This is a genomic window from Streptomyces cyaneochromogenes, from assembly GCF_003963535.1.
Classification (GTDB): Bacteria; Actinomycetota; Actinomycetes; order Streptomycetales; family Streptomycetaceae; genus Streptomyces; species Streptomyces shaanxiensis.
On record NZ_CP034539.1, the window covers coordinates 5472875 to 5530136 of the forward strand.

The 57262-nt window shown below is 69.9% G+C and carries 47 protein-coding genes, 1 tRNA gene and 4 pseudogenes (2 of these 52 cut by a window edge); 24 read left to right on the forward strand and 28 right to left on the reverse strand.

What is annotated here, in order from left to right; translation table 11 throughout:
- The 5 genes and pseudogenes from EJ357_RS24840 to EJ357_RS50785 all read right to left on the reverse strand — a co-directional run.
- Positions 1-633: pseudogene (locus EJ357_RS24840) on the reverse strand (transposase); it reaches 134 nt to the left of the window's first position.
- A 43-nt stretch (positions 634-676) separates the two neighbouring features.
- Positions 677-1288, reverse strand: a complete 612-nt coding sequence (locus EJ357_RS24845) for a DUF998 domain-containing protein (RefSeq protein WP_126393762.1) — start codon at positions 1286-1288, stop codon at positions 677-679.
- Positions 1289-1490: 202 nt separating this feature from the next.
- The gene (locus EJ357_RS24850) at positions 1491-2771 is read right to left on the reverse strand and encodes an IS701 family transposase (protein WP_126387625.1); all 1281 of its coding nucleotides are present in this window, start codon (positions 2769-2771) and stop codon (positions 1491-1493) included.
- 424 nt (positions 2772-3195) lie between these two features.
- Positions 3196-3432, reverse strand: a complete 237-nt coding sequence (locus tag EJ357_RS24855) for a hypothetical protein (RefSeq protein ID WP_228472585.1) — start codon at positions 3430-3432, stop codon at positions 3196-3198.
- A gap of 134 nt (positions 3433-3566) precedes the next feature.
- Positions 3567-7265 (reverse strand): nSTAND1 domain-containing NTPase, encoded by a 3699-nt coding sequence (locus EJ357_RS50785; RefSeq protein WP_126393764.1) that lies wholly within the window; start codon positions 7263-7265, stop codon positions 3567-3569.
- Positions 7266-7500: 235 nt separating this feature from the next.
- On the opposite strand from EJ357_RS50785, the gene EJ357_RS24865 reads away from it, so the two are divergent.
- The 7 genes from EJ357_RS24865 to EJ357_RS24910 all read left to right on the forward strand — a co-directional run bounded on the left by EJ357_RS24865 (position 7501) and on the right by EJ357_RS24910 (position 17183).
- Positions 7501-8403: a ribosome-inactivating family protein gene (locus EJ357_RS24865; RefSeq protein ID WP_126393766.1), complete on the forward strand. Its 903-nt coding sequence runs from the start codon at positions 7501-7503 to the stop codon at positions 8401-8403.
- Between the two features lie 664 nt (positions 8404-9067).
- Positions 9068-9517, forward strand: coding sequence for an NUDIX hydrolase (locus tag EJ357_RS24875; protein ID WP_126393770.1), 450 nt, complete (start codon positions 9068-9070; stop codon positions 9515-9517).
- Positions 9518-10431: 914 nt separating this feature from the next.
- Complete coding sequence (locus tag EJ357_RS24880) at positions 10432-10698, forward strand: ribbon-helix-helix domain-containing protein (protein ID WP_030055113.1); 267 nt, start codon at positions 10432-10434, stop codon at positions 10696-10698.
- Positions 10695-11138 (forward strand): PIN domain-containing protein, encoded by a 444-nt coding sequence (locus tag EJ357_RS24885; protein ID WP_126393772.1) that lies wholly within the window; start codon positions 10695-10697, stop codon positions 11136-11138. Before EJ357_RS24880 ends, EJ357_RS24885 begins: the two co-directional genes overlap by 4 nt.
- Before the next feature lie 1611 nt (positions 11139-12749).
- A complete protein-coding gene (locus EJ357_RS24900) occupies positions 12750-13406 on the forward strand; it encodes a PadR family transcriptional regulator (protein ID WP_126393776.1) in 657 nt (218 codons plus the stop codon).
- A 175-nt stretch (positions 13407-13581) separates the two neighbouring features.
- A complete protein-coding gene (locus EJ357_RS24905) occupies positions 13582-14319 on the forward strand; it encodes an ABC transporter ATP-binding protein (RefSeq protein WP_126393778.1) in 738 nt (245 codons plus the stop codon).
- Positions 14316-17183, forward strand: a complete 2868-nt coding sequence (locus EJ357_RS24910; RefSeq protein ID WP_126393780.1) for an FtsX-like permease family protein — start codon at positions 14316-14318, stop codon at positions 17181-17183. The genes EJ357_RS24905 and EJ357_RS24910 overlap by 4 nt, the downstream gene beginning before the upstream one ends.
- A gap of 335 nt (positions 17184-17518) precedes the next feature.
- Here the strand turns inward: EJ357_RS24910 and EJ357_RS50570 are convergent.
- Positions 17519-17706, reverse strand: a pseudogene (locus EJ357_RS50570) (hypothetical protein); the annotation flags it as partial.
- Between the two features lie 172 nt (positions 17707-17878).
- Between EJ357_RS50570 and EJ357_RS24925 the strand changes: the two are divergent.
- Positions 17879-18220, forward strand: coding sequence for a PIN domain-containing protein (locus tag EJ357_RS24925; RefSeq protein ID WP_126399963.1), 342 nt, complete (start codon positions 17879-17881; stop codon positions 18218-18220).
- 664 nt (positions 18221-18884) lie between these two features.
- Here the strand turns inward: EJ357_RS24925 and EJ357_RS24930 are convergent.
- Positions 18885-19742: an alpha/beta fold hydrolase gene (locus EJ357_RS24930; protein WP_126393782.1), complete on the reverse strand. Its 858-nt coding sequence runs from the start codon at positions 19740-19742 to the stop codon at positions 18885-18887.
- Between the two features lie 88 nt (positions 19743-19830).
- Between EJ357_RS24930 and EJ357_RS24935 the strand changes: the two genes are divergently transcribed.
- Entirely contained in the window at positions 19831-20427 is a 597-nt protein-coding gene (locus EJ357_RS24935; RefSeq protein ID WP_126393784.1) for a TetR/AcrR family transcriptional regulator, read from the forward strand.
- Positions 20428-20475: 48 nt separating this feature from the next.
- A pseudogene (locus tag EJ357_RS24940) lies at positions 20476-20874 on the forward strand (TetR/AcrR family transcriptional regulator); the annotation flags it as partial.
- A gap of 255 nt (positions 20875-21129) precedes the next feature.
- On the opposite strand, the gene EJ357_RS24950 reads toward EJ357_RS24940, so the two are convergent.
- The 3 genes and pseudogenes from EJ357_RS24950 to EJ357_RS24960 form a co-directional block, all read right to left on the reverse strand.
- Positions 21130-21672: a GNAT family N-acetyltransferase gene (locus tag EJ357_RS24950; RefSeq protein ID WP_126393786.1), complete on the reverse strand. Its 543-nt coding sequence runs from the start codon at positions 21670-21672 to the stop codon at positions 21130-21132.
- 100 nt (positions 21673-21772) lie between these two features.
- Positions 21773-22129 (reverse strand): annotated as a pseudogene (locus tag EJ357_RS24955) (N-acetyltransferase family protein); the annotation flags it as partial.
- A gap of 313 nt (positions 22130-22442) precedes the next feature.
- Positions 22443-22516, reverse strand: a tRNA-Gly gene (locus EJ357_RS24960).
- A 588-nt stretch (positions 22517-23104) separates the two neighbouring features.
- On the opposite strand from EJ357_RS24960, the gene dcd reads away from it, so the two are divergent.
- On the forward strand, positions 23105-23680 hold the full coding sequence (gene dcd / locus EJ357_RS24965) for a dCTP deaminase (RefSeq protein WP_126393788.1): 576 nt from the start codon (positions 23105-23107) through the stop codon (positions 23678-23680).
- A gap of 8 nt (positions 23681-23688) precedes the next feature.
- Complete coding sequence (locus tag EJ357_RS24970) at positions 23689-24204, forward strand: phosphoribosyltransferase (protein ID WP_126393790.1); 516 nt, start codon at positions 23689-23691, stop codon at positions 24202-24204.
- A 319-nt stretch (positions 24205-24523) separates the two neighbouring features.
- On the opposite strand, the gene EJ357_RS24975 is transcribed toward EJ357_RS24970, so the two are convergent.
- The 10 genes from EJ357_RS24975 to EJ357_RS25025 form a co-directional block, all read right to left on the reverse strand.
- A complete protein-coding gene (locus tag EJ357_RS24975; RefSeq protein ID WP_175647520.1) occupies positions 24524-26554 on the reverse strand; it encodes a cell wall-binding repeat-containing protein in 2031 nt (676 codons plus the stop codon).
- A 545-nt stretch (positions 26555-27099) separates the two neighbouring features.
- Positions 27100-27573 (reverse strand): hypothetical protein, encoded by a 474-nt coding sequence (locus tag EJ357_RS24980; protein ID WP_126393795.1) that lies wholly within the window; start codon positions 27571-27573, stop codon positions 27100-27102.
- Between the two features lie 147 nt (positions 27574-27720).
- Positions 27721-28284, reverse strand: coding sequence for a hypothetical protein (locus tag EJ357_RS24985; protein WP_126393796.1), 564 nt, complete (start codon positions 28282-28284; stop codon positions 27721-27723).
- 340 nt (positions 28285-28624) lie between these two features.
- Complete coding sequence (locus EJ357_RS24995; RefSeq protein WP_126393798.1) at positions 28625-28846, reverse strand: hypothetical protein; 222 nt, start codon at positions 28844-28846, stop codon at positions 28625-28627.
- Between the two features lie 260 nt (positions 28847-29106).
- Positions 29107-30144: a Yip1 family protein gene (locus EJ357_RS25000; RefSeq protein WP_126393800.1), complete on the reverse strand. Its 1038-nt coding sequence runs from the start codon at positions 30142-30144 to the stop codon at positions 29107-29109.
- Positions 30145-30229: 85 nt separating this feature from the next.
- On the reverse strand, positions 30230-31660 hold the full coding sequence (locus tag EJ357_RS25005; RefSeq protein ID WP_126393802.1) for an FG-GAP and VCBS repeat-containing protein: 1431 nt from the start codon (positions 31658-31660) through the stop codon (positions 30230-30232).
- A gap of 36 nt (positions 31661-31696) precedes the next feature.
- Entirely contained in the window at positions 31697-33163 is a 1467-nt protein-coding gene (locus EJ357_RS25010; protein WP_126393804.1) for an FG-GAP repeat protein, read from the reverse strand.
- On the reverse strand, positions 33160-34572 hold the full coding sequence (locus EJ357_RS25015) for an FG-GAP-like repeat-containing protein (RefSeq protein WP_126393806.1): 1413 nt from the start codon (positions 34570-34572) through the stop codon (positions 33160-33162). Before EJ357_RS25015 ends, EJ357_RS25010 begins: the two co-directional genes overlap by 4 nt.
- 79 nt (positions 34573-34651) lie before the next feature.
- A complete protein-coding gene (locus tag EJ357_RS25020) occupies positions 34652-36133 on the reverse strand; it encodes an FG-GAP and VCBS repeat-containing protein (protein WP_126393808.1) in 1482 nt (493 codons plus the stop codon).
- Between the two features lie 225 nt (positions 36134-36358).
- Complete coding sequence (locus EJ357_RS25025) at positions 36359-37624, reverse strand: FG-GAP repeat domain-containing protein (protein WP_228472586.1); 1266 nt, start codon at positions 37622-37624, stop codon at positions 36359-36361.
- Positions 37625-37807: 183 nt separating this feature from the next.
- Here EJ357_RS25025 and EJ357_RS25030 point away from each other — a divergent pair, with 183 nt between their 5' ends.
- A complete protein-coding gene (locus EJ357_RS25030; RefSeq protein WP_175647521.1) occupies positions 37808-38602 on the forward strand; it encodes an SAM-dependent methyltransferase in 795 nt (264 codons plus the stop codon).
- 14 nt (positions 38603-38616) lie between these two features.
- Here EJ357_RS25030 and EJ357_RS25035 read toward each other — a convergent pair whose 3' ends face one another.
- Positions 38617-39111: a GNAT family N-acetyltransferase gene (locus tag EJ357_RS25035; RefSeq protein ID WP_126393810.1), complete on the reverse strand. Its 495-nt coding sequence runs from the start codon at positions 39109-39111 to the stop codon at positions 38617-38619.
- 47 nt (positions 39112-39158) lie between these two features.
- Between EJ357_RS25035 and EJ357_RS25040 the strand changes: the two genes are divergently transcribed.
- From EJ357_RS25040 to EJ357_RS25050, 3 genes are all read left to right on the forward strand, one after another.
- Positions 39159-39707 (forward strand): YciI family protein, encoded by a 549-nt coding sequence (locus tag EJ357_RS25040; RefSeq protein WP_126393812.1) that lies wholly within the window; start codon positions 39159-39161, stop codon positions 39705-39707.
- A 93-nt stretch (positions 39708-39800) separates the two neighbouring features.
- Positions 39801-40994: an MFS transporter gene (locus tag EJ357_RS25045; RefSeq protein ID WP_228472587.1), complete on the forward strand. Its 1194-nt coding sequence runs from the start codon at positions 39801-39803 to the stop codon at positions 40992-40994.
- 398 nt (positions 40995-41392) lie between these two features.
- Positions 41393-42106 (forward strand): DUF2637 domain-containing protein, encoded by a 714-nt coding sequence (locus tag EJ357_RS25050; protein ID WP_228472588.1) that lies wholly within the window; start codon positions 41393-41395, stop codon positions 42104-42106.
- Positions 42107-42115: 9 nt separating this feature from the next.
- Here the strand turns inward: EJ357_RS25050 and EJ357_RS25055 are convergent, their stop codons facing one another.
- The 3 genes from EJ357_RS25055 to EJ357_RS25065 form a co-directional block, all read right to left on the reverse strand.
- Complete coding sequence (locus tag EJ357_RS25055) at positions 42116-42409, reverse strand: zinc-ribbon domain-containing protein (protein WP_126393816.1); 294 nt, start codon at positions 42407-42409, stop codon at positions 42116-42118.
- Positions 42410-42532: 123 nt separating this feature from the next.
- On the reverse strand, positions 42533-43885 hold the full coding sequence (locus EJ357_RS25060; protein ID WP_126393818.1) for a HEAT repeat domain-containing protein: 1353 nt from the start codon (positions 43883-43885) through the stop codon (positions 42533-42535).
- A 177-nt stretch (positions 43886-44062) separates the two neighbouring features.
- Positions 44063-46345, reverse strand: a complete 2283-nt coding sequence (locus EJ357_RS25065) for a (Fe-S)-binding protein (RefSeq protein WP_126393820.1) — start codon at positions 46343-46345, stop codon at positions 44063-44065.
- 188 nt (positions 46346-46533) lie between these two features.
- Here EJ357_RS25065 and EJ357_RS25070 point away from each other — a divergent pair, with 188 nt between their 5' ends.
- The 5 genes from EJ357_RS25070 (at position 46534) to EJ357_RS25090 (ending at position 51881) form a co-directional block, all read left to right on the forward strand.
- Positions 46534-47598 (forward strand): MraY family glycosyltransferase, encoded by a 1065-nt coding sequence (locus EJ357_RS25070; protein WP_126393822.1) that lies wholly within the window; start codon positions 46534-46536, stop codon positions 47596-47598.
- 94 nt (positions 47599-47692) lie between these two features.
- On the forward strand, positions 47693-49540 hold the full coding sequence (gene dnaK / locus EJ357_RS25075; protein WP_126393824.1) for a molecular chaperone DnaK: 1848 nt from the start codon (positions 47693-47695) through the stop codon (positions 49538-49540).
- The gene (gene grpE / locus EJ357_RS25080) at positions 49537-50199 is read left to right on the forward strand and encodes a nucleotide exchange factor GrpE (RefSeq protein WP_126393826.1); all 663 of its coding nucleotides are present in this window, start codon (positions 49537-49539) and stop codon (positions 50197-50199) included. The genes dnaK and grpE overlap by 4 nt, the downstream gene beginning before the upstream one ends.
- Positions 50200-50241: 42 nt before the next feature.
- On the forward strand, positions 50242-51423 hold the full coding sequence (gene dnaJ / locus EJ357_RS25085) for a molecular chaperone DnaJ (protein ID WP_126393828.1): 1182 nt from the start codon (positions 50242-50244) through the stop codon (positions 51421-51423).
- A gap of 5 nt (positions 51424-51428) precedes the next feature.
- The gene (locus EJ357_RS25090) at positions 51429-51881 is read left to right on the forward strand and encodes a heat shock protein transcriptional repressor HspR (protein ID WP_126393830.1); all 453 of its coding nucleotides are present in this window, start codon (positions 51429-51431) and stop codon (positions 51879-51881) included.
- A 91-nt stretch (positions 51882-51972) separates the two neighbouring features.
- Here the strand turns inward: EJ357_RS25090 and EJ357_RS25095 are convergent, their stop codons facing one another.
- Positions 51973-53727 carry a PA14 domain-containing protein gene (locus tag EJ357_RS25095; RefSeq protein WP_126393832.1) on the reverse strand — a complete coding sequence of 585 codons (1755 nt, stop codon included), beginning with the start codon at positions 53725-53727 and terminating at the stop codon, positions 51973-51975.
- 247 nt (positions 53728-53974) lie between these two features.
- Here EJ357_RS25095 and EJ357_RS25100 point away from each other — a divergent pair, with 247 nt between their 5' ends.
- A complete protein-coding gene (locus EJ357_RS25100) occupies positions 53975-54169 on the forward strand; it encodes a hypothetical protein (RefSeq protein WP_126393834.1) in 195 nt (64 codons plus the stop codon).
- A gap of 5 nt (positions 54170-54174) precedes the next feature.
- Positions 54175-54447 (forward strand): hypothetical protein, encoded by a 273-nt coding sequence (locus EJ357_RS48440; RefSeq protein ID WP_175647219.1) that lies wholly within the window; start codon positions 54175-54177, stop codon positions 54445-54447.
- A gap of 274 nt (positions 54448-54721) precedes the next feature.
- Here EJ357_RS48440 and EJ357_RS25105 read toward each other — a convergent pair whose 3' ends face one another.
- The gene (locus EJ357_RS25105) at positions 54722-55732 is read right to left on the reverse strand and encodes a helix-turn-helix transcriptional regulator (RefSeq protein WP_228472589.1); all 1011 of its coding nucleotides are present in this window, start codon (positions 55730-55732) and stop codon (positions 54722-54724) included.
- Between the two features lie 281 nt (positions 55733-56013).
- Between EJ357_RS25105 and EJ357_RS25110 the strand changes: the two genes are divergently transcribed.
- Positions 56014-56259 (forward strand): helix-turn-helix domain-containing protein, encoded by a 246-nt coding sequence (locus EJ357_RS25110; protein WP_126393836.1) that lies wholly within the window; start codon positions 56014-56016, stop codon positions 56257-56259.
- A 122-nt stretch (positions 56260-56381) separates the two neighbouring features.
- Here EJ357_RS25110 and EJ357_RS25115 read toward each other — a convergent pair whose 3' ends face one another.
- A complete protein-coding gene (locus tag EJ357_RS25115) occupies positions 56382-57011 on the reverse strand; it encodes a hypothetical protein (RefSeq protein ID WP_228472590.1) in 630 nt (209 codons plus the stop codon).
- A 109-nt stretch (positions 57012-57120) separates the two neighbouring features.
- Positions 57121-57262, reverse strand: partial view of an ABC transporter ATP-binding protein gene (locus tag EJ357_RS25120; RefSeq protein ID WP_323377640.1) — the final stretch only. The gene runs 1757 nt beyond the window's last position; only the last 142 of its 1899 coding nucleotides appear in the window; its start codon lies off the right edge, out of view — the gene reads right to left on this strand; its stop codon occupies positions 57121-57123.

A 57262-nucleotide genomic window follows, 5' to 3' on the forward strand; every position in this document is an offset into this window, starting at 1 on the left:
GGACCTGCTTGTGGGACTTGTTGTGCTCCTGCTTCCAGTCGGGCAGTTTCTCCCCCTTGCGTCGGCGATGCGGCATGACGAGTCCTGTGCCGGGATAGCCGCCGTCGGCGATCGTGGTGGTCTTGCCAACGGCGGCCTTGGCGAAGGATTCCTCCCATGCCTTGCAGTCGGCGCGGTTGCCGGGAAGCGGTCGGCCGACCACGACGACCAGGCGCTTGTCGGCGTCGATCACGACCTGGTGGTTGGTGGAGAACCGGTAATTCTTCGACTGCTCGGCGACGGTGTGGTCGCGCGTGGGTACCAGAGTGCCGTCCACGATCAGCACGGTGTCCTTGCGGAATCGCTTGCGCGGCTGGAGCGCGAGCATGGGGCCAAGGTGGTCGATGACGCGATCAGCTGTGGACTTCGAGACGCCGAACAGCAGGGCGAGCTGCCGCATCGTCAAGTTCGTACGCCAATGGCCGCCACTAGCAGTACGCGGTCCTCCAACGGAAGTCTCCATGGCCGACCCCTGCGGACCGCGTCCGCACCCTCGCGCCGCAGAGCGGTCACCAACTTGGCGAAGCAGCGCGGGCTCAGCCCGGTGAAGGGGTCTGTCCAGGACGGCTCCGACGCCGAAATCACACCAGCCACCGCAAGATCATTTCACTGCGTTCCAGGCGTTATGGGCAAAGCGTCAGGTGTACAGGATGCGCACAGCGAGCAGTGTCTGCCAGGTCCAGCCGATGGTGAGCGATATGCGCTGGAGCAGTCCGCCGAGGTCGACCCAGCGTTGATGCTGGTCGAACGCCGCACTGGCCAGCGCCATCGTCGCTGCGAAGAGCGCACCGCTGGCAATCGAGTAGATAGTCCACCCGGGCGAGTTGGACAGGGCGAATACGAAGCAGGCCACAGCGAGGGCGAGGAATCCAATAAGAGAGAACAGGTCATGCAGAGCCCCGGCGCGGGTGTGACGCTCGAGCTGATCAGGGGTGCCGGGAGGGTAACCGCTCACTGGATCTGTCCGGAAGGCGCCTGCGCCCAGCAGGCCGACCGCCCACGCGCCGATCAGCAGGGCACCCCAGTGGGAAGGCCCTTCACGCCACAGGCCCACGGCGAAGATCAGCGATAGCAAGCCTGCGATGAGGAAGTTGAGGGTCTGAGCCCACCCGGCACGGCTGAGGGCGAGCGAACTGACTGGGTGGCGGAGCGGTCTGTATCCCACACGGCCGGCGCCTTCTACGAGGTACCCGATGGTGAAGAGAGGCCCAGCAGCCGTCCCGCAGGCAAGCAGTACTTGATTCCCCATCCCGTCAACATAGGTTGACAGGATGGGTTGCGTCAACCCTAGTTGACATGAAGTGGCATCCGCTCCCTGTCGGCCGCCCCCACGTGATCGTTTACGGGACAGCCCTTAGTAGGACTCCGTTAGGTCTGTCTCGATCTTGGCGTTGTGTGTGTCCTGCTGGGCAGGGGCTGTTGGCAGGTGGTGCAGATTCCGGTCCAGCACCTCAGGATGTTCTGGAGGGTGTCGAGGACTTGGTAGAGGGTGAGTCCGGTGCGGGCACTTTTGGGGCCAGGCGCTGTTCGGTCAGGAAGGCGTGGGCGGCGGTCACGAGGGTGACGTGGTGGTGCCAGCCCGGCCATGATCGGCCCTCGAAGTGATCAAGTCCCAGGCCGTGCTTGAGCTCGCGGTAGTCGTGCTCGATGCGCCAGCGGACCTTGGCCAGACGGACCAGGTCGGTGATCGGTGCGTCGTCCGGCAGGCTGGACAGCCAGTAGTCGGTGGGTGCCTCGGCATCGGCGGGCCATTCGATCAGCAGCCAGCAGTCGGGCAAGATCCCGTCCCACCAGCCTTGTTCGGCGGAGGCGGTGGCCTTGATCGGACGCTCGACAGCCTTGCCCGCGGGCCGCACGCGCACTGCGGCGAAGCGGGAGCGTAACTCACCTCGCGAGCCGTTGCGCCAGGTGACAGAGGTGAATGCCGTGGCACCGAGGCCGGCGGCAAGGGCTGCCACCGAGGGCGCGGGATCTCGGTAGCGGGGCTGCGGCCAGCAGCCGACGGGCCCGTTGCGGGCCGGAGCGAAGGGCTCGGCGTCGAATGGGTGGGCGATGACATCGGCGCGGATGGCCAGCATGTAAGCGATGGCGCGGTCGGCCAGTGCGGCCCGCAGCCGGGCGTTGGTTCCGTAGGCGGCGTCGGCCACGACGACCGGCGGCGTCATGCCCCAGCCGGCGAGTGTGTCGAGCATGTCCAGGGCCAGACGCCACTTCTCCCGGTGCGTGACGTTGGCCGGGATGCGGGTGAGGCTGCGGCGGACGGTGTCCGAGGCCCACTCCTTGGGCAGGAACAGGCGCCACTGCAGCGGGCAGGAGGCGGTATCGCTCGCGGCGTGGACGCTGACCGCGACCTGGCAGTTCGCCCGCTTACCCAAGGCGCCGCAGTACTGCGGGGCCACGGCGACCGACATCCGCCCGTCCTTGGGCACCGACACGTCGTCGATCACCCAGGCCGTCGGGTCGATCAACGGCAGCATGCGTTCGTTGATCCTCCGTTGCACCGGCACCGGATCCCACGTGGACTGGTTCACGAACTGCTGCAGGTTCTGCTCGTTGCCGTCCGGCAACCGACAGGCCATGGCCTGGATGGACTTGCGGCGGCCGTCCAGCATCAGCCCACGCAGATAGCAGTCGCCCTTGGCCCGCTGGTCCTTGCGCGGCACCGAGGCGAACACGTCCGCCACGAACAATGCCAACTTCGCCCGAACACGGTTCACTTCATGTGCGTCCACACACCCAACGTGCTCCCGAACAGGGCCGACAGGAAGACCTAACGGAGTCCAATTAGACAACAAGTAAACCCCAGGCCGCTGACCTGGGTTTTCTCTCTGGTGCGGGTGACGAGAATCGAACTCGCGCTCTCAGCTTGGGAAGCGACGGCGCTTGCGGAGGCGAACAGCTTCTGACCTGGGCGTATGTGCTGTGACGTGACGTCCGAGGGCGCAGGATCGCACCGCTGTTGACCGTGGTTCACCGGTCTTATGGGCACGCTATGGGCACGCCGTCGGTTCGGAGGCGCGGGGAGCGCTTCTCGCGGGCTGACGGAAAGCCGACTTCCGGACACGAGTTTCGGTCGGCAAGGTGCCGTTGCAGGAGCACATGGAATCACCGATGTCCCGGTCGTGCGTGGCGGGTCAAGAGTGGTCGAGAGGTCCGCTACTCCGGCACAACGACTCCGTTGACCGTCTGCCCGGGCGCAGGCGCCGGGATCTTCCGCATGCCCGGCATCTGGGCGGCACGCGCGTTCCAGCCCGCTCGGAACATGTCGCTCTGCAACAGCGTCACCTCATCGGCCAGCGTCTCCATCTCCTCGACGGAGACGGCAGAGGCGCGATAGCCCAGGCTCTTCGGAGCGCACCCCCCCCGACCGTCGCGCCGGCTGTTCCTCGGCATGGCCACGGCCGTGCCGCTGTGTCTCTTCCGCCGTCCGGCCCAGCAGCTGACACCCTCCCTCGCTCCAGCCTGGATCTGCTCCTGCCGGAGGGCATCCCAGCCGGCGCGTTCGGGAACGGGGAGGCCGCTGATCCTCACGCGGGGCTGCAGACCCGCCGGTACGGGGCGTCAGGAACGTAGGTCTGCCACTGGGCCGGGCTGAGGCCGGACCCGCCTGTGCGGGCGCACACCCGCGACAGGGCGTGGGCAGGGTCGAGGTCGTACCGCTGGAGGGGGACATGGGCGCTGCCCGCATACAGGGTGGTGCCACGGGCGTCGAACGCGAGCGTGTACACCGCGTCCCCGGGAGTGGTGAGCAGCCCGCCGATCCGTTGTCCGGTCGGCACGTCCCACAGTTGCAGGCCGCCGTTGCTTCCGCCGACCGCCAGCGTGCGTCCGTCCGGGCTGAAGGCGAGGGCCGACACCGCTTCCAGCCGGGAGCCGATCCGGGGCCGGAAGGTGTTGGGCAGGACGGCGACCCGGTGGCGGAGATCGCCGTCCCACAAGATGACCCGGCCGGTCATGTCGCCGGCCGCCAGCCGTGAGCCGTCGGGCGAGAACGCCAGTGCGCCCAGGGAGTTGCCCTCGACGAGGTCCGCCCCGCTCGCCCGCCAGGACGGCGGGCGGGCCACGGTGCCGTCGCCCGCGAGCAGCCCGCCGTCGCCGCGGAGCGTCGGATGGTCCCCGGCCGGGTCGCCGGGCACCGTGATGCGTCGTCGGCTGCGGGTGTCCCACACTTCGCCGAATGACCGGTCGTCGTCGCCCAGGCGCGTGAGATGGAGGGTGCGGCCCCCTGGGCCGAGCGCGGCCCCGACGACCGAGGCCCCGGAGAGATCGAGTGCGGTGACGACCTGCTCGTGCGGCACGTCCCAGATCGTGAAGGACTGGGTGCCCAGCGTGTGCCCGGCCGCTGTGACGCCGTAACCGAAGCGGGTGCCGTCCGTGCTGAACACGAGGAGAAGATCGATGTCCTCCGGGGGAATCGATGGCATGCCGGCCGGGAGCGGCGGGAGTGTGTGCAGGACGCGTCCGTCGGCGGTGCTGCACAGGCGCACGAGGTAGCGGTCATGGGCGAGCTCGGCGGTGGCGAAGGTACGGCCGTCGGGGCCGAGCACGACGTCCGTCAGTGCGCTCGGGCGCCAGGCGGCGGTGACGGCGGCGCCGAGGTCGAAGGTGTGGACCGTTCCGCCTTCCAGATAGCGCAGGATGTGGCCTTCCGTAGCCAGGGACTGGGCGACGCCGAGTGCCTGGTTGTCCAGGGAGGCCCGGAACACGGGTCCGTCCGGCGCGGTCAGCCGCCACACCTGTATTTCCTCCGGCGTGGCCATGGCCAGGAAGGCACCGCCCGCGGTGAAGGCCACATCCTGGGCGCCGCCGCGGACATCCAGGTCGGCGATCCGGTGGCCGGACCTCAGGTCCCAGACACGCACCCCCTCTTCGGTGACGGCAGCCATCCGGCCGGCGCCGACGGTGAGCTGCGTGGTGCCGATGCGGCACAGCCGGTCCTGCTGCCAGGCACCCGTCAGCGGACGGTTCGCCCTGGTGTCCCACAGGCTTGGCGACCGCCCTGCGGGGCAGGCCGCCGCGTATCGTCCGTCCTCGCTGACGGCGCTGCCTGTCGACTCCGGCGCCGGCGCCTCGAAGATCGTGCGGCCGTCCGTGACCGAGCCCAGGCGGAGGCGTTCGCCGTCGGTGACCAGATAGGCGCGGCCGTCGTCCGTCAGGCGCACGTCGCCGGGTCCGGGAAGCACAGCGGAGGCGGCGGTCCACCGGCCGAGGGAGGTGTCCCACAGCCGTGTTCCGTCCTGACGGCTGATCGCGAGCACGCGCGCGTGCGGGCCGGCCGCGGTCACCGCGCCCTGCGGGAGTCTGCCCTCACCGGTACGGCGATGGGAGGCCACGTCCCAGCTTCGCCATCTGCCCCCCGCGGCGCTGACCAGCGTGCGTCCGGCATCGGTGAGCAGGCGTTGGGGCGTGTCACCGGGTGTGGGGTCCGTGAAGGTGTCCGACTGGGGCTGGCTGACAGAGCCGAGCAGTGCCCGGCGGGTCTCGGGCAACTGGGCGATCCGCCAGGACGCGGCGCTGAGCAAAAGCTCGGTGCGCGGATCGGTGGTGCCCAGCCCTTCTGCGACGGACGCCACCCGGCGGGCCGCGTCCTGGACCCGTTGGCGCACGTTCTCGTCGTGTTCGCGCCACATGACGAGGGCCGTCAGCAGCGCGATCGCCAGCACGGCGGACAGCGACCCGGTGAGTATCCGATGGCGACGGCTGATGCGTGCGGCGCTCCGGCGCTCAGCCTCGCTCACTTCCTGCGAGGCGGTGAGGAAGTCGCGCTCGGATGCGTTCAGAGCCGAATCGGCCGCTGGGTCCGGGAAAAGTTCCGCTGCCCGGGCCAGCTGTGCGCCCCGGTACAGGGCGCCGGGGCAGCCGCCGTTCTTCAGCCAGGCGCGGGTTGCCTCCGAGAGCGCCCGGTGGTCGCGCAGCCGCTCCCGGTCCGTCTCGATCCAGCCGTGCAGCCGGGGCCAGCAGGTGATCAGCGCCTCGTGGGCCAGCTGTACCCCGTCCTCGTCGGCGGTCAGCAACCGCGCCCGGGTCAGCCGCTCCGCCACCACCTGCACGTCCGGGCACGGTGACAGCTCCCCATGACTGACCGGTCGCCGGGTGTCGGGTGTGCCCTGCCCCGGTACGACCATCTGCAGTAGCAGGTGCCGAGCCGCCCGCGCCTGCTCGGGCGACAGGGTGCCGTACACCTCCTCGGCGGTCGCGGCGATCGCACCCTGCAGTCCGCCTGCCGCCTCGTACCCGTCTAAGGTCAGCATCCGGCCCCGGCGACGGCGCCAGGTCTCCAGCAGAGCGTGCGAGAGCATCGGCAGCCCGCCGGGCTCGGCCTGGACCTCCTCGACCAGACGGGCGGTCAGCGCGCGCTCCACCAGGTAGCCGACCGCCTGCGCCGGTCCGGCGACCGCCTCGCGCAGTTCTTCGGCGGTCATCGGGCACAGCAGCAGTCCGGACTCGTTCAGGGCCTGCGCGAGCATGGGGTGCTCTGCACAGCGTGCGTAGAAGTCGGCGCGTACGGCGACCAGCACACGAAGCCTGCTGTCCGGTTCGCGTGCGGCGAGCAGCATCTCAAGGAAGTGGGAGCGCTCCCGGGAGTCGTCGCAGAGGGTGAAGACTTCCTCGAACTGGTCCACGATGACCCAGCTCTCGGGCTCGCTTGGGGCGGGGTCGAGCAGGTGCCCGTACGTGGTGGCCGGGCTGGCCCCAGGGGTGAGGATGCGCAGTGCGGCCGGGGACGGACGCCGGGCGAGTTCCTCGCGCAGCCGCGGCACCAGACCGGCGCGAAGCAGGGAGGACTTGCCGCTGCCCGAGGGCCCGAACAGCACTGCGAACCGGTGTCCGCACACCAGCTTCTCCAGATCGGACAGCATTCGGTCGCGACCGAAGAACAGGTGACGGTCGTCCGGCTCGAAGCGGGCGAGACCGCGGTAGGGGGGCGGTGCCGTATCGAGTGGCTCGGCATGCGCCCGGCCGGCCTCCTCCTGGGCCTCCTCCCAGCGCAGCCGCCACGATCCCGGATCGCCTCCGCACGCCCGTACGTACGCCTCGACGACGGTGAGCGCGGGCAGCCGTTCACCGGCTGCGGCCTGCGACAGCGTTGTTGCTCCGCACCCGACCGCCTTCGCCATCGTCCGGTACGAGGGGCTGCCCGCGGCGCTGCGCAGCTGCCGCAGCTCATGGGCGAACCGCGCTATCGGCCCGGCCGACGGATCCACTGGCCTCTCGGGACGCCCCATGGGCTCGTACCTCCGTCCATGAGGTGAAAGCGACATCGAGTGATATCGGCAGCCATGACCATAGGAGGCCGGTCATGACGACTGCGTTAATCACGGTGACGAGCGATGACTCCGATCAATCACACAATGTTGATCCGGCCGGTGGAGGGGCCTGCGAATCAACTTCTGCGCCGCCAGTGTCGGTGGGGCAGGCCGGGCCCCCGGCTCACCGACCACGCACAACGGAGCGCACACCATGTCCCGAGCACACATCTTCCGCAGGCTCAGCACATCGGCCGTACTCCCGGCGGCCCTCGCCGGCGCCGTCGCCCTCGCCGGCCTGGGCGGCACCCTCACCACCGGTGCGCAGCACCAGTCGCTGGGCGGGCACGTCCAGCTGGCCGCCGAGAACTACCCGACCGATGGCATGAGCTTCGACATGACGAACGCCGACGCCGACCAGTACGACGCCATCATCAACTTCCTCCGCGAGCGGGGCGGCGGCTGGACCCTCTACCAAAGCATCCGTCTCACAAAGGACAAGAACGACTACTTCCCCCTCACCCTGCGGGTGGGTCAGACCGCGGTCACTCTGATCTTCAACGCGCGGAACGGGTACGTGACCGGCTGGTTCAACGAACAGACCCGCCGGTACGTTCGGCTGAACGATGAAGGACCCGGTGAAATGGCGGGGCAGGTAGGCACTACGGGGAACAGGCCCTGGCTCAACTACACGGACATGGAGCGTGTCGCTGGGGTCGGCCGCGGTGACCTCGGCATCACCCTGGGGTCTATCCAGGGTTCGATCAGCGACCTGGCGGGGAGCAACAATTCGGACCAGGCGCGGGCCCTGCTCGTTCTTATCCAGGCCCTTTCCGAGGGTGCCCGCTTCGACTTCATCTCCTACCGGATCGGCCGCGCGATGCGCAGCTTCAGCACCTTCTACGCCGGGTCCTCGTCCGTCATCAACGGCGGGTCGGGCGCCGTCCAGCTGACGTCCTTGGATCTGGAGAACAACTGGGGAGGCCTGTCCCAGGCAGCCGAGAACGCGACACAGAACCACTTTCCCCTGAACTACCAGATCGGCAGTGGGTCTATCACGTCGATGCAGGCGCTTGACGAGCAGCTGGCCATGGCCCTGTACATCAAGATGGCCTAGCCCGAAAGCGCGCAAAGTAGCCCAAACATGGTAAGCGGGCTCGGGAGCCGGACAGTGTCCGCCCCCGAGCCCGCTCACCGTCGCCGGGCGCTCCTCCCCGCGACCGTGCGACGTGGGACGGCGCACGAACACGCTCGGAGACGCGCCCGAAACTCCCTGGCCAGAGCGGTGCCCCCGGCCACGTATCCCCTCTCGAAAGACGGGGACCGAAGCCAAGGCGACACTCCGTGGCCGACGGGCATCTGTGCCGCCGCCCCGCCTGCTGCCCTGGGCGAGCCGGGCCGCGTTGGTGTGCGAGTCAGCACCCTTGGCAGCAGGAGCCACCGGCTGCCCGGCCGGCGCTGTGCGCGCCGATGTGCTGCGCCGCCTCGGTACGGGCACGTCCAGTCCGGGACTCCGCGTCGTGGACCACCCGTCCGGAGATCAGGGTGTACCGGACCTTGGTGGCGCGGATCAGCCCGGTCCCCACTGCCCCCGCCGCCACCGGCCCGGACCACATCTCGGCAACCCGCCGCAGCCCGCGACCCCTTGGAGCCGACCGCGACCCGCGACTGCCCGCACTGCCGGCAACCGATCACCACGCGGCCCTGTTGGCCACCCCCGAAGCCGCACGGCCGACGATGCCGCACCTGCGCACCGATGTCGTCCCGCTGCGGAGGACCCCATGACCGACCTGCCCGTGCTCAACGGCATCGACGAACTGGTCACCCGCAGCCACAGCGACGGCATCACCGACCTCACGGCCGCCGCGCTGATCGAGCAGCACGGCAGGTTCCTGCTGGTCCACGCCGGTCGCCCGGACCTGAGCGCGACCCAAGCCTGGCGGCTTCCGTCCGGGCCGGTGCTGCCCGGGGAGACCGTCCCCGACGGCCTGCACCGCATCCTGGCGCAGTACTTCGGCTACTCCGGCGTTGAGATCACCGGCCTCCGCGGCACCATCGACGACGACTCCCGCATGCGCACCTTCGTCTTCGCCATCAACGCCGGCCAGCCGGACGGCATCTGCCGCGACGGCGACCTCCCCCACCGCTGGATCGACAACATCACCGTCAGCGACCTGATCCCCGGGATCAGCCCCGTCCTCCGCACCTGCTACGCGGCCGATTCAAGCTGACCCTCACCGATCACGAGCGCCCGGCGACCTGACGGTTGCCGGGCGCTCCGCACTCCGCTGGTCGCTCCCTAGCATCCCCACTTCGTTGAGCAGCGAAGAATCTCAGGCGACCAGCGCCTCTGGCCGTTTTCGACCATCCTCATCAGCCACCGAGGCCGGCGTACGGTGTTCACCGCTTCGCAGACGGTGTCCTCGTCGTTGGCGAGCAGGGCTTGCCAACAGTGTTCGCCCTGCTCCGTCGACTGATGGCGGATCTCTCGCAGTCGTGCTGTCTCGGCGGTCAGGTAGGCGGGCCCGGCCTGTTCCGCCCGTTGCTTGGCCGCAGCCCTCTCCGAGCGGGCCAGCCGCCCCACACCCTGAAGACGTCCGGGCTTCGGCGAGCGCCCAGGACAGGCTCAGTTGGGGGGCGTCCGGGACGACGGGCGGGTGCGCCGCGGGGAAGGACTCCAGGTGAACGCTGGTCATCTGCCGCCTCAGCTCGCGCAACTGAGCGATGGCGGCATCGCGCTCCGCCTCCTGCTAAGCCCGCTCCGCCTGACGGCGCGCCCGCTCCAGTTGCGCGACTGACGGGGCGACCGTACGAGATCGTGTCGTACGCCGCGTACTGGTGCGCCGTCGATTGCCGCCGAGGGAACTCGATGCGTAGAAGGAGCCGAGTCCAGTCGACATCCTGGCGCCGCCACTGCCCACGCTGAGCCGCGCCGCACGGGGCCCGATCGAGGTGCGCACTCCACGAGGAGAGACCCGCACACTCATCCCGGGACACCGACACGGAAACCGAGCCCCATGACATACCCCTCTCCCCGGGAACAGTCCGGCACCCGGACGCGGCGTGTGAGGTGTGCTCGGCCGGCCCTCGGCAAGGGGAAAGAGCGCCGGATACATCAATCCGGTACATGGACTACTCTTGGTACATGTCCATGAAGCGCACCAACGTCTACGCCGACCCCGAGGACCTGGCCATCATCAAGGAGGCCGCCAAGCGCCGAGGTATAAGCGAGGCCGAGATCATTCGCCAGGGCATCCACCTTGCCGCCATGGCGAACAGGGTCTGGGACGAGCCGCTGTTCTCACGCACCTTCGAGGGGCCGGGGCGCACCCTGCCCAAGTCGGAGGTCCGCGACACGGTCGCCGAGGCCGTCCGGCGGGAGACCGGCTCGGATTCCGGATCCGCCGCGTGATCATTGTCATCGCCGATACGTCCGGCCTTCTGGCAGCCCTGGACTCGGCTCATCCTGAACACCGGGCGGCGAACGAGGCCATCATGGCGGCGGGCCTACTGGTCATGTCCCCGCTCCTGCTGGCCGAACTGGATCACGTGGCGACCCGCGAGCTCGGCAGGGAGGCTGCGCTCAGCGCAGTAGACGACCTGCGGCGCTGGATGAGCCGGGGTCGTGTCGTCATGCCGGAGATCACGGAGGACCACCTGGGCGCCGCCCAGTCGGTCCGTGTCCGCTACCGCGCGCTGGACCTCGACCTCGCCGGCGCGGTGAACGTGGCGCTTGCCGCCGACTACGACACGGACGCGATTCTCACCCTCGACCGACGAGACTTTCGGGCTGTACGCCCGTTGGGCCACTACAAGGCGTTCCGGGTACTTCCCGACGACCTCCCGCTCTGACGCAGGCTCCTAGGTCGCGTCCGCAAAGTCCCGTCGTCCGCCCGGAGGGCGGGCACCGCGGCGTCATGGGGGAGCGTGCTCTCGGCGTGCCGGGCGGAAGCCCTCGTACTGGTTGTACGTGGGCTTTCGCCCGGTTCAGCGAGAGGGCGTGCCAGGCGTCGCGGGGCAGGCGGGACTTTGCGGACACGGCCTAGGGGGTCAAGTGCCTGCTCCTGCAAGGGCCTTGTGCGCAGCCCATGACGAAGCACGTGCAGGACGGGTGTCCGCCATCGCCCAGGGACGGTGAGCTGAGGGCTCGCCTCCAGCTCATCCATGTGAAAGCGCAGGCCAGCGCCACGCTGCGACGTGATGGGGGTGCCCTCGTAAGGCGCTCGTGCCCTCTGCGTGCCCAATCTGGGGGTGCAGGAGCACTAGCAGGACGCGGCAACGGCCCCCCAACGAAACAAACCCCAGGCCACTGACCTGGGGTTTCATCATGGAGCGGGTGACGAGAATCGAACTCGCGCTCTCAGCTTGGGAAGCGACGGCGCTTGCGCGGCCATAGGGCAGCTGACCTGGGAAGATTCGTTGTCGGGCGGCAGGTGTGAGGGACTGGTTGCACCGTTGTTGACCGTGGTTGTCCCCTCTGAAGGGCACGCTATGGGCACGACGCAGGGATGGGGGGGGATCAGGGCCTCCGGTTGGCTGCCAGAGACCGGGAGTGGCTCCGACTCGAACGGCAGCCGAGTGAGGCCGTCGCGACTGCACACATGGCGTCATTCGGATGCAGTGGCGCGCATCAAGCATCCTGCTGCGAGTTGAGGACTCCTTGGACCTCGATGCGCACGAGGCCGATGCGCACGAGGGCGAGGGCGCGCCCCGCGCAGTGCGGAGCGCCGGCGCCTTCGGGCCGGAGGCCGCCGCCGTGAGGCACCCCTCCGGGCCGCCCACCATCCCGTCCGTCCCGCGCCCGCCAGCCCCCTCGCGCCCGGCCACGGCGACGGTCTCCCCCACACCGCCCGCTCACGCCCCCACTCCGAACGGTTCCGTGGCCACGAACGCCGCACCCACCCCGCCCGATCGCCCGTCCGCCCCGTCGGCGTCGCCTTCCTCCGGACCCGCCGGACCCGTCCGTCCGGCGGCCCCGAGCCCTCGGGGCCGCCCGACGCGCCCGCGCCCAGCGACTCCGCCTCCCTCGGGGGCGCCGGCGGGGGAGGGCCGGGAGCGGCCCGGCCGACCGGCCGACCCCTCCGGCTCGCCGTCCTCCACGAGCCCGGTGAAGCCTGCTCGTACTAAAACGGCAACAGAGGAGGAGCTCGTCGAGGAGTCGGACGAAGGGGGCGAGGTGGTACCCGAGACGGACGCCCCGGCCGCCGAGAACTCGCCCGCCAAGCTGTCGGCGGCCGCTCACCGGACCGGCACCGAGGCCCCCTCGACCTCTCTGACCGGCGGATTCCGGTGTTCACACTGGGCGTGGGGCTGGCTCTGGTGGGCCTCGGCATCGGCTTCCTCGGGGTGCGGATGCGCCGTCGCTGAGCGGCTCGCGACGGCCCGGGTCCCCCTTGAGTCGGACCTCCGGCGTCCGCCTCAGGACGCTTGTCCACGCGGACTTACTCGGTATACATACTCGGTATGTCCATCCGCCACGGGCTTCTCGCCCTCCTCGAACGCGGCCCGCGCTACGGCTCACAGCTCCGTACGGAGTTCGAGTCCCGCACCGGCTCCACCTGGCCGCTCAACGTGGGTCAGGTCTACACGACGCTCAGCCGGCTTGAACGCGACGGCATGGTCGTGCAGGACGGCGAGGACGAGGCCGGCCACTCGCTCTACGCGATCACCGACAGCGGTCGCGTCGAACTGCGCAGCTGGTTCGAGAACCCCGTCGACCGCACCAGCCCGGCCCGAGACGAGCTGGCCATCAAGCTGGCCATGGCCGTCGGGGCGCCCGGGGTCGACATCCGTGACGTCATCCAGTCCCAGCGCCGGCACACCGTGAAGGCCATGCAGGACTACACCCGGCTGAAGGCGCAGGCCCTCACCGCCGTGGAGAAGAACGGGGCACAAGAGCGGGACGACATCGCCTGGCTCCTCGTCCTGGAGCAGCTGATCTTCCAGATCGAGGCCGAGGCGCGCTGGCTCGACCACTGCGAGTCCCGGCTGATCCGTCTCTCGTCGACCGCCCCGGCGGCGGGGCCGGAGCCGGCCTCGCCGGGGGCGGCAGCGGGAGCGGCGGGGATGGGGGCGCGGGCGGGGGCCGGGGCAGAGGGGGCCGCACGCCACCGCCCGTGATGTCCGCCCTTCACGACCGGCCCTGAGCGCCCGAACGAGCGGATCCACAGGGCCGACCGAGCACCTGAAGACTCCGAACCACCCGACCAGACCAATACCGTAACGACGGTGCCGCCAACGACCGTCCGTCGCACCGACGTCCGGCTGTTCGCCGGCGTACGCCCGAGGGGGAACCATGTCCACACAGCAGCAGCCCGTGCTGCGTCTGCAGAACCTGACCCGCGTCCACGGCTCCGGCGCCACCGAGGTGCACGCCCTGCGCGGCATCGACCTCGACGTCCACCCCGGTGAACTCGTCGCCGTCATGGGCCCGTCGGGCTCCGGCAAGTCCACCCTGCTCACCATCGCCGGCGGCCTCGACACCCCCACCTCCGGGCAGGTCTTCGTCGAGGGCACCGACGTCACCGCCCTCGGCATCAAGGGGCTCGCCGCCCTGCGCCGCCGCAGCATCGGCTACGTCTTCCAGGACTACAACCTCATCCCGGCCCTCACCGCCGCTGAGAACGTGGCCCTGCCCCGCGAACTTGACGGCATATCGGCCCGCAAGGCCCGCACCGAGGCCCTCGCCGCCCTCGCCGAGATGGACCTCGGCCATCTCGCCGACCGGTTCCCCGACGAGATGTCCGGCGGCCAGCAGCAGCGCGTGGCCATCGCCCGCGCCCTCGTCGGCGACCGCCGGCTCGTCCTCGCCGACGAGCCCACCGGCGCCCTCGACTCCGAGACCGGCGAGTCCGTGCTGGCCCTGCTGCGCTCCCGCTGCGACGCCGGAGCCGCCGGCATCATGGTCACCCACGAGCCGCGGTTCGCCGCCTGGGCCGACCGGGTCGTCTTCCTGCGGGACGGTGCCGTCGTCGACCAGACCGTACGCAGCGACGCCGAGTCGCTCCTGACCGGCCGGGCGGCCCAGCGGTGATGACCTGGTTCCACTCCTGGCGGGCCGCGGTCCGCATCGCCCGCCGTGACGCCTGGCGCTCCAAGGGCCGCAGCTTCCTCGTCCTCGCCATGATCGCGCTGCCGATCCTGGGCGTGAGCGCCCTGGACCTGACCGTGCGCAGCGCCGAACTCACGCCCGCGCAGCGGATGGAGCGCACCCTGGGTGCCGCCGACGCTCGCTTCTCCGACGCCCGGACGGCCGGCGTGGCCATCCTGCAGGACCCCAGCGGCGAGCAGCACACCCCGGCCGGGGACTACGACTCGCCGGGCACGTCCTGGCCCGACGGCCCGACCGATGTCACCAAGACCATCCCGGCCGGTTCGACGGTGCTGACCGACAGCAGGGGCAGCGCCAAGCTGACCACCAGGCACGGTCTGCTCCAGGCCGAGGTCCGTGAGCTGGCCGCCGCCGATCCCGTCGCCCGGGGCATCATGCGGCTGCAGGAGGGCCGCTTCCCCGAGAAGAACGACGAGATCGCCGCGACCACCCGGTTCCTGGAGAGCAGCGGGCTGTCCGTCGGCTCCACCCTCACCGCCCGCGGCTTCGACCGCACCTATGTGATCAGCGGCTCGTACGAGCTGCCCAGCGACCTCACGGCACAGCAGGTCAACGCCCTGCCGGGGGCCTTCCTCGCGCCGTACGGCAAGGCGGTCGAGAAGGACGGACTGCCCAAGCCCGACGTCTCCACCACCTATCTGGTGAAGAAGTCCGGTGGTTTCACGTGGAACACGGTCCAGGCGATCAACGCCAAGGGCGTCGTGGTCACCTCGCGCGCCGTGGCCCTCGACCCGCCCGCCGACTCCGAGGTGCCGCTCTACCAGAAGGAAGGCTGGGCCAACTACGAGAGCAGCGGGGCCGCCGACGCTGCCGCGCTCGCCGCCGTGGGCACGGTCGTCGGTCTGGCGATGCTGGAGATCTGCCTGCTCGCCGGTCCCGCCTTCGCCGTCGGTGCCCGTCGTTCCCGCCGCCAACTGGGCCTCGTCGGCGCCAACGGCGGTGCCCGCAGCCACATCCGGGCCATCATGCTGAGCGGCGGCCTCGTCATCGGCGTCGCGGCGGCCCTGGTCGGCACGGTCCTCGCCCTGATCCTGACCTTCGCCCTCCGGCCGCTCATCGAGGACTACATGGGGCAGCGGTTCGGCGGCTTCACCGTCAAGCCGCTGGAACTGCTCGCCATCGCCGCGCTCGCCGTCCTCACCGGCCTGCTCTCCGCGATCGTCCCGGCCGTCACCGCCTCCCGGCAGACCGTCCTGGCCTCCCTGACCGGCCGTCGCGGCGTGCGCCGCAGCAACCGCGTGCTGCCGCTGATCGGCCTCGGCGCCTTCCTGCTCGGCGCGGCCATCGCCCTGTACGGCTCGGTCGTCTCCGACCAGTTCGTCCTGGTCGCGGGTGGCTCGGCCATCGCCGAGCTGGGTGTGGTCGCCATGACGCCCGCCCTGGTCGGCCTGTTCGGCCGGGCCGGCCGCTGGCTGCCGCTCTCGCCGCGCCTCGCCCTGCGGGACGCCGTCCGTAACCGGGGCCGTACGGCACCCGCTGTCGCCGCCGTCCTGGCCGCCGTCGCGGGCACCGTCGCCGTCTCGACGTACGCCGCGAGCCACGACGCCCAGAGTCTGGCCGAGTACCGGGCCAGCCTGCCGCACGGGGCCGTCGCCGCGCTCGTCACTGAGGAGGGCGGCCGGGACGTCCCCGAGGTCCGCGACGCCGTGCAGCGGACGCTGCCCGTCGACGTCCGCGCTGACGTGTTCCGCATCGCCGTCGGCAAGCCCGGCTGCGCCCCGTATGACGAGGGCGAGGGCTGTGGCCGCTTCGAGGTCGTCACCCCGCAGGACAACGAGTGCCCGCTGTGGGTCAACACCCCCGACGGCTCCGACCCGGCGGAGAAGTACACCAAGGAGCAGCGGCGCGCGCTCGCTAAGGACTGGCGCTGCCTCTCGCCCGACGGCAACGGCATCTACGTCGACGGCGGTCTCCTCATCGCCGACGCCCCGCTCCTGAAGGTCCTCGGCATCGACGACCCGGGCGCGACCAAGGCCCTCGCCGACGGAAAGCTCCTCAGCTTCCACAAGCCCCAGGTCGACAGGAACGGCACCGTCGGCATCAAGCTGATCACCGACCCGAAGGCCGCCGACCGCGCCGCCGAGCAGAACAAGCCGGTCCCGGGCGAGCTGAAGTCCTTCCCCGCCTACCAGGTGCCCGGCTCGCCCGACTCCTACGGACTGCAGAGCGTGCTCAGCCCCGCCGCCGCCAAGGCCGCCGGGCTGACCACCGTCCCCCTCGGTGCCTACTTCAGCACCGACCGGATGCCCAGCACCGAGGAGCGGCAGAAGCTCGATGCCGAGATCGCCAAGCTCGGCAGCAACGTCGAGCTGACCGTGGAGCAGGGCTGGGTCGACGAGAACGGGCTCGTCCTGCTCGCGCTGACCGTCTTCGCCGGCCTGGTCACCATCGGTGCGGCCGGCATCGCCACCGGTCTCGCCCAGGCCGACGCGGAGGCCGATCTCAAGACGCTCGCAGCGGTCGGCGCCCCGCCCCGGGTGCGCCGCACGCTCAGCGGCTTCCAGTGCGGTGTGGTCGCCGCGATGGGTGTGGTCCTCGGCTCGGCTGCCGGTGTCCTGCCCGCGGTCGGGCTGCGGCTCACCGAGGAGCGCGAGCAGATGCGCTTCTACCAGGAGGCTCTCGACAACGGCTGGGGCGGCGCCGGTGACGCCCCGCCGTACGTGCCGATCGTCGTCCCCTGGGAGACACTCGCCGCCCTCCTGGTGGCCGTGCCCCTCGGCGCCGCCCTGCTGGCCGCGCTGGTGACCCGCTCGCGCGGGGCGCTGGCCCGCCGCGCCGCGCACTGATCCTCCGTTGCCGGACCGTGCCCCTGGACGAGGGTGGATCACCCTCGTCCAGGGGCACACCGTGTGGGAAAGCATGCGTGCGCGAGAATGGCGGCATGGAGATGCCGAGGAATGACAGGTCGCAGGAGAGCCCCCAGGTCCTCATCCTGGGCCAGGACGGGGTGGCGCTCGGCGGCACTGACTAGGGATCACCTTCCGTCCCGGCCGAACTCCTTGGTCGGTCTGCACGCTGTCGCGAACCAGGTAGGCCGATAGGGCACGCCACGTGGTGGTGACGAGGTAGTCCCCGTCCGGAGGAAGCATCCACCGACGGCGATGCCCTGCTCTTTGGCTCACATGATGAAGTCGGCGACCACGAGGAAGTAGCCGGGGAACCCTCATCTGAATGATGACGCCCAACTCGTACTCGGCCTGCTTCTGGTAGTCCTCGCCCCAGCACCTCCGGATACCGGCGCCGCATACCCCGGAATACTTCTTCCTGGAACCAGGTGACCTCGGTGTAGCCCTCCGGGATGTCGAATTCCCGTCCGGTGAGACGTTCGATCTTGCGGTGGCCCGTCGCAAGGCCACCGATCCGGACCGCCGGATCGGCGTGTTGCTGGTCAACCCGGGCGGGCCCGGCGATTCGGGCGTGGACTTCGCCGTAAGGCGTGCCACGCCCCACTTCAGCGCGGACACCCACGGCCAAGTACGACATTGTCGAGTTCGACCCGCGGGGCATCGGCGGCAGCCAGCCGGTGACGCGTGAGCTCGGCAGGGAGGCTGCCCTCAGCGCGGTCGACGACCTGTGGCGCTGGATGAGCCGGGGGCGTGTCGTCATGCCGGAGATCACGGAGGACCACCTGGGCGCCGCTCAGTCCGTCCGTGTCCGCTACCGCGCGCTGGACCTCGACCTCGCCGACGCGGTGAACGTGGCGCTTGCCGCCGACTACGACACGGACGCGATCCTCACTCTCGACCGACGAGACTTCCGGGCCGTACGCCCGTTGGGCCGCTACAAGGCGTTCCGGGTGCTCCCGGACGACCTTCCGCTCTGACACAGGGCCCTCAGCGGTCAAGTGGCCGCTCCCGCAAGGGGCTTGTGCATCGCCCACGACGAAACATGTGCAGGACGGGTGTCCGCCATCGCCCAGGAACGGTGAGCTGAGGGCTCGCCTCCGGCTCATCTCTGTGAAGGCGCAGGTCAGCGCCACACTGAGACGTGATGGGAGCGCCCTCTCAAGGCGCGCGTGCCCTCTGCGTGCCCAATCTCGGGGTACAGGCGTACTCGAGAAACGCAGCAACGGCTTCCCAATGGAAAAACCCCAGGCCGCTGACCTGGGGTTTCATCATGGAGCGGGTGACGAGAATCGAACTCGCGCTCTTGGCTTGGGAAGCGACGGCGCCTTGGCGGCCATATGGCCGCTGAACTGCGCAGATGCCCCACTCCGCGCGTGGTCGTTGAGGCAGATCACACCGCTGTTGACCGTGGTTGTCCGCTCTTATGGGCACGCTTTGGGCACGACACCGCGAGGTGGGGGCGGGGGAGGGGGGGAGAAACCCTGCCGAGTTCGGCGCGCTTTGAGTGGCGCATCGGCTGGGTGGCGCTGTCACGACTGCAACTCCGATCCGTTGCCGTCTCGTCCCGCATGAGATCTGTGACTCATTCAAGGCTCTTGCAGCCCCAGGTCGCTGACCCGACGTCGCCAACCGTCCGCGCGCTCAGTCGATGTGCCGGACCGGCTCGGCTCCGGTCGCGATCAGGAAGTCGGTGAGCGCTTCGGCGAGTTGTTCAGGCTGGTCCTCGGGGACGAGGGTGGAAGAGTCGGCGATCTCGATCAGTTGGCCCTTCGGATACAACTCCGCCAGTCGGGGGCCGTGTTCGCGCGGCATCAGTCGGTCTTCGGCCGCCCAGACGACCAGCACGGGGCGGTCGAAAGCACGCAGCTGCTCGCTCCATGCCAGCAAGGTCTCACGCTTGGGCGCCGAGGTGGCGAACTTGGCGAAGTCCCGGCGAATGGCCCTGCTCCGGGCCGCGGGAGCGAACCAGTCGTCCATGATCTCGCCCGGAATCCCTCGCAGGCTCATCCCGCCGTATCCATTCCGGTTCTTCCGAAACGAAGGGACACGCATCAGCCGCGTCAGAAGCCAGACGCCGCCGGGAACCCTGCACACGGTCGCCAACGCCTTGGCCGGTCCCGGGGGAAAGTTGTCGAACGCCTCGCAGGCCACCAGCGCCAGCCGCGCGACCCTCCGGCCCTGCTCCTCCGAGACCAGGAACTGCCCACCGCCCCAGTCATTGAGGACGAGGGTCACTTCGTCCAGACGCAGCCGTTCGATGAACTCACCCAGCAGCCGCGCGACACCACGGTGGGAGAGGTCGGCGTCCGGGTTCATCGGCTGCCGATGGCCCCCCAGGGGCAGTGTGGGCAGGATGCAGCGGTATCCGCCCAGCAGGGGTACCACCTTGCGCCACTGCGTCTCGTTCATCGGCAGGCCATGGCCGAACACCAGCACCGGCCCTTCGCCGCCGGTGTCCTGATAGTCGATCGGCCCGGATGACAGCTCGATCCGCAGCATCGCACCCCCATTTGATAGATCGTTCTACTGTAATCTAGTTGGGCTGACGAGGCATGCCAAGACCGCGGTGCGGAAGGGGTGAAGAGTCATGGCACAGCGACCGCCGGACACGCGGGCCAGGATCCAGGGTGCTGCCACGGAGCTGTTCCGGCGTAACGGGTACTCGGGCACCGGCCTGAAGCGGATAGCGACGGAAGCCGAGGCGCCTTTCGGATCGATCTACCACTTCTTCCCCGGCGGCAAGCAGCAACTGGCCGAGGAAACGATCCGCACGTCCGGAGCCGCGTACGGCCGGATGGTGATGGCAGTGCTGGCCGGTGTTCCGGACCCGGTCGAGTCCGTCGTGCACGCCTTCGAGGCGGCCGCGGACGACCTTGCCGCGACCGATTATGCCGACGCGTGCCCGATCGCGACGGTGGCGTTGGAGGTAGCCGGCACCAACGAGGTCCTACGGGTCGCGACGGCGGAGGTCTTCGCCGAGTGGGTCAGCGCCGGTGAACAGTGGTTCGGCCGCTGGGTGCCCGACGAGAGCGCAGCGCGGTCACTCGCTTACTCGATGATCATGATCCTGGAAGGGGCGTTCGTACTCTCCCGGGCCGCCCGCGACCCGGAGCCCCTGCGGGTGGCCGGCCGCTCGATGGCCGATCTGCTGCGCACAGCCATCGAGCAGACCCGCGAGGGCTGAATTCAATTGCTGATGCGCGGGACCTGAGGGATCAGCAGGCTGAGGGCTCCCGCTGGACTTGATCTGCTGGAAGCGGTCGATGCCTTTGCCCGTTACTACGGGCGCAGTTGTGACGCCCCGGACGCGCTGTCTCGCCTGTCGCTCCAGATCACCTTGCTGGACATGGCCCTGCATGACCCAGAGCTGGGATCCCAACTCGCCAAGTTCGTCCGGTCGCAGGAGGAGCATCTGATTGCGCTGTTCACCGGAAGGTCGCACCACGGAAGCGTCGTGACGTCGCAACAGGCTCAACGCCTGACTACGGCGCTCAGGGCACTGTTCGTCGGCCTCAGCCAGGGCGTCCCCCTCGGTCTTGCCTCTGGTGCCGACGAGCAGTACTTCGCCGACGCTGCCCTTGCTCTGGTATCCGGGATATCCCTCATCGATCACGACGCGGATGCTTCGTGATGGTCAGGCGAGATGGGGCATCTGCGTGTCGACAAGGCCGTTGCGGAGCAACGGGAGCGTGATGCTCGGGGGCGGCGGTCCAGGCGGAAGGCTTGCTCAAACTCCGCGACGGGTGCGGGCGGACAAGGCAGCTCAGAGGACTACAAGGCCGGGCACGCGGTCGAGTTTGGCATCAGTCGCCTCAGACACATCGAGCCGTGGCCACCAGGTACGAAAGGCTCGCGGTCCGCTACGAGGCCACCGTCGTTGCCGCCATCAACGAGTGGTCGTGACGTAGTGGTCCGACGACAACTCGAATACCCGTACTCGCCGACCACCAGTGGGACTGACGGTCTCACGGAACAGATGCATCCCCAGTTTGGTCGTGATCCGTTCGGAGGCGTCGTTGCCCACTTGAGTGATGCTGACGATTCGCTCCAGCCCTCGCTCTTCGAACCCGAACCGCAAAGCGGCCGCAGCGGCCTCGGTGGCCAAGCCTTGTCCCCAGTGGGAACGTCCCAGCCGCCAGCCGATCTCAACCGCCGGCAGTACCTCCGGCAAGAAGTGGGGCACCGAAAGGCCAGTGAACCCGGCCAGCTTGCCGGTGGACCGGATCTCCACGGCGAACAGGCCGAAGCCCTGTGACTCCCACTCGCTCTCCCATGCCTGCACTCCGCCGCGAGTCTGCTGTTCGTCACGGACGCTGCCGTCTCGGATCCACCGCATGACCTCGGGGTCGGCATTGACGGCAGCCATGGGCGCGATGTCTTCCTCGCGCCAGCGACGCAGGATCAGACGGGGAGTCTCAAGCGTGACCATCCAATCATTCTCGATTGCTCACTCGGCGCCGGGTTCCAGCGAGTGACATCAAAACCTACGGCCTGGGAAGCGATCACCAGCGACGGCAGAGTGGTCAGGATTACGAGATGTTGAGCGGCAGGTCTCGGTGGAAGACGGCCATGGCCAGGCCATGGCCGTTGTAGTCGTCGACGATCTTCGCATCGAAGCCGAGGCTGCGATGGAAGGCGATTGAGCCGGTGTTCTCGATTGACGTGATCGCCTTCAACTGCCGTGCACCGTGACGCTCCGCCGCTTCGGCGAACGCCGTATACAGACGGCGCCCGAGACCGGTGCCACGGGCGTCGTCCCGCGTGGCGATCAGATGCACGTACCCGGTGCCGCCTGGGGTGACGAACCCGAAGATGTACCCACGGATTCCGTCCTCGGCTCGGGCAACCAAGCAGGTGGAACCGAATTCCTGCACCAGTGCCAGAAGGGTTGGCGGGGCTCACGTGGGCGGTGAGGAGCATCCCCTCGCTGGGTGAGCGGGTGCACGCGTCGGCGGGCGCGCCGGCTGCGAACTGCGGGTTTGCGTACGTGACTTGCCCGCCTTTTGCTCACGCTGTGACCCAGATCACGAAGAATGCGTCTCGCTATTTGAGACGATCGGGCGCTCTGGTGATTCAACCTGCGCCCGGGCACTCCTGGAGGGGCGGTTGACCTGCACGTAGGGCACGCAGAGGGCGCGCAACCCCCAGATTGGTCTAGACAACAAACAAACCCCAGGCCGCTGACCTGGGGTTTCATCATGGAGCGGGTGACGAGAATCGAACTCGCGCTCTCAGCTTGGGAAGCTGATGTTCTACCATTAAACTACACCCGCGTAAGACGCCCGCTCCGCTGATCCGGAGGCGGTGTCCGATCGCTTCGTCACTCTACCTCATCTCTGGCTCCGGGCGCTGAAGCCCCGGGGCCTGAGTGCGTTTCAGGGGTCGGATCCGGGTGCGGCGGGCCGGAGTTGGGGCGTACGGTGGAGGGGTGGGAGAGGGTCCGGGTGGGGTCGGAGTGCCGCCTGGAGGGCCGTCCCTTTGATCCCGTAATGTGGCCTCTCGTCGTCAGGCAGGCAGTAGCCAGACGCGGCTCTTGGGGAAGGGACTCTAGGACTTGATGGAGCGCACCGTCGTCCGTTGTGCCGATGGGCACGTGTTCAGCACCGCTTCGTTCCCGATGCAGCAGGCCGAGCGCCTCGGCCCCGGCCGGCTCGTCCGGTGTCCTCGGTGTGCCCGGCTCCGCAGTGTGGTGCCGGTGCAGTTGGAGAAGCAGCAGTAGCGGTAGAAGTAGCGGTAGAAGCAGTAGCCGTAGCAGCTACCAGCGGTAGGTACCGCTGGTACGGCAGTAACAGCAAGTGCAGCGCCAGGCGCGCGGACGTCACGATTGTGGTCGTTCCGCGCGCCTTGCGTATCCTCGGGGCGTGCTTCTCTCAGACAAGGACATCCGGGCCGAGATCGACGCCGGGCGGGTACGGATCGATCCCTTTGACGAATCCATGGTGCAGCCGTCGAGCGTCGACGTGCGGCTGGACCGGTACTTCCGGGTGTTCGAGAACCACCGGTACCCGCACATCGACCCCTCCATCGAGCAGGCGGACCTGACCCGGCTCGTGGAGCCCGAGGGCGACGAGCCGTTCATCCTGCACCCCGGGGAGTTCGTGCTGGCCTCGACGTACGAGGTCATCTCGCTGCCCGACGACCTCGCCTCCCGGCTGGAGGGGAAGTCCTCCCTCGGGCGGCTCGGGCTCGTCACCCACTCCACCGCCGGGTTCATCGACCCGGGGTTCAGCGGGCACGTCACCCTTGAGCTGTCCAACCTCGCCACCCTCCCCATCAAGCTCTGGCCCGGCATGAAGATCGGCCAGCTGTGCCTGTTCCGGCTCAGCTCGCCCGCCGAGTTCCCGTACGGGAGCGAGCGGTACGGATCCCGGTACCAGGGGCAGCGGGGGCCCACCGCCTCCCGGTCCTTCCAGAACTTCCACCGGACTCAGGTGTGAGCAGCGGTATGAGTGACAAGCAGCTGCGGGAGAACCTCACCTACGAGCTGTTCGGCACCGCCGTCCGCGAGCTCGCGCAGACCATCGCCGACGACGGGTACGAGCCGGACATCGTCCTCAGCATCGCCCGCGGGGGCGTCTTCGTCGCCGGCGGGCTGGCCTACGCCCTCGACTGCAAGAACCTCCACCTGGTGAACGTGGAGTTCTACACGGGCGTCGGGGAGACCCTGGAAATGCCCGTCATGCTCGCTCCCGTCCCCAACGCGATCGACTTCACCGACAAGAAGGTGCTGATCGCCGACGACGTCGCCGACACCGGCAAGACGCTGAAGCTCGTGCACGACTTCTGCCTCGACCACGTCGCCGAGGTGCGCTCCGCCGTGATCTACGAGAAGTCCCACTCCCTCGTGAAGTGCGAGTACGTGTGGAAGCGCACCGATGAGTGGATCAACTTCCCGTGGAGTGTCTTGCCTGTAGTACGCAAGTCGGGGGAGCCGGTCACGCCGTCGAAGGAAGCGCTCTGACCTGGTGTTGCTCTAGGTAGTCGATAGGGCCCCTCAGATATCCGTCTGAGGGGCCTTGTGACGTGCCGGTCCCGTGCTGGCGGGGTCCGTGGGCTCTGCCACCCACCTGGCCACCCTCTGCCGGTCTGGTTGAGCAGGACTTCGATGAAGTACTTGTTCAGCGTCCACACAGGCATCCTCAGCCCTGTTCTTGCTGACAGGGGTCGCGGGGGCACCTCCGCGCGCACCGGCCCGACCGGCCCGCGCTCGCGAGATGTCCCCGGCACATCCGCCGGTGGTTCGGGCCGCCCTCTGGGACGAAGGCGGCCCGGACAGGGGGTCACTTCGAGACTGTCACCTTGAGCGGGGCCAGATCCGGGCTCGGAACGGGCTTGCCGGTGCTCGCGGTGCTCGCGGACAGCGGCTGGGAGGCCGGGCTCTGCGGGATGTCACCCTTGTAGTACGGGGTGTACGCGTAGGTGCTGTCCACGCCGATAGCCCGGCCGATCAATGGGACCACCTTCGCGTCGACGGAGCCGTTGCCGCCGAACACGGCCACGTGGTTCAGGCTCGCCGACGTGCGCATCATGTACGACTTGGTGTCGTACGTGAGCGAGGTGACGTCGGTCCACAGCAGCGGGCCGTACGTGGTCATCGCCGACGACGCGGAGACGCCACCGGTCCAACTGTTCACCGAGGCCACCGCGGCGTTGGACGGCGACGACCACCAGAACTCGGCGAGCCTCGCGGCGACTGGCGCCGGACTGCCGGCGAAGCGGTAGTAGCTGTACTTGCTGGGCCAGTACGGCAGCTTGCCGGCGTTGTACGCCTTGGTCAGCGCCGACTCGGCGTCGGTCCCCACCGTGATGATCTTCGTCGTGCTCGGGCTGTACTTGTTCAGGTAGCCGTAGACGGATGCGGTCATGGTCGAGCCCTGGGTCAGCAGTACGACCGCGGTGCCCGAGGTGCCCATGGCGCCGGCGGCGGAGCTGGCCGCGAGGGCGTTGTGGTAGTCGGTGCCGGTCGCCAGGAAAACGTACTTCGGCGCACTGGTGATCGTCTTGGCCACGGCCACCGAGGTGGAGTAGCGCGAGGCGTCGGACAGCCGCTTGGCGACGTACCCGAGCGAGGTCACCTTGGACGCCACCGAGCTGTTGAGGATGCTGGTTCCGCCGACCAGGTAGACGGTCTTGCCCTTCGGCAGCATGCGCTTCAGCTCGGTCTGGACGGAGGAGTCCAGGCCCGTGCGGGAGGTCATCAGCACCGGTCCGTGCTTCTTGCCGGCCAGCGAGGTCGCGGTGGTGGCATACGCGGAGTCCGACTTGCTGATCAGGACGGCTGAGCTCGCGTTCATCAGGCCGGGCACGCTCTTGCCGAGGGTGTTCCAGGTCCACTTGGACGACGCGATGTTGGTGCCGTAGGTGTCGGCGCCGTAGACCCGGGAGATCGCGTTCTTCCGGAGCGGCTGCCAGGCCACGTCCGTGCCGTCGGCCATGGGCACACGTGTCTCCGTGCCCGCGGCGAGGTCGCGGATCCATATCTGCGAACCACTGGCGGTGTCCGCGCTGCCGGCGAAGTAGGTGTCGTAGGCGATCCGGTCGCCCTTGGGCGACCAGGCCGGACGGTTGTGGTCGAAGGGGTCCGTGGTGATCTGGGTCAGCCCGGTGCCGTCGGCCTTGACCGTGAAGAGCTGCTTGTGTCCGGCGACGCTGCGGGTGAAGACCAGCGACTGCCCGTCCGGGGACATGCTCGGCTCGTCCGCGTCGTCGGCCACCTTGGTGAAGGCCTTGGTGGGGCCGTTGTAGACCCAGACGGCTGGAGTGCCGGTGGTGGAGCAGCTTGTGCCGGTGCGCACGAAGGCCAGTTTGCCGTTGACGGCGCCGCTGGCCTTGGAGTCGCAGCCGTCGACGTCGGTGCCGAACAGGGCCTGAGGAGCGCGGGCGCTATTGGCCACGGCCACTCGTAGTCGGCCTCCGGCGGTGAAGACGATGTCGCCTCCGCCGTTCCAGAACGTCGGATCGGTCGGATGCCAGCCACTGCCCGCCGGCATGACGATGTCCTGGCCCGATATCGACTCCTGGGCGTACGTCTTCGTGCGGAGACGGCTGTCGGCGGAGCCCACGTAGGCGATCTGGCTGCCGTCGGCGGACCAGGCGGCCTGATTCGCGGTCTCGTAGAACTGGGCGCTCTTGGTCCCGTCGGGGTTGATGTACCGCAGCGAGCCGAGTTCGTTGTACAGCAGCCTGCCGTCCGTGGCCGGCCAGCCGGCGGTGTCGGCGGTCGCCTGGCCCGGGAGCCCGGCGACGAGACCGGCCGCGAGTGCGGCGACGGTCGTGAGCGCCGCGAATCCGCGACGCGCAGAGATGTTCAATGTGCCCCCACAGGTGAATGGATGGCTGCGTTGCCCCTCCCCCGAGGCGAACGGACGGCATCGTGTTCGTCGTCCGTACAGCAGCGGCGAAACTTTAGCGACGTGCCACGGCATCTGTGGAGGCAGGGGCACCCGGTGCCGCCGCGCCCGTGGACAAGTCGCGGGAGACGATGCTGAAGGGCCCCGCGGTTCGCGGCGACCCCATCAGCATCATGCCGTTATTGATAGACCCACTTGAACGACGGTGAAGGTCGCTGAAATTAGACGACAGGCTTCCCGGCGAGGCGACAGGGCGGGCGATGAACTGTGGCCCACTTCACTCACCTTGTTTCCGAGAGAGACCCGCAAGGTCGGTGGAGTCTCAATGGGCGAGTCAAGCGCTGTCGAGCTGGCGTCAGCAGCCGAAGAAGTGACGGGCCGGGTCTTTGACCTGCGGCTGTGTAGTCGATCAACGCTGCGACCTGCGACTTAGCTGTCGGTGGTTGTCAGCGTTGGTCGTCGTTGAGCGCCCTTTGGCGGCCCCGAGACGGCCCAGCAGGCCCTCGTCACGGTTGCATGAGGAAGCCCAGGTCACGTCTCATCTCAAGGCGCACCGCCTCGGCTCTCTGGTTGATGTTGTCAACCACATGCAGAACCTCTTCCGACCCCCTGTCTAGGCCCGCTCCCAACAGGTCGCAGGCCTGTTTGATGTCTCGGTAGAGGGCGTCTACGGCATCAACGATGCGATCGGGAGCAGTGATCCGGATGTGCTGCCGAATCGCATTGAGGCGGTGTGCTGCGCGAGCGTCCTCGGCAGCCTCGGCGCGTGATAGATCCGGCAGGTAAGTGCCCCGTTCGACTGCTTCCAGTGAGCGGAACGTGGCGTCGAAAGAGGTAAGGAACGAGGCGTAGAGCTCTCGCCGTGCCTCCACAGCTCGGCCGCGCAGGTCCCGGCGCCATCGAATTCTTTCGGACAGCAGTGCTGAGCCGACACCAATCACTGCACCGATCGCCGTCGAAACTGGGGCCACCCAATCCATGTCCTGAAGCGTGCCGACACGCCATGTTGCGGGCAAGGGCATGAGCCGGACGTGGTGAGACGCGGCTGGCCACCGCCTAGCTCTTCTGGAAGTCGCAACGCAGCCCCGGTAGCTATGGGCACGATATGGGCATGCCGGATGCTCCTGCTAGACCCGCTTCAGATTCCGGTCCAGGATCTCCCGGAGCCGGTCGACGTCCGCCGGGTGCTGTGCGCCCCGCTTGGGCAGTACCGCGACTCCGGTCGCGTGGTCGCCGCTGAGGAGTACGAAGAGGCCGGGTGTCTCCAGATACGCGCGGGACACCGTCCAGTCCATGCTGAAGGACGCCCGCTCGCCGGTGCTGACGGCACCGCGGTCGTCGGCCACCGTTCGGCACCGGCCGTAGGGCTCGACCATGCTGAACATCCGGCGGGCCATGGTGCGCAGCCCTCGGAGGGTGGCCCAGAACGCGAGTGGCACGGTGAGGACCAGCGAGATGCTCCAGACGATCAGTCCGGCATCCTCGAGAAGCGCGAAGACGGTTACGGCGATCGCCGCCGTCAGCGGCGCCACGAGTGCCTGGGCCCGTCCGGACGGTGACCGACGAGCTCGGGCACGGAGCGCCTCTTCGTAGTCCGCGGCCGTCGGTCGGTAGACGAACTCCACGGCCGTACCGAGGCTCGCGTTCTGATGTAGGGAGTCCCCGTCCTTGTCCCCGCCCCTGGTGTCCATGGGCAGGGATCGTAGCGAGTAGGCGTCAGGCGGATCCGGCCGGCCGGGCCAAGATCCACCGATGCCCTGTCGAAGCCGCCGCTAGGCGGCCTTGCGCCGCGTCGCACGCGGGCCCGGGGAGGGCTCCTGTGCGTCCTCGGACCAGAGGATCTCGTCCTCTCCGAAGTCCGGGGCCTGGAAGGGTTGTGTCGTCGGGGGCGGTGAGACCGCCGTGGAACGGCGGGGCTGCCCTTCCAGGGCGGAGAACAGCGACGTGGGGTCGATGAGAGGTCTGCCTTTCGTTACAGGCCCTCAGGGGGCCTGGCGTGCCGTGAACGGGCACAGAGGTTCCAAGAGATCTTTAGAGCTTGGTCATTTTGGCGTACGGGCTCAGGATCCGCATCTGCGCCGAGCCGAAATCCACGAGCGCCGCGATTCCGTCTTCCACGCCGACCACCCGGCCGAGGCCGTACACGTCATGGGTGACCTGATCGCCGGTGGCGAAGTGCTTGGGAGGCGGTGTGACCGGGGCCTTGAAGGGGCTGGTGGGCAGATGACGCTTGGGTGCCGCAGGCTTAGTCATGGCTCAGTATGAGCCCATGCGCGTCCCGCTCGCTGTGGCCATTGGCACAGATCCTCGCGGCGGCAACCGGGTCACGCCACTGACCTGGGGTTTTTGAGACAAGACGAGGCGAAACTCGACCGTCGCGACCGTACTCGGCCGATGGGGTCCCGGCGTGAACGCCGGGACCCTTTCGCACGGCAGCACGGCAGCACGGCAGCACGGCAGCACGGTCGCACGGCGGCACAGTCGCACCGACGTGCGGTCCTGGGGCGTGCGCCTCAGAACGTGCCCAGCTTCACGATCGACAGCAACGCGACCAGCTGGATCGCGCTCGCGCCCAGCGCCTTCGGCCACGGCAGGTCGTGGGACTTGGACACCATCAGCGTGAGGAGGGCGCCCGCCGCCACCCAGGTCGCCCAGCCGAGGACCTGGACGAACGTCGCGTCGCCGCCGGCGAACATCGCGAAGATCAGTCGGGGCGCGTCCGTGAGGGACATGATCAGCATGGAGAGGCCGACCGTGGGCTGCCAGGCGCCGTCGCCGCCGAGCTGGCGGGCGAGGGTGTGGGTGACCACGCCCAGGACGAACGCGGACACCACCATCGCCACCGCCGTCGTCGCGACGATCGGGACCGCGTTGGAGAGGGTCGCGTTTATCGCGTCCTCTCGTGCGGTGTCGAAGCCGAAGACGGCCAGGAGGCCGTAGAGGAACGTCACGACGAGGGCGGGGCCCCACATCGTGTAGTCCCGCATCTGCAGGAAGGTCTGGGTGGGGGAGAGGACGATGCCGCGCAGCAGCTGCTTCCAGTGCAGGCGGGGGCCGATCGGGCCGGCCGGGGCCGCGCCCGCCTGGTAGGTCCCGCCCTGGTTGTAGGGGTCGTCGCCGACCGAGAACGCCTGGGTGTGGCCCGGGTTGTTCGCCGCGTACGGGTCCGGGGCGCCGCCGCCGGGGCCCTGCGGGTAGTCACCGTCGCCGAAGTACTCCGGCTCGCCATGACCACCATGACCAGCATGACCGCCGTGGCCGCCGGCGCCGTAACCGCCGTAGCCACCACCGCCGTTCGCCTGAGGCCAGCCGCCACCGCCGCTGCCCGAGCCGCCGTGCGGCTGCTGCGGCGGCGGGGGATAGCCGTACGACGGTCCCTGGGGCGCCTGCTGCCCGTACGGAGGTTGTTGGGGGCGCGTCTGCGGGGTGCCGTTGTTCCGGCTGCCCCGTCCGATCCTGAATCCAGCCACGTCTTCGAACGTACCTGGTCCAGGAGAGTCGCGTGCCGGGCCCTGCGGATCGGGCCCGGCTTTGCGGCCGAGCTGTGACATCCCCTAGGGGAGGGACGGTGCTGTTCTCCGTGGTCGATCAGGGTTTGAACGCACGGGAGACGCCCACCGCGGCGTGACCTGCGGGTCAGCCCGCCACCACGTCGCCGAAGTACGCGAGGCCCGACGGCCCGCCGACCGTCGTGCTGCTGAAGGACTTCGCGCCGGTGGTCGTGATGCCGGAGGAACTGCCGCGCAGGGTCCAGGCGGAGCCCGCGCCGGCGTTCTCGCCGCGGGCGCCGGAGACCAGCTCCGCGCGGCCGTCCGTGCTGGCGTCGGTGAGCAGGACGGAGTGGCCGAAGTAGTCGTAGGACTCGGCGGTGCCCGGCACCCCGCTGGTGTCCTGCGAGAACGACTTGGATCCGGTGCCGGTCAGGCCGGCAGCGGCGCCGCGCAGGATCACGACCGAGCCGGCGTCCTTCTTCGCGCCCAGGTCCTCGTTGGCGACGCCGACCGCGATGTCGGTGTAGCCGTCGCCGTTGGTGTCACCGGCGTCGAGGCTCCAGCCGAAGGCGTCGTTCTTCTCGGACGCGCCGGGCACGCCCGAGGTGTCCTGGGTGATCCGGACCGGGGTGCGGGTGCTCAGGCCGCCCGCGGCGCCGTAGGTGACGGTGACCGCGCCGCCCAGGCCGCCGTTCGGCTCGTCGGTCGACTTCTCCATGAAGTTGCCGGTGACGATGTCGCCGAAGCCGTCCTTGTTCACGTCCGCGATGACGGCCGCGTAGCCGCCGGCGACCTTGCTGCCGGGCGTGAGGCCGGTCGCCGAGCCCTTGTAGAGGACGCTGCGGGTGCGGTAACCGTCGGTGATCTCCTCCTGGCCCATGACCAGCAGGTCCGACGTGCCGTCGCCGGTGACGTCACCGGCGACGATCTGGTCGGTGTTGATGCCGGTCTGCTCGTAGGTGTCGATGCCGACGAGCTCCGTGGCCGTGCCGGTGCGGGAGATCGGGCCCTTGAAGACGTTCAGCTCCGGGTAGGCGATGTTCGCCGCCGCGAGGTCGGTGTCGCCGTCGCCGTCGAAGTCGCCGGTCGCGACTGACCAGCCCAGCTCGTAGCGGTTCTCGGGGAGCGGGGAGGAGATGTCGGTGCCGGACTTGATTCCGCTCGCGCTGCCCCACAGCACCGTCAGGACGCCGGAGTCGTCGGTCGAGCCGATCTGCTCGCTGTGCACGCCGACGACGATGTCGGTGTAGCCGTCGCCGTCCAGGTCGCCGGTGGTGGCGCGGTCGCCGAAGTAGTCGCCGCTCTCCGGGACGCCGGGAATGCCGGCGGTGTCCTGGCTGATGATCTGCCGGGTGGCGGTGTTCAGGCCGCTCGCGCTGCCGTAGACGACGGCGACGTAGCCGGCGTTGCTCTTGCCGGCCACCTTGGCGAGGGGCGCGGTGATGACGGCGTCGCGGTAGCCGTCGCCGTTGATGTCGCCGGCCAGACCGGGGGCGGCGGAGGCCGTGGTGGCCGGGAGGGCGGTCAGCAGGCCCGTGGTGAGCGTGGCCGCCAGCAGCAGGGTGCGCTTGCGCATGGTGAAGTCCCTTTCTGAATAGGGGAGTTCAGGAGTTCAGGAGTTGAGGACCGCGCCGTACGCCGGGCCGCCCGCCGTGGACACGCCCGTCGTCGCCGGGCCGAAGCTGATCGCGCCGCCGGTCGTCACGCCGGTCGTCGCGCCGCGCAGGGACCAGATCGCGCCGTCGCCGTTCTCGCCGGTCGCGGAGACGGTCAGTTCGGCACGGGTGTCGCCGGAGTGGTCGGCGAGCAGGACGCGGGCGCCGAAGCGGTCGTTCGACTCGGAGGTGCCGGGCACGCCGGCGGTGTTCTGCGTGAGGGACTGGGCGCCTGAGGTCTTGAGCCCCGATGCCGAGCCGTACAGGACGGTCACCGCGCCGGCCCCGGAGTTCTCGCCGGACGCGCCGACGGCCAGGTCGGCGTAGCCGTCGCCGTTGACGTCGCCGAGGGAGACCTCGCTGCCGAAGCCGTCGCCGGACTCGGACGCGCCGGGCACCCCGGCGGTGTCCTGGGTGAGGGTGAGCGGGGTACGGGCGCTGTCGGGGCCGTCCGGGCCGCCGTACACGACCGTGACCTTGCCGCCCAGCGCGCCCGACGGGTCGGCGGAGGTCTCCCGGTGGTTGCCGACCGCGATGTCCACGTAGCCGTCGCCGTCGATGTCGCCGACGGCGGAGGTGTAGCCGAACGGCAGGTACTCCAGCCAGTAGGCGTCGAAGTTGATGTTGCCGTCCGCCAGCGCGGTGACCGCGTCGTCGGTGCCGGACTCCCGCCCGTGCACGATCAGGCGGACGTGGCCGTCGGCCGCGACGGGACCGGCGGTGAGGTGTTCGATGCCGTACGACGACGAGAACGGATGCTGGGCGGAGGAGGCCAAGGACGCGCCCCAACCCTCGCTGAGGGTCCCGGACTTGGTGATCGGACCGGCGACCGCGTTCAGGTCGAACTTGCCGGTGCCGCCGGCCGCGGCGTCCGTGTCGCCGTCGCCGTCGAAGTCGCCCGCGGCCAGCGCCTGGCCGTACCGGTCGCTGTCGCGGCTGTTGAAGTTGGGGAGCGTACGGGCGCCGGACAGCCCGGACGCGGAGCCCCAGATCGCGACGACCGTGCCGTCGTTGGTGTCGCCGTTCACGTCCTCGCCCGGCGCCCCGATCAGCAGATCCGCGTACCCGTCGGTGTTGAGGTCGGCGGAGGCGACGGCGGACCCGAAGGCGTCGTCGGCCTCGGCGGCGCCCGGGACGCCGGCCGTGTCCTGGGTGAGGAGCGTGCGCGTCGAGGTCGTCAGCCCGCCGGAGCCGCCGTAGACGACGGAGACGGCGCCCGCCCTGGCCTTGCCGCCCACCGTGGCGCCCGGCGCGCCGATCGCGAGGTCGACGCGGCCGTCGCCGTTGAAGTCGTACGGCTTGGCGGCGGTGGCGGCGTGGGCGGCCGGGGCGGCGAGGGTGAGCGCGAGCGGGGTCAGGGCCGCCGCGAGGAGGGCGGCGGTGACGCGGTCGCGGGTGCGTGCCGCACGGCGTGGGGACGTCACTGGGCGATCACCGAGCCGAAGTAGTAGCCGGACGGGAGGGAGAGGGCGGCGGCGGTCAGGCCCTGGGCGCCCGTGGTGGTCAGGCCGGTGGAGCTGCCGCGCAGGGTCCAGACGCCGCCGGTGCCGTTCTCGCCGTCGACGCCGACGACGAGGTCGGCCCGGCCGTCCTTGGTGATGTCGGTGAGGTCGACCGCGGAGCCGAAGCGGTCCGAGGTCTCGGCGGTGCCCGGCACGCCGGCGGTGTCCTGGGAGTACGACTTCGCGCCCGACGTGCTCAGCCCGGAGGCCGAGCCGAACAGCACGGTCACCGAGCCCGCGTCCAAGGCCGCGCCGAGGTCCTCGCCGGGGGCGGCGACCGCGACGTCGGCGAACCCGTCGCCGTTGATGTCGCCGGTGCTCAGGAACGTGCCGAAGCCGTCGTCGGTCTCGCCCGCGCCGGGCACGTTCGCGCTGTCCTGGTGGACGGCGGTCGGCGTCTGCGCGGGGTCGGGGCCGTTCGGGCCGCCGTACCAGACGGTGATCTGGCCGCCCTTGTGGCCGCCGGGCTTCTCGGCGCCCGGGTCCGAGGCGTCGCCGAGGACGAGGTCGCCGTAGCCGTCGCCGTTGACGTCGGCGATGGAACCGTCGGAGCCGTCCGCTTCGGGCAGCCCGATGAACTTGTAGCCGCCGCCGGTCCAGCGGTAGTAGTCGATGCGGCCGCCGGGGTCGCCGTCCTCGCCGAGGGGGTAGACGCGCTCGGCGGCGCCGTCGCCGGTCAGGTCGCCGGCGATCGCCTCGTACGTGGTGCCGACCTCGCCGACGCGGTAGTGGCTCAGCGGCCCGCCGGTACGGGTGAACGGGCCCAGGTACAGGCGGGTGTGGTCCTGCCCGGTGAGCGTGACGTCCATGTCGCCGTCGCCGTCGAAGTCCCCCGTCGCGATGCCGCGCGAGAAGCCGCCCCACTCGGCGAGCGTGGACGGCTGCGGGAGCCCCTTGCCGCCGGACAGGCCGGACTTGGAGCCCCACAGGACGGTGCCGGAGCCGACGCCGTCCCGGTCGCCGATGCTCTCGCCGGAGGCGCCGACGACGAGGTCGGAGTAGCCGTCGCGGTCCAGGTCGGCGGTGGCGAGGCCCGAGCCGAAGAGGTCGCCCGACTCGGCGGTGCCCGGGACGCCGGTGGAGTTCTGGGTGATCACGGCCTTCCGGGTGGCCGAGACGCCGGACGACGAGCCGTACAGCACGACGACGGCACCGGCGCAGGACGCCGATCCGACGTTCGTGCACACGGCGCCGACGGCCACGTCGCGGTATCCGTCGCCGTTGAAGTCACCGGAGAGCCCGGGGGTGGCGGCGTTGGCGGTGGCGGCGGGCAGCGCGGTGAGCAGGCCGGTGGTGAGGGTGGCGGCGAGGAGAAGGGTGCGCTTGCGCAAGGTCGGTGGCTCCTGGGAGGGCGGAGGGGAGGCCGGGCCCGCGGGGACGGACGGGCCCGGCCTGTGGGGATGTACGCGCTCAGTCGGCGAAGTTGGCGCCGAAGTACGGGGTGCCCGTCGTCGAGACTCCCGAGGTGCTCGGGGCGATGCTGCGCGAGCCGGAGGTGACGATCGCCGTGCCGTTCGAGGGCAGGTAGGTGAGGCCGCCGTTGCCGGCGTTCTCCAGGGAGCCGACGATCAGGTCGGTCCGGCCGTCGCCGGTGACGTCGTCGAGCTTGACGTCGACGCCGAACAGGTCGTCGTCCTCGTCGTTGCCGGGGACGCCCGCGGTGCTCTGCGCGAAGGACTGCGCGCCGGAGGAGGTGTTCAGGCCGCTCGCGCCGCCGTACAGGATCGTGACGGCGCCGGTGTTCACGGCGCTGCCGATGTTCTCGCCCTGGACGCCGATCGCGAGGTCGAGGTAGCCGTCGCCGTTGATGTCGCCGAGGTCCAGCTCGTGGCCGAACGCGTCGTTGGTCTCGGAGGCGCCGGGGACGTTGCCGGTGTCCTGGGTGATGCCGGTGACCGTGCCGGGGCCGTCCGCCGTGCCGTACGTCACCCACACCTTGCCGCCCTTGGCGGAGTCCGGGATGGAGGTGCCGTCGCTGGTGGTGGTGTTCCACGAGGCGCCGCTGACGATGTCGCCGTAGCCGTCGGCGTTGATGTCGCCGATCGCGGTGATCACGCCGGGCTTGAGGGCCTTGGCGTTCGCGGTGCTCAGGCCGCTCGCGGTGCCGGGGACGTAGTAGTTGCGGTTCCAGCCGTAGCCGGTCTCGGTCTCGAAGCCGTCGACCACGAGGTCGGTGCGGGCGTCGCCGTTGACGTCACCGGCGGTGAGGTTGAGCGGGCCGTTCGCGTCGCCACCGCCCTGGATCGGGGGCTTGACGGTGGAGCGGCCGAGCAGCGCGGTGCCCGACGCGGAGAAGCCGCCCTTGAAGACGTGGATGGTGGCGGAGGAATTGCCGACGGCCAGGTCGGCCTTGCCGTCGCCGTCGAAGTCGCCGGCGGCGAGGTTCTTGCCCCAGTAGTCGTGCGCGGAGGGGGCCGGGTCGGCGACCGTGACGCCCTTGCCGGTGACGCCGGAGGCCGAGCCCCACAGGATGGCCAGGCCGCCGCCGTCGGCGTCGGTGCCGACGTCCTCGCCGGGCGCGCCCACGGCGATGTCGTCGTAGCCGTCGCCGTTGAAGTCGGCGTAGGCGGTCTCCCAGCCGAAGCCGTCGCCGGCTTCCGCGGTGCCGGGAGCACCGGTGGTGTTCTGGCTGATCGTGTGGCGCTTGGCGGACGACACGCCGGAGGCGGTTCCGTACAGGACGACGAGCTGACCGGCGGTGCTCTTGCCGTTCACGTAGGCGCCGTGGGCGGAGAAGGCCACGTCACCGATGCCGTCGCCGTTGAAGTCGGCGTGCGGGACGTGGGCCGAGTCGGCGGCGGTCGCCGTCGAGACGGCGACGCTGAGCAGACCGCCCGTCAGCGCGGCCGCGGTGGCCGTCGCGAGGGCGAGTCGCAGGTGGTGCTTGTGCATGCGGGTTCTCCTGCTGCATGCGGGGATGCCCGGCGGGACATCCGCAGTCGGTGGGGTGCGACCGCCGGTGTTCTCCGGGAGTTGTCCTCGGGTTCACGGCGCGGTCGGCGAACAGGAGACCGGTGATGGGGCGGAAGGGTTGTACGTGAGTTCGGTAAATCTTTGAGGCGCGGGCGGTGTGCGGCGTGAGTCCCGATTTCCTGCCTTACGCCCACCCCGCCGGGCCTACGGAGCCAGGAACACCGAGCTGGAGAACGTGACCGACGGCCGCGCCGCCACCAGGCCCTTCTCGACCCCCGGATACACGGCCACCGTGTCCTTCGTCTCGCCGACGTACGCCCGCACCACGAGCTCCGCCCGCCCGTCCCCGTCGAAGTCGCCGACGGCGATGACGCGTGCGGTGCCCCGGCCCGGTGGCTCGACGGTCACCATGCCCGACTCTCCGACTCCTGCCGTACGGCCTCGGAAGACCCGCAGCCGTGAGCCGCTGGAGACGAGTTCGCCGATGCCGTCGCCGTCGAAGTCGGCGGTGTCGAGCATGGAGCCGGGGACGTCGAGGGTGCCCCGGGCGGCGGTGGCCGGGAGGTCGTAGCGCAGGGACGTTTCGTCGAGTGTGCCGATCGCCGCGTCCAGGGTGGCCTTGCCCTTGCCGAAGGCGCCGAGGGCGACGTCGATGCCGGAGGGGAGGGTGACTCCGGTGCGGGTGGGGCCGGTGGGGCCGCCCAGGACGAGGGCCGAGGGGCCGGCGCCTTCGTTCGTACGGATCACCAGGTCGTCGTATCCGTCGTCATTGACGTCGGCGGACGGGCCGGTGGGGACGTTGCCGGGGGCCGGGACAGGGGCGCCCGCGGTGCGTGGGGTGCCCTTGCGGCTGAACGGGCCCCGCAGGAAGCTCAGCTGCCCGCCCGACGCGTGGACGACGAGGTCCTGTGCGCCGTCGCCGTCGAAGTCGCCGCACACCGGCCGGTCGGGCCAGTCGTTGCCGACGCGGGCGGAGGCCGGGATGGCGAGTTTGACGGCCTTGCCGGCCAGGCCCTTCGGGGAGCCGAAGAGGAGCTGGAGGGGGACCGGGGGCCGGCCCTGGCCGTCGTAGGGCGGGTCGGTGGAGACGACCAGGTCCGTGAAGCCGTCGCCGTCCAGGTCGCAGGTCTCCTCCGCGTCGAAGACGGCCGGGAGCTGTCCCTTCGTCGGCGCCGCCTGCCGCCGCGGGCTGAGCAACTGCCGCGCGCCGGGTGTCAGTCCGCGGTCGCTGCCGTAGACGATGCCGATGCCCGCGTCATCGGCGTGGGCCTGGGCCTTGACCAGGTCGTTCAGGACGAGGTCGCGATGGCCGTCGCCGTTGAAGTCGTCGGGGACCTTGCTGCCCTTGCCGGCGGGGACGGGGAGTCGCGCGGGGGCGTCGGCCATCTCGACCGGGGTGGGCCGCGCCGACGCGGCGTCGTCGTGCCGGTTGGGGCCGCAGGCCGCCGCCAGCAGGAGGGTGACGCTCATGGCCGCCGTACACATCCCGGCTCTTCGCATGCGCACCGATCACCTCGTCAGCACCTGGGGCAACAACTGGGTAATGATGCACGCGTTCGAGGAGAGGCGACAGACCTGTGCGGGGATACGGGAAGCCGCGGGGGCCGCGGGGCTAGGTTATGGGGTGACATCCGGCCAACTCGGGGAGTTCCCATGCCAATTGAACGCCCGCTGATCAACAGCGGTGTGCCGCATTCCGCCCGGATCTGGAACTACTGGCTCGGCGGCAAGGACTGCTACGAGATAGACCGGCAGGTCGGCGACCAGATCGCGGGCGGCAACCCCGCGATCCTCGACATAGCCGTGGCCCAGCGGGCGTTCCTCGTCCGGACGGTGGAGTACCTCGTCCGCGAGGCCGGCATACGCCAGTTCCTGGACGTCGGCACCGGGCTGCCCACCGCGAACAACACCCACGAGGTCGCCCAGCGGCTCGTCCCCGAGACCCGGATCGTCTACGTCGACCACGACCCGGTCGTCCTGGCCCACGCCGAGGCGCTGCTCACCAGCACGCCCGAGGGCGCCACCGACTACATCGACGCCGACCTGCGCGAGCCCGAGACCATCCTCGAACAGGCCGCCAAGACCCTGGACTTCAGCCGGCCGATCGCGCTGATCCTGCTGGGGATCACCGCCCACATCACCGACGACAGCGTCTACGGCATCGTCGGCCGCCTGGTGGACGCCCTGCCCTCCGGCAGCCACCTCGTGCTCTGCGACGACACCGAGGTGCTCAACCCGCAGCAGATGCGGGAGATGATCGAGCAGTGGAACGAGGCGAGCGACAACCCCCGGGTCAACCGCAGCCCGCAGGAGCTCGCCCGGTTCTTCGAGGGCCTGGAACTGCTGGAGCCGGGTGTCGTGTCCGTGTCCCGGTGGCGCCCGAGCGAGCCGGGTGACCAGGCGCCGGCCGAGGTCGACGACTTCGGCGGGGTGGCGCGCAAGCCGTAGCGCCGCCGGAATCCTCAGCGGTCCTCGTGGTTTCGGTGGTCCTGGTGGCCCTCGGCGGCTCGGCCGCGAGGGCCACGCACCATGAACACGTCCACCGGATCCTCGGTCTCGACGGTGAACCCGTGCCGCTCGTACAGCCGTCGGGCCGGGCTGCCCCGCAGCACGTTCAGGCGTACGACGATGCCGTCGCCGTCGCGGTCGCACCGTTGCAGCAGCTCACGCAGCACACCCGAACCGATGCCGCCGCCCTGCAGGGACGGGGCCAGGTAGAAGTGCTCCAGCCAGTGGGCGTCCTCGTCCGGCCGCAGCGCCACACACCCGGCGAACGTGCCGCCCACCTCGACCACCCAGGTGTGATCCGGCTCGAACCCGTCCCGCAGCCGCTGCCGCACCCGCACCTCGTCATACCGTCCGAGCCGCTCCAGGTCCGCCCGCAGCACGACCGCCCGCAACTCGGCCACCGCCTCGACGTCCGACGCCGAGGCGGGCCGTATCTCCCAGTCCGCCATGATCGGCACGCTAGCCGGGCTGGGGTCCGTCGGGTTTCACTGGGCGCATGGAGTTCTTCTGCCACCACCGTGATCGGCCCGGCTCGCTCCCGTTGCGCGAGGAGTTGCTGGAAGCGCACTGGTCCTACATGGACGGGTACGAGAAGGAGCTGATCGCCCGCGGCCCGACCTTCGCCGCCGATGGCGAGACGCCCACCGACAGCGTGCACATCGTCGACCTGCCGGACCCGGCAGCCGCCCGCGCGTTCGCCTTCGACGAGCCCAACTACCAGGCGGGCGCGTACCGGGACGTGCTGCTGCGCCGGTGGCGCAACCTGCTCGGGCGCACCATGTGGGACTTCCCCGGCGGCCGCACCGACGGCAACCGCTACCTCGTCCTCGGCCTCGGCACGGGCGAGGCCACCGACCTCGCCGTACCGCCCGACCGCGACGAACTCATCGCGTACGGGCCGCTGCTGTCCGACGACGGCGCCACGTGGGTGGGCACGGCGGCGCTGCTCAGGGCCCCGGACCCGGACACGGCACGCGCCGTGCTGACGGTGGACCGGTATGCCGACGTCGAGGTGCATGACTGGGAGTTCGGCGGGCGGCGCTAGGTGCCTGGCCGGCAAGGGCTTGATCGATGCCCCCTTCCTGCCGGATGCGACAGCTGATACGTACGTACATGTGACTGACGAGGAAGGCGCCGCATGACCGCGACGCCGGCGCAACAGGCCGCCCCCGCCGCCCAGATGTGGCCCCTCTACGCCGCCGGCTTCACCACCGCCTTCGGGGCCCACGGCATCGCCGCAAACCTCGGCGGGCACTCCGAGGACGCCGTCACCTCCCTGCTCGTCCTGGGCGGCCTGCTCGCCCTGTACGACGGTGCCGAGGTGCTGCTCAAGCCGCTGTTCGGGGCGCTGGCCGACCGGATCGGCGCCCGGCCGGTGCTGCTCGGCGGGCTCGTCGCGTTCGCGGCCGCGTCCGCCGCCTATGCCGTCGCGGACAGCCCCGGCTGGCTGTGGACGGCCCGTCTGGGGCAGGGCGCCGCGGCCTCCGCGTTCTCGCCGTCCGCGTCGGCGCTGGTCGCCCGGCTGAACCCGGCCGCGCGGCACGGGCGGGCGTTCGGCAGTTACGGCTTCCACAAGTCCGTCGGCTACACCCTCGGCCCGCTGCTCGGCGGCGTCCTGGTGTGGGCCGGTGGCCTGCGGCTGCTGTTCACCGTGCTGGCGGTGCTCGGCGCGGCGGTCGCGCTCTGGGCCGCGCTCGCCGTCCCGCGCGTACCGCCGCTGCCCAAGCAACGGCAGACGGTGGTGGACCTCGCCCGGCGCCTGGCCGACCCCGCCTTCCTGCGGCCCACGGCAGCGCTGGCCGGGGCGACCGCCGCCCTCTCCGTCGGCGTCGGCTTCCTGCCGGTCTCCGGCTCCGCCGCCGGGCTCGGCACGGTGGCGACCGGCGCCGCGGTCTCGGTGCTGGCGGCCTGCGCGGCCGTCGTCCAGCCGAAGGCCGGGCGAGCCCTGGACGAGGGCCGTCTCACCGCCCGCGCCGGCCTCACCGCCGGGCTGCTGATCACCTCGGCGGGCCTGGCCTGCGCGATGCTGCCCGGCCTGACCGGCGTCCTGGCCGCCGCGGCCCTGATCGGCATCGGCACCGGCCTGATCACCCCGCTCGGCTTCGCCGCGCTGGCCGCCGCCACGCCCGCCGAACGGCTCGGCCAGACCATGGGCTCCGCCGAGCTCGGCCGCGAACTCGGCGACGCGGGCGGCCCGCTGCTGGTGGCCGCGGTCGCCTCCGTCGCCACCCTCACCTACGGCTTCGCCGCCCTGGCCCTCCTCCTTGCCGCCGGCCCCGTCCTCGCTCTCGCTCTCGCGGCAGGGCGACGACCCACACCCGACAAGATTTAGTAATACATTTTCCTGATCCAGGAGATCTCGAAGATCCAGCAGAGCGTGGCGATCTTCAACACCTCAGAATTTCATCGGACGGACATTGTCATTGGGTATTCCAGATAATCACCGTTGACGGATATTCCCCCGAATGCCAGATGTCCTGCGCTGTCCGGCACTCGTTAGGTGGACGTGACTTGGCAGGAAAGAGACGCAGGTGAGGGTGGCCCGTTCCGCTCGCGACAAGCAGCTGATCGGACCACTGCGGAGAGCATCACGCATTGCTCGGATCTGCTCGAGGACTTCCTGAGAACCATCAGTCGTATGGAGAGTGAATATCTCCGGGCGTCGATGGAAGGGGAAAGGTTCTAGAAATGAGGACCGACTATGACGCGGTAGACGACCACCCTCATTACATGCAGCAGGTCGACACGCAGCATCTCTGGCAGGTCCCCGATCCGACGATCTCGGCGGAGGCGTGGGATCCGGATGCGGAACTGGCCCAGATGCTGAACACGACGCACGGCGTGGGCCTGGATCCCGCTCCTCCCCTGCTGGACAGCGGCACACGTCTGCTCGACAGAGACGCTCGCCTGCTGGACCGGGACACCCGCCCACCGGAGCGGGACACCCGCCCGCGCCGCCCGGTCAATCGACGGCGGCCTCAGGCGGGCGCACACATTCTCGGCGGGAACCCGCGGATCATCACCGTCGCGGTTCTGGTCGCGGCCATCACGGTGTGTGCGGTGACGATGCTGACCTGGTCCATCTCGTACTCGTACGATCAGCTGCGCAGTATCGCGCTGCTCGTCGTGTCGCCGAAGCTGGGCGAATGGTGGCCGTTGACGGTGTACGGGCCCTGGCTGTTAGCGGGACTGTCCATCCTGCGGGCCTCCGTGCAGCGCAGAACCGCCCGGCGGTCCTGGGCGGTCATGCTGGTCTCCTCCGGCGTGGCGGTGGCCCTCTGCATCGGCCAGTCACCGCATTCCCTGCTCGCGATGGTCGTCGTCGGGATTCCGCCGATCACGGCCCTGGTCTGCTTCCGCGAGCTCGTCGGCCAGTTCTCGTCGCGGCCCGGCCCCAAGCACGCCGCCGACCCGGTGAGCGGGTCGAAGCAGACGAAGTCCTGACCGGCCGGGTCAGGACCGGTACGGCTGCTGCGGCTGTCCGTGGGACCGCTGACCGCCGGACCCGCCGGCCGCGGCCTGCGCCTGCAACTGCTCGGCCTGCTCCGTGGTGACCTTCTGCTCGGCGCCGCAGAAGGTGCACTGCGTCGCGTACTTCGTGGAGACAGGGAACAGCGGGACGAAGAACAGCGTGAACTTCGTGACGCGCTTCCTGAGCGTGTGCGCGGCCGGATTGCCGCACTGGCCGCACACCAGCGTGAGTATCGCGAGCTGGTAGAGGTATCCCTTGGTACCGAAGATGATCACGCTGAAGGTCCTTCCGGGGAGCGGGCGGTGCGGTACGTAATCCGGTCCTGCGATCCGGTCCTGCGATCCAGTCTCCTTCATGCTGCCGCACATGCCGTCGGCCGCCGCTCGTGACGCCGCGCGTCACCGGTCGGCGGCTGCCTGCTCCTTCTCCTGCTTCCAGCGCCACAGCACATCGGCCCGGTGGTCGTGCTCGGACAGCTCACCGAGCGGCCCCACCCGCTCGATCGCGTCCGCGGTGCGCGGGTCGTCGCGCTTGGCGAGACCGCAGGCGCCCTCCAGCCGAACGTCCTGGTGGCTGTCGTCGAGCAGCGCCGCCAGCGCGTCGGCGACGGCGGGCGTACGGTCCCCGGAGCCGGCCAGCAGCGCCGCGGCCGCACTGCGCACGCCGGCGTCCTTCTCCTCCAGCAGACGCAGCAGTGCCCGGGTCATGTCCGGGAGGAGGCTGTCGTCCCTCATGGCCGCCGGGCAGGCGGCGAGGCGGACCTCGGGGTCCGGATCGCCGATGAGGGCGCGCAGGGCGTCCCTGGCCGCTGAGGAGTAGGGGTGGTCCCAGGCCAGGGCGTACGGAACTTCGCGGCGTACGCGGGGGTCGGGATGGCCGGCGTACCGAAGACCGATCGCCTCCTGGTCGGGGTGGTCGTAACCGGTGAAGACCTCGAGCAGCTTCGCGAGGATCCCGCTGTCCGTCTCCTCGGCCGCCCATGCCGCCAGCAGCGCGCTCTCCTTCTTCTCGTAGGAGCGGTCGCCGGTCCCGAGCAGGCCCCTCATCCGCAGGTAGTCCACCACGAACCGGCGATGCGCCGGGGAGGGGTGGTGGCGGTGGGCCACCACCGCCGACCAGGTCTCGTCGCTGCGCCGCTGGAGGAGGGTCCCGAGCACTGCCCACCAGTTGGCGTCGGCCTCGTCCGGATGCCCCATGGCACGGTCGATCACCTCGTCGACGGGGGTCAGGACGCGGAAGGCCCACTCGAGGGAGGTCAGGATGCCGGCGTGGCCGGCCCGTGCGACCAGGCCGCCGACGCAGAACTGGTCGATCTCGTCGTACTCGTCGTCCTGGACCCGGACCACGGTGGCGGGACCCGTCGCACCGGTCCGCCGGCGCAACTCCGCTTCCACGCCCGTCCCGTACCAGTGCCCGGCCAGGCCGAGGAGCCGGTTCCGGGCGTCCTCGGGGAGCCGTAGCCGGGGCTCTTTGCCGAGCACCGCCGAGAAGACGGCTGGGGATCCGCCGTCGATGGCACGCTCCAGTGGAGTCGTCCCGTCCGGCAGCACCCGGTCCGGATCCGCCCCACCCTCCACCAGTGCGCCGGCGACGGGCCCGTCGTACGCCGCGACGGCCCCGCACAGCACGGGCAGTCCGCTCTCGTCCACGCTGTCCGCATCGACGCCCCGCTCCAGCAACTCCCGTACGGCGGCGGCGTCCCCGGCGCGAACGGCGGCCACGAGTCCGTCCGTCTCTTCCCCCCTGCTCATGCGCACCAAAGTACGCAGGATCTCCTCCCGGCTCGCCCGATTTTCGAGGCGCGCGAAGCCGGGCCCGGCGTCCTCGCCGGTGGTGGCCGGTGCCGGTCGGAAGGTGTGCGGACCCCGAGGAACGCCGACGCCCCCTGTCCCACGACGAGGACAAGGGGCGTCGGACTGCCGTAGGAGCTACTTCACCGGCTCGGGCTCCGGCTCGCTCTCGGTCTCGGCGGTGTCCTCGGGGTCCACCGGCGTCTTGACGGACTCCAGCAGCAGCTGGGCGACGTCGACGACCGTGATCGACTCCTTGGCCTTGCCGTCGTTCTTCTTGCCGTTGACCGAGTCGGTCAGCATGACCAGGCAGAACGGGCAGGCGGTCGAGATGATGTCCGGGTTGGTGGAGAGAGCCTCGTCGACGCGCTCGTTGTTGATGCGCTTGCCGATCCGCTCCTCCATCCACATCCGCGCACCACCGGCGCCGCAGCAGAAGCCGCGCTCCTTGTGGCGGTGCATCTCCTCGTTCCGCAGACCGGGGACGTTCGCGATGATCTCGCGCGGGGGCGTGTAGATCTTGTTGTGGCGGCCCAGGTAGCAGGGGTCGTGGTAGGTGATGATGCCCTCGACCGGGGTGACCGGGATCAGCTTGCCCTCGTCCACCAGGTGCTGGAGCAGCTGGGTGTGGTGGATGACCTCGTAGTCGCCGCCGATCTGCGGGTACTCGTTGCCGAGCGTGTTGAGGCAGTGCGGGCAGGTGGCGACGATCTTCTTGGCCGACTTGGGCTTGGCGGACTCGGGCGTCACCTTGCCGTCGTCGTCCATCTCCTCGCCGAACGCCATGTTCAGTGCCATGACGTTCTCCATGCCGAGCTCCTGGAAGAGGGGCTCGTTGCCGAGGCGGCGGGCGGAGTCGCCGGTGCACTTCTCGTCGCCGCCCATGATCGCGAACTTCACGCCCGCGATGTGGAGGAGTTCGGCGAAGGCCTTGGTGGTCTTCTTGGCGCGGTCCTCGAGGGCGCCGGCGCAGCCGACCCAGTACAGGTACTCGACCTCGGTGAGGTCCTCGATGTCCTTGCCGACGACCGGGACCTCGAAGTCGACCTCCTTGAGCCACTCCAGGCGCTGCTTCTTCGCCAGGCCCCAGGGGTTGCCCTTCTTCTCCAGGTTCTTGAGCATCGTGCCCGCCTCGGACGGGAACGCGGACTCGATCATCACCTGGTAGCGGCGCATGTCGACGATGTGGTCGATGTGCTCGATGTCCACCGGGCACTGCTCGACACAGGCGCCGCAGGTGGTGCAGGACCACAGGACGTCCGGATCGATGACGCCGTTCTCCTCGACGGTGCCGATGAGGGGGCGCTCCGCCTCGGCGAGAGCCGCCGCGGGGACGTCCTTCAGCTGCTCCTCGGACGCCTTCTCCTCGCCCTCCATCGACTTGCCGCCACCGGCCAGCAGATACGGCGCCTTGGCGTGCGCGTGGTCGCGCAGCGACATGATCAGCAGCTTCGGGGAGAGCGGCTTGCCGGTGTTCCAGGCCGGGCACTGCGACTGGCAGCGACCGCACTCGGTGCAGGTGGAGAAGTCCAGCAGGCCCTTCCAGGAGAACTGCTCGACCTGGGAGACACCGAAGACGTCGTCGTCACCGGGGTCGGTGAAGTCGATCGGCTTGCCGCCGGACGTCATCGGCAGCAGCGCGCCGAGGGCCGTCTCGCCCGTCGCGTTGCGCTTGAACCAGATGTTCGGGAAGGCGAGGAAGCGGTGCCAGGCCACGCCCATGTTGGTGTTCAGCGAGACCACGATCATCCAGATGAACGAGGTGCTGATCTTCACCATCGCGGTGAAGTAGATCAGCGTCTGGAGCGTGGGGACACTCAGGCCCTTGAAGGCCAGCACCAGCGGGTACGAGGCGAAGTACGCGGCCTCGTAGTGCTCGACGTGGTGGATCGCACCCTCCAGGCCGCGCAGCACGTAGATCGCGAGGCCGATGGTGAGGATGACGTACTCGACGAAGTACGCCTGGCCGGCCTTGGAGCCCGCGAAACGGGACTTGCGGCCCGCACGCGAGGGCAGGCTCAGCAGGCGGATGACCATGAGTACGGCGATGCCCAGGATCGTCATCACGCCGATGAACTCGATGTACAGCTCGAACGGCAGGAACCCGCCGATGACCGGCAGTGTCCAGTCGGCCTGGAAGAGCTGGCCGAACGCCTGTGCCAGGGTCGGCGGCAGCGTGAGGAAGCCGACGGCCACGAACCAGTGGGCGAAGCCGACGATGCCCCACCGGTTCATCCGGGTGTGGCCGAGGAACTCCCGCACCAGAGTCACGCTGCGCGCATACGGGTTGTCGGCGCGGCTGCCGGCGGGAACCGGCTGGCCGAGTTTGAAGTACCGGACGAACTGGCCGATGGCGCGTGCGAGCAGCGCAACGCCGACCACGGTCAGCACCAGCGACACGATGATCGCGGCGAGTTGCATTTCGGGGCTCCTCGGGCCTGCGAGGGTCAGACATTACTAAGCGGTAACTTATCTAGTCCGTCTGAGACTACCCCCATCTCCAGTCGCACTGTAGCCAGGCGCGGGGTGATCTGAGTCGCTGAGGGTTGCCTTAAGATCCGAACGTGTTATTCGTCTCAAAAAGGGATATACGGCACTAACCTAGCTCCGTGCTGTACGGGATCGCCGCCGCCACCGCCGCCCTCCTCCTCGCCGCCTTCCTGTCGGCGCTGTTCCGGCTGCCCGCGCTGCGCCTCGGCATCATCGACCGTCGGCGGCAGCGGCCCCTGCCGTTGTTCGGCGGTCTGGCCGTCGTCCTCGCGACCTGCCTGGTCGTGGCCGGCTGGGAGTGGGCGGGGGTCGCCCCGCTGGGTCCCGAGATCCGGCGGCTGCTGATCGCCGCGGGCGCCGTCGCCCTGCTCGGGCTGGTCGCCGACGTGCGGCGGGTGAAGGAGCGGTTCCTGGTCGGCGGTACGGCCGTGGCGGCGGCCTTCGTGGTGCCGTACGGCGAGACGGGGTTCTGGCTGGGGGTGCCGGCCATCGGACTGATCGTCCTCGTCGCCGTCGGTTTCAAGGCGCTCGACCATGCGGACGGGCTGGCCGGCACCGTCGGCGTCGTCACCGCCTTCGGGGTCGGTGTGCTCGCGGCGGCCGAGGTGATGGACGAGCTCGCCGTCCTGCTCAGTGTGCTGGCGGCCGCGCTGACCGGGTTCCTCATGCACAACTGGCCTCCCGCGCGGATCGGGTTCGGGGCGTGCGGGTCCCTGTTCGTCGGGTTCGTGCTGGCGGCGTCGGCCGTGATGACCCGCGCCGGACGCGATCCGGTGTCGAGCCTGGGCATCCTCTACTCGCTCACCGCCCTCGCCACCGCCGACGTGCTCCTCGTGGCACTGTCCCGCCGGCTGGCCGGGCGGCCGCTGCTGCGCGGCGGACCCGATCACCTCGCCCATCGGCTGCGCCGCCTCGGCCTCACCCCGCAGGGTGTGACGATCCTCCTCGGTGTCGCCGCCTTCGCCGGGGTGGCCGTCGGCGTTCTCGTGCACATGGGATGGATGGCCGTGTCCGGGGTGTACTGGGTCGGGGTGACCGCTCTCGTCGTCGTGGTCGGCTGCCTTCGGATCAAGGTCTACGGGCCTCGGCGTCAACCTACTTTTCCCTTGGGTGAACCCGTTCGTACCTCCAGCCATGCCACATCCACGCAGGTCAGAGCCCAGTTGCGTGTAAGGAACGGATAAGAGTTGAGCGGGGTCGACTCAGCTCTGTTGACCGGGTGCGAGCCGTCATGCACACTTGAGTCCGTTCCACTCAAGTCAGCTGGAGGAATCAACCATGGCACGTGCGGTCGGCATCGACCTGGGCACGACTAACTCCGTCGTCAGCGTTCTGGAGGGCGGCGAGCCCACCGTCATCACCAACGCCGAGGGCGCCAGGACCACGCCGTCCGTCGTCGCCTTCGCCAAGAACGGCGAGGTGCTCGTCGGCGAGGTGGCCAAGCGCCAGGCGGTCACCAACGTGGACCGGACCATCCGTTCCGTGAAGCGTCACATGGGCACGGACTGGAAGATCGAGCTCGACGGGAAGCCCTTCAACCCGCAGCAGATCTCCGCGTTCATCCTGCAGAAGCTGAAGCGGGACGCCGAGTCCTACCTGGGCGAGAAGGTGACCGACGCGGTCATCACCGTCCCGGCGTACTTCAACGACTCCGAGCGCCAGGCGACGAAGGAGGCCGGCGAGATCGCGGGTCTGAACGTCCTTCGTATCGTCAACGAGCCCACCGCGGCCGCGCTCGCCTACGGCCTCGACAAGGACGACCAGACGATCCTCGTCTTCGACCTCGGTGGCGGCACCTTCGACGTGTCCCTCCTGGAGATCGGCGACGGCGTCGTCGAGGTGAAGGCCACCAACGGTGACAACCACCTCGGTGGTGACGACTGGGACCAGCGCGTCGTCGACTACCTGGTCAAGCAGTTCCAGGCCGGCCACGGCGTGGACCTGTCCAAGGACAAGATGGCCCTCCAGCGTCTGCGTGAGGCCGCCGAGAAGGCGAAGATCGAGCTGTCCTCGTCCACCGAGACCTCGATCAACCTGCCCTACATCACCGCCTCCGCCGAGGGCCCGCTGCACCTGGACGAGAAGCTCACCCGGGCTCAGTTCCAGCAGCTGACGGCCGACCTGCTGGAGCGCTGCAAGACCCCGTTCTTCAACGTCATGAAGGACGCCGGCGTCTCCATCAACGAGATCGACCACGTCGTCCTCGTCGGTGGCTCCACCCGTATGCCCGCCGTCGCCGAGCTCGTCCGCGAGCTGACCGGCGGCAAGGACGCCAACAAGGGCGTCAACCCGGACGAGGTCGTCGCCATCGGCGCCGCCCTGCAGGCCGGTGTGCTCAAGGGTGAGGTCAAGGACGTCCTGCTCCTCGACGTGACCCCGCTGTCCCTCGGTATCGAGACCAAGGGCGGCATCATGACCAAGCTCATCGAGCGGAACACGACGATCCCGACCAAGCGGTCCGAGATCTTCACCACCGCCGAGGACAACCAGCCGTCCGTGCAGATCCAGGTCTACCAGGGCGAGCGCGAGATCGCGGCGTACAACAAGAAGCTCGGCATGTTCGAGCTGACCGGTCTGCCGCCGGCGCCGCGCGGTGTCCCGCAGATCGAGGTCGCCTTCGACATCGACGCCAACGGCATCATGCACGTGACCGCGAAGGACCTGGGCACGGGCAAGGAGCAGAAGATGACCGTCACCGGTGGCTCCTCGCTGCCGAAGGACGAGGTCAACCGGATGCGCGAAGAGGCCGAGAAGTACGCGGAGGAGGACCACGCCCGCCGCGAGGCCGCCGAGACCCGCAACCAGGGCGAGCAGCTCGTCTACCAGACGGAGAAGTTCCTCAAGGACAACGAGGACAAGGTCCCCGGCGAGGTCAAGACCGAGGTCGAGGCCGCCGTCGAGGAGCTGAAGACCGCGCTCAAGGGCGAGGACACCGCCGAGATCCGCACCGCCACCGAGAAGGTTGCCGCGGTCTCCCAGAAGGTCGGCCAGGCCATGTACGCCGACGCCCAGGCCGCGCAGGCCGCGGGCGGCCCCGAGGGCGCCGCCCCGGGTGGCAAGGCCGCTGACGACGACGTCGTCGACGCCGAGATCGTGGACGACGAGCGCAAGGACGGTGCCGCGTGACGGAGGAGACCCCGGGCTTCGAGGAGAAGCCCGACGTCCCCTCCGGCGCGACCCCCGACGGCGCCGAGTCGAAGGCCGCACCCTCCTCGAACGCGGAGGGGGCGGCCCCGGCAGGGGACGCAGCAGCACAGATCGCCGGTCTGACGGCCCAGCTGGACCAGGTGCGCAAGGCGCTCGAGGAGCGCACCGCGGACCTCCAGCGGCTCCAGGCCGAGTTCCAGAACTACCGCCGCCGCGTGGAGCGGGACCGGGTCACGGTCAAGGAGATCGCCGTCGCGAACCTCCTGACCGAGCTCCTGCCCGTCATCGACGACATCGGCCGCGCCCGGGAACACGGCGAACTCGTCGGCGGATTCAAGTCCGTCGCGGAGTCGCTGGAGACCGTCGCGGCGAAGATGGGACTGCAGGCGTTCGGCAAGGAGGGCGAGCCCTTCGACCCGACGATCCACGAGGCGCTGATGCACTCCTACGCGCCGGACGTCACCGAGACGACCTGCGTGGCGATCCTGCAGCCCGGGTATCGCATCGGCGAGCGCACCATCCGCCCCGCGCGGGTGGCCGTCGCCGAGCCCCAGCCGGGCGCGCAGAGCGTCAAGGCCGAGGAGGCGACCGAGGCGGCCGGCGACGACAAGGAGAGCGGTGGCCCGGACGAGGGCTGACGTTGAACTGACGAGGGACTACCGGAAGGGGGTACGTCGAGGATGAGCACCAAGGACTTCATCGAGAAGGACTTCTACAAGGTCCTCGGCGTCCCCAAGGACGCCACCGAGGCCGAGATCAAGAAGGCGTACCGGAAGCTCGCCCGCGAGAACCACCCGGACGCCAACAAGGGCAACGCCAAGGCGGAGGAGCGCTTCAAGGAGATCTCCGAGGCGAACGACGTCCTCGGCGACCCCAAGAAGCGCAAGGAGTACGACGAGGCACGCGCCCTCTTCGGCAACGGCGGCTTCCGCCCGGGGCCGGGCGCGGGCGGCGGCTCCTTCAACTTCGACCTGGGCGACCTCTTCGGAGGCGGCGCCCAGGGCCAGGGCGGTTCCGGCGGCTTCGGCGGCGGAATCGGTGACGTCTTCGGGGGCCTGTTCAACCGCGGCGGCACGGGCGCGGGCACGCGTACCCAGCCCCGGCGCGGCCAGGACATCGACACCGAGGTCACTCTCAGCTTCACCGAGGCGATCGAGGGCGCGACGGTCCCGCTGCGCATGTCCTCGCAGTCCCCGTGCAAGGCCTGCGCCGGCACCGGCGACAAGAACGGCACGCCCAGGGTGTGCCCGACCTGCGTCGGAACCGGCCAGGTGGCCCGGGGTTCGGGCGGCGGCTTCTCGCTGACCGACCCCTGCCCGGACTGCAAGGGGCGCGGCCTGATCGCCGAGCACCCGTGCCTGGAGTGCAAGGGCAGCGGCCGGGCCAAGTCGTCCCGGACGATGCAGGTGCGCATCCCGGCCGGGGTGTCGGACGGCCAGCGCATCCGTCTGCGCGGCAAGGGCGCACCCGGCGAACGCGGCGGCCCGGCAGGCGATCTGTACGTCACCGTGCACGTCGACGCGCACCCGGTGTTCGGCCGCAAGGACGACAACCTCACGGTGACCGTCCCCGTGACCTTCGCGGAGGCGGCGCTCGGCGGCGAGGTCAGGGTCCCCACCCTGGGCGGACCGCCGGTCACCCTGAAGCTGCCGCCCGGCACGCCCAACGGCCGCACCATGCGGGCGCGGGGCAAGGGCGCGGTCCGCAAGGACGGCACCCGCGGCGACCTCCTGGTCACCGTCGAGGTGAGTGTCCCGAAGGACCTTTCGGGGAAGGCTCGTGACGCGCTCGAGGCGTATCGCGAGGCGACCGCGGGCGAGGACCCGCGGGCGGAGCTGTTCCAGGCCGCGAAGGGAGCATGAGTCAGATGGACGGTCGTCGACGCAACCCGTATGAACTGACCGAGGAGACCCCGGTCTACGTCATCTCGGTGGCGGCCCAGCTCTCCGGCCTGCACCCGCAGACGCTGCGCCAGTACGACCGCCTGGGCCTTGTCTCCCCCGACCGCACCGCCGGCCGGGGCCGCCGCTACTCGGCCCGCGACATCGAACTGCTCCGCCAGGTGCAGGCGTTGTCGCAGGACGAGGGCATCAACCTGGCCGGCATCAAGCGCATCATCGAACTGGAGAACCAGGTCGCGGCGCTGCAGTCCCGGGTGGCCGAGCTGCAGGCCGCCGTCGAAGGGGCCGCGGCGGCGATGCAGCAGCGCGAGGCGGCGGTGCACGCGTCGTACCGCCGGGATCTGGTGCCGTATCAGGAGGTGCAGCAGACCAGCGCGTTGGTGGTCTGGCGGCCGAAGCGGCAGCAGTCCTCGGACTGACGGACGCGACCGCGCACGCGGACGTGGATACGAGAGGGGCCCGGAGACTGAACTCTCCGGGCCCCTCTCGTGTGCTGCCGCCGCTGCCGGGTCAGCCGGCGGGGGCGGTGACCGCCCAGTCACCCGCGGGGACGGACTCGGTGCCGTCGGCCTGCACACCGGTCACCCAGTAGAAGGACGTGGTGCCGCGCCGCGCGCCCGTGTCGAAGTAGGTGGAGGCACCGGCCGGGAGTTCGGCGATCTTCTCGTACGTGGCGGCGTCGGGGTTCCACCGGTGGACGCGGAAGCTCTCCGCGGGGTCGGCGGACTCCTCCCCGCCCGCGCCGAGACCGGTCCACGTGAGCTGGTTGCCCTCGTCGCCCTCCGCGCCCGACGCCGTCAGGTGCAGCGGCGAGCCCTCGGGCGTGGCCACGCTCGGCGTCATGTCGAGCTCGGTCGCGGACACGGCCGGGACGCCCTCGTCGCTCCACTTGATGGCGGAGTTCCCGTCGTCGTCCACGGCGTCGAGGAAGAAGCAGACCTCGTCACCGTCCGGGAGCGTGGTGTACGCGAAGGAGGTCTTGTCGGGGGAGACGTAGTCCGACAGGGTGCCGTAGCAGACCTGTTCGCCATCGTCGTTGCCCAAGAGCTCGCCCCAGTAGACCCGGTAGTGCCGCAGATCCTCGGCCGGGCTCTTGTCCCAGTCCAGCTGGAAGCCGTACTCGGTCGGGGTGACGTTCAGCCCGGAGACGAGCGGCGGCGGGTCGTTGTCCCAGATCTTGCCCCGCTGGGGCTCTGACCTCGCGGACTCGTTGCCCGCCGCGTCGACGGCCGACACCCGGTAGTAGTAGACGGTGCTCTCGGCGGCCGAGGTGTCCAGGTAGGTGAGCTGGTCCGTGCTGCCGACCTTGGCGTACGTGCCGTTCTCGCTCGCCGCGCGGTAGACGCGGTACGACGCCGCGTCCGTGACCGCGTCCCAGCCGACCTGGAGCCCGCCCGTGCCGCCGGTCGGGGTCACCTCGCCCGTCGCGCGCGTGATGGCGGGCACGCCGGGGGCGACCCGGTCGACGGTGGTGACGGCCTGGTCCGCGGTACCGGCCGATTCGTTGCCGGCCTTGTCGTAGGCGCGGACCTCGTAGTAGTAGGTCGCGCCGGTCACCGGCAGGGTGGTGTCGGTGTAGGTGGTGGAGGTGGTCGTCGCCAGGGGAGCGGTGCCGAAGGCGGCGCCCTTCAGGCGGCGGTAGACGCGGTAGCCCGCGAGGTCCATCTCCTTGTTCTTGGCCCAGGTGAGCTTCGCGTTGCCGCCGGCCTGGTCGTACGTCACGGTGGGGCCGGTCGGGGCGAGGGGCTTGACGGTGTCGACGGTGGCCGAAGTGCGGGGCGTGTAGCCGAAGTTGACGCGGGCGCTGCCGGTCCAGTTGACGTAGTCGACGCGGAGGGTGTGCTTGCCGGACGGGATCGTGACGTTGACGGTCTTGGAGACCGTGGTGGAGGTGTTCTTCCACAGGTCGATCTTGCGGGTGCCGTCGAGGTAGACCCGGATGCCGTCGAGGCCGGAGGCGGAGAGGGAGAAGGGGCCGCCCGAGCCGAAGTCCCGCGTCACGCTCCAGCGGACGGCGAAGTTGTCCTTCGAGAGTCCGGACGCCGGGGCGTTCGTGCCCCAGTTCTGGTCGACGGCGGTGTCGCAGTCCGTCTTCTTCGGCGTACCGGAGAAGGTGGTGTTCGCGAAGAACTGCCGCTTGAAGACCGGTGACGTGCAGGTCACGGCGGCGGAGGCGGGCGCGGTGGTGATGGTGAGCAGTCCGCCGGCGGTGGCGAGCACGAGGGCGGTCGCGGTGGCCGCGGTCGTGCGTCTGGCTGGGTTCATCGGGTCCCTCGGTCCTGTTCGGCGACGGCGGTGATCAGCCGTCGCCGGACAGGACTCGTCGGGTGGGGGATTGGTTGTACGGGGGGCGGCGTCGTTGTGTCGTCGTAGTGCTGTCGTCGATCTGCCGTCGATCTGCCGTCGCGCTGACAGGAGCTGACAGGTGCTGACAGGAAGTGGTCCGTGGCGTGCAGGATCCTGACAGTGATCGCTCTGGAAGCGGTTCGTGGGCGCTGGCAGAGTCGTGGACATGGACAACAGGGGGAACGCGCGGATTGCGCGGAACACGGGGATCGCGGGGATGACGACGGCCAAGGCCGGTCTGCGCAGAGGGCTGCCGGTACTCGCGCTGGCGCTGATGGTCTCGTTGCCGGTGGGGGCGGCGGTGACGGTGGGTGTCGGGGGTGGGCCTTCGGCCGGGGTGGCCGTCAACGGGTGGCAGTGAACGGGGTGGATGAGGCTGTGGAGTTCCAGGATCTGGTGCTGGTCCGCAAGGCGGGGGGTGATGCGCCGGCGGCGACCGCGGTGATCAGGGTGCTCGGTACGTTGCCCGAGGGCTGGGGGCATGAATGGCGGCTCGACGAGGACGGGGGTCGGATCCATCTGCGGATCCGGCCCCCGTCGGGGTCTGGGCCGGGTGTGGTGCGGGGGTGGCTGGGCGGTGTGCTTGAGGATCCGGCGTTGTGGGCCTGGGGGGTGGAGGGGGCGGAGCCGGGCGGCTGACGGGTTTTCCTCGCCCCCGCCGCCCCTACCCGTCCCGTCCCCGGGGGCTGCCGCCCCCGGACCCCCGCATCGGCCCTGAACGGGCCTCGTCCTCAAACGCCGGACGGGCTGAGATGCCTGGCCGGCGTTGAGAAGTCGCCCGCGTCCAGATGACGTCCTCGAACGCCGGACGGGCTGAGATGCCTGGGCCGGCGCCGAGGAGTCGCCCGCGTCCAAATGACGTCCTCGAACGCCGGACGGGCTGAAATGCCTGCGCCGGCGTTGAGAGATTGGCTCAGATCCAGCCCCGTTCGCGGGCCAGCAACGCTGCGTGAGGGCGGTTGCTGGCGTTCAGGGTGCGGAGGACGTCGGCTACGTGGCGGCGGTAGGTGCGTAGGGAGATGCCCAGTTCGCGGGCGCCGATTTCGTCCTTTGTCACTCGGCACATGGATGTGAGGACGTCCAGCTCCATGGGGGTGAGGGGGACGGAGTCCGGGGGCGGGGTGTCGAGCAGGCTGGTCAGGTCCGTGGCCTGGTCCCAGATTCTTTCGAAGAGGGACAGGACGTTGGCCACCAGGCCCGGTTCCTGGGCGACCAGGGCGCCGCGTGAGGTGTCCGCGGGGTTCGCCGGGACCAGGGCGGTGTGGCGGTCGTAGACGAGGATGCGCTCGGCGATGTCGGGAGCGGCTCTGATGCTGGCGCCCTGGGCGGAGAGTTCGTGCAGGTAGGCCGCGGTGGGCGGGTTGTCGAGCGCCTCCTTCAGGACGACGCTGCGGATGCGCACGCCCCGGCGCAGACAGCGGGTGTCGAGCGGGCGCGCGTGCTCGATGTTCTCCGGGGTGAGCGCCTGGTAGGGCTCGACGGAGAGGATCTCCTCGCGGGCGAAGAACGCGAGGTCGTCGATGCGGTTGCGGATCTGCGCGAGGTTTGTCATCCGCTCCACACCACCGCCCGTCGGCGTGTGCGCGCTCTGCTCCGCGCGGAGTTCCGCGACCAGGTTGCGAGGCCTGGTCACCTGCTGCAACTCATGGTGCAGCTCGCTCAGTCTTCGGTCGGTGAGCAGCCCGACCGCGATCTCCGGGTCCGCCGCCGTCAGGCTGCCTTCCGGAACGTCCCCGTTGTCCGCGCGGCGGAGCAGGCCCAGTTCCGTGAGCCGCTCCAGCGCGGCGCGGACGGAACCCCGTTGGGCGTGGAGGAGCAGATGGATGTCCTCTGTCGGCGTACCCGGATGTCTCAGGAAGTGCCGGTAGACCCGCTCCTCCAGTGCGGAGAGCCCCAACAGGTCCATGGTGCCCGCATTGTTCATCCTTCCCCCTGCGTTTCTTACGGCTGGTCAGGCCGTGGCGATGTGGAATCCACCGAAATGCTTCGTGCACAGGGTAATGCGCTGGTCAAGAGCTTGAGGTGGGTGTGGTGCGGAGTGCGGTCGGCAGGATGGTGCCGTCGGTGTGCAGCAAGTTGCTGTGTACGGGGCCCGCTCCGCGCCCCGACGCTTGGCAGGCTGGAATCCGTCGGCCAAGAACCGATGGAAACGCCGGCCACGAGCCGACGGAATGCGGACCACCGAACACGATCTGGGGGAAACACATGACTGTTGTCGTACGGGAGGACGCGCTCGACTTCTCCGCGCTGACCGACCGCGAACGCGAGGTCCTGCTCCTGCTCGCCACGGGGGAGCAGAACCGCTGGCTCGCCCGCCGCCTGGGCATCGCGGAGCGCACGGTACGGGCCCACACCGCCAGCATCGTGCGCAAGCTCGGCATCAAGTCGCGGTTCGAGGCGGCGATCGTCTCGCACCTCTACGCGGACGACATCAGGGGGGCGTGCGGCTGACCACCGCCGTCCCGCCGTCCAGCCGTTCCGTCGCCCGCGCGGTGACATGGCGGACGTGAAGGGCCCCTCCGGTAGGCGCCGGAGGGGCCCTTCACGTTGTCCCGCGCGTCGTCCCGTGCCGGTCAGCCGGGGGTCATGTCGCCGACCATCTCGATCGCCAACATCCACCAGGGCTGGGCACCCGTGCCGAACGCGGCGGCCAGCGCGTAGCCGAGGGCCGCGTCCAGGGGCTCCGGCTCGGCGTCCTCGCGCCACTCGACGAGCACGTGTCCGTCGCCGTCCGAGGAGAAGTCGCCGATGTGCTGCTCGTCCCGCAGCAGGCGGCTGCCCGGGATGGAGTCCGGCACCAGTCGCCAGGCGTGGCCCGCGTGGCGGACGTCTACGCGGTACGAGTGCCGGCTCAGCCGTCCCTTGGCGGGGTCGAGGACGACTTCCTCGCCGTCCACGGTCAGCGTGAGCCGGCTGCCGTCGCGGGTGCCGACCGGGATGTGGTCCTCGGCCTCGGTCCCCTCCGCACGGCGCAGTTCGACCCGGGGCACCGACTCGCCCTCGACGGTGACCTCGCCCAGTCCGATGTCGAGCCGGACCGTCAGCTCGCCGAACCGGTCGTCCTCGACGAGGTGCTCGACGACGGGCTTCTCCTCGTAGTCGTCGTCCTCGTACTCGGCGGTCTCGTAGCCGTCGTACGTGTCGGCGTCGTCGTACCGGTCCGTGGTCGTGGATGCGGGTGCGGGTGCCGGGTTCTTCGGCATCGGGTCTTCCTTTGCTGTATCGCCTCTGACGGGTGGTCAGTGGTGAGGTGTCGTGCGCCGTGCGTCGTGTGCCGTACTGGGTTCTGTGCCGACGTCGTGGGGTGGGTTCTCACGCTCCTGTCGCCGTCAGCTGGGTGGCGGCGAGGTCTCGGTACAGGTCGTCCCTGTCCAGCAGTTCCCCGTGCCGGCCGTGGTCGCGTACGCGGCCGCCGGAGAGCAGCACCATGTGGTCGGCGGAGGTCACCGTGGAG

Excerpts from the sequence above, each read along its gene's own strand:
- EJ357_RS24845 (WP_126393762.1), bottom strand. The coding sequence starts at position 1,288 with ATGGGGAATCAAGTACTGCTTGCCTGCGGGACGGCTGCTGGGCCTCTC.
- EJ357_RS24855 (WP_228472585.1), bottom strand. The coding sequence starts at position 3,432 with ATGCCGAGGAACAGCCGGCGCGACGGTCGGGGGGGGTGCGCTCCGAAG.
- EJ357_RS50785 (WP_126393764.1), bottom strand. The coding sequence starts at position 7,265 with ATGGGGCGTCCCGAGAGGCCAGTGGATCCGTCGGCCGGGCCGATAGCG.
- EJ357_RS24865 (WP_126393766.1), top strand. The coding sequence starts at position 7,501 with ATGTCCCGAGCACACATCTTCCGCAGGCTCAGCACATCGGCCGTACTC.
- EJ357_RS24875 (WP_126393770.1), top strand. The coding sequence starts at position 9,068 with ATGACCGACCTGCCCGTGCTCAACGGCATCGACGAACTGGTCACCCGC.
- EJ357_RS24880 (WP_030055113.1), top strand. The coding sequence starts at position 10,432 with ATGTCCATGAAGCGCACCAACGTCTACGCCGACCCCGAGGACCTGGCC.
- EJ357_RS24900 (WP_126393776.1), top strand. The coding sequence starts at position 12,750 with ATGTCCATCCGCCACGGGCTTCTCGCCCTCCTCGAACGCGGCCCGCGC.
- EJ357_RS24905 (WP_126393778.1), top strand. The coding sequence starts at position 13,582 with ATGTCCACACAGCAGCAGCCCGTGCTGCGTCTGCAGAACCTGACCCGC.
- EJ357_RS24930 (WP_126393782.1), bottom strand. The coding sequence starts at position 19,742 with ATGCTGCGGATCGAGCTGTCATCCGGGCCGATCGACTATCAGGACACC.
- EJ357_RS24935 (WP_126393784.1), top strand. The coding sequence starts at position 19,831 with ATGGCACAGCGACCGCCGGACACGCGGGCCAGGATCCAGGGTGCTGCC.
- EJ357_RS24950 (WP_126393786.1), bottom strand. The coding sequence starts at position 21,672 with ATGGTCACGCTTGAGACTCCCCGTCTGATCCTGCGTCGCTGGCGCGAG.
- EJ357_RS24970 (WP_126393790.1), top strand. The coding sequence starts at position 23,689 with ATGAGTGACAAGCAGCTGCGGGAGAACCTCACCTACGAGCTGTTCGGC.
- EJ357_RS24980 (WP_126393795.1), bottom strand. The coding sequence starts at position 27,573 with ATGGATTGGGTGGCCCCAGTTTCGACGGCGATCGGTGCAGTGATTGGT.
- EJ357_RS24985 (WP_126393796.1), bottom strand. The coding sequence starts at position 28,284 with ATGGACACCAGGGGCGGGGACAAGGACGGGGACTCCCTACATCAGAAC.
- EJ357_RS24995 (WP_126393798.1), bottom strand. The coding sequence starts at position 28,846 with ATGACTAAGCCTGCGGCACCCAAGCGTCATCTGCCCACCAGCCCCTTC.
- EJ357_RS25000 (WP_126393800.1), bottom strand. The coding sequence starts at position 30,144 with ATGTCACAGCTCGGCCGCAAAGCCGGGCCCGATCCGCAGGGCCCGGCA.
- EJ357_RS25005 (WP_126393802.1), bottom strand. The coding sequence starts at position 31,660 with ATGCGCAAGCGCACCCTGCTGCTGGCGGCCACGCTCACCACGGGCCTG.
- EJ357_RS25020 (WP_126393808.1), bottom strand. The coding sequence starts at position 36,133 with ATGCACAAGCACCACCTGCGACTCGCCCTCGCGACGGCCACCGCGGCC.
- EJ357_RS25025 (WP_228472586.1), bottom strand. The coding sequence starts at position 37,624 with ATGAGCGTCACCCTCCTGCTGGCGGCGGCCTGCGGCCCCAACCGGCAC.
- EJ357_RS25030 (WP_175647521.1), top strand. The coding sequence starts at position 37,808 with ATGCCAATTGAACGCCCGCTGATCAACAGCGGTGTGCCGCATTCCGCC.
- EJ357_RS25035 (WP_126393810.1), bottom strand. The coding sequence starts at position 39,111 with ATGGCGGACTGGGAGATACGGCCCGCCTCGGCGTCGGACGTCGAGGCG.
- EJ357_RS25040 (WP_126393812.1), top strand. The coding sequence starts at position 39,159 with ATGGAGTTCTTCTGCCACCACCGTGATCGGCCCGGCTCGCTCCCGTTG.
- EJ357_RS25045 (WP_228472587.1), top strand. The coding sequence starts at position 39,801 with ATGACCGCGACGCCGGCGCAACAGGCCGCCCCCGCCGCCCAGATGTGG.
- EJ357_RS25050 (WP_228472588.1), top strand. The coding sequence starts at position 41,393 with ATGCAGCAGGTCGACACGCAGCATCTCTGGCAGGTCCCCGATCCGACG.
- EJ357_RS25060 (WP_126393818.1), bottom strand. The coding sequence starts at position 43,885 with ATGAGCAGGGGGGAAGAGACGGACGGACTCGTGGCCGCCGTTCGCGCC.
- EJ357_RS25065 (WP_126393820.1), bottom strand. The coding sequence starts at position 46,345 with ATGCAACTCGCCGCGATCATCGTGTCGCTGGTGCTGACCGTGGTCGGC.
- dnaK (WP_126393824.1), top strand. The coding sequence starts at position 47,693 with ATGGCACGTGCGGTCGGCATCGACCTGGGCACGACTAACTCCGTCGTC.
- dnaJ (WP_126393828.1), top strand. The coding sequence starts at position 50,242 with ATGAGCACCAAGGACTTCATCGAGAAGGACTTCTACAAGGTCCTCGGC.
- EJ357_RS25090 (WP_126393830.1), top strand. The coding sequence starts at position 51,429 with ATGGACGGTCGTCGACGCAACCCGTATGAACTGACCGAGGAGACCCCG.
- EJ357_RS25095 (WP_126393832.1), bottom strand. The coding sequence starts at position 53,727 with ATGAACCCAGCCAGACGCACGACCGCGGCCACCGCGACCGCCCTCGTG.
- EJ357_RS25100 (WP_126393834.1), top strand. The coding sequence starts at position 53,975 with ATGGACAACAGGGGGAACGCGCGGATTGCGCGGAACACGGGGATCGCG.
- EJ357_RS25105 (WP_228472589.1), bottom strand. The coding sequence starts at position 55,732 with ATGAACAATGCGGGCACCATGGACCTGTTGGGGCTCTCCGCACTGGAG.
- EJ357_RS25110 (WP_126393836.1), top strand. The coding sequence starts at position 56,014 with ATGACTGTTGTCGTACGGGAGGACGCGCTCGACTTCTCCGCGCTGACC.
- EJ357_RS25115 (WP_228472590.1), bottom strand. The coding sequence starts at position 57,011 with ATGCCGAAGAACCCGGCACCCGCACCCGCATCCACGACCACGGACCGG.